The following is a 56,198-nucleotide window of genomic DNA, read 5'->3' as shown; positions in this document are numbered from 1 at the left end:
CCGCGGAGGCGATGAAGCCGGGCCGCGTCCACGGCGGACGGTCGGCGAAGTCCTGAGTTGCAGGCGAGCGCGGCACGACGAACCTCCTAGATCAGCGCGGAGACCACCGCGGATGCGCTTCCGATGAGGATGCAGGCGGCGAAGACCCAGCCGAGCGCGGAGACGTTGGTGTCGTCGCCGCGGCGGTGCGCCAGCGCCATCTTCCCGGCGGTGAAGAGCACCCCGGCGACGCACGCGGCGATGGCGAGGTTCGCGACCCACTTCAGGAGCGTGAGCACTTTGTCGCCGACACCGGGGGGTGCCTCACCGCTTCCCGGGTCGGGCACGGGTGCGGCCGCCGTCAGGGCTTGGAGGTGCTCCAGGTGGTCGATCAGGGTCATGGGGTGCCTTCCCGGGGTGCGATCTTCTGCCAGATTGCGGTGCGCAACGCCTCGACGTCCGGGGGAGCGCCGACGTCGCGGGGGTCATCGGCGGCCAGCAAGGCGTCGACCCAGTCGACGCGCCAGATTTGCGGGGTCCATCCGCGCAGCAGTTGCAGCCGCTCGGTGGCGATGCGCGGTGGCCGCCGTGGTGACGCGGCGACCGCGACGACACCCAGCAGCGTCATCGAGCCGGGCATCCCCGCGCGCCGGCGCCACTGCTCGACCGCACCGGTCGCCGCCCAGGTGCCGGCCGCTGATGCGCGGCACACCAGCACCACTCGGGCCTGCGGTGTCGCCGGCGTCAGCATGGGCCAGCCCTTGCCGAAGTCCAGCCCGAAGCCGACCAGCCGCGCCAGGGTGCTCACGCCGGCACCGCCGTGACACCCGACCCACCACACTGTCGGCCAGGCGTGGAGATTCGGCGGAATCGCCGTGAAGGGAAGCGACGGGGCGATGCCGGGACGCGTGCGAGACGCGACGACAGGGCTGGCCTTCACCGGCGAATCCACCAGCGCACGCCGATACTCCCCGTCATGCGATGCCTCCCCCATGTGTCAAGGTCACCGACGAGTACCAGACAGTAGCACTGCGTTTGTGAATGGATCTATGGTGTTGGCTCTGCCGCAATAGGACGCGAAAGGCACCACGGGGGAGGCGTCGAATGGCACGCAGACTAGGTGCATTCGTGCGGGTCGATCACGCGCGGCGGTGGAGACGCGCCGTCGGTGGCCTCGTTCTCGCCGCATCGGTGATGGGCGGCTGCGCACGCGCGGCTGAACCGGGCACGGCACCACAGCGCACCGATCCCGTTTACCCGACGGCCGGCGCCGCCGACACCTCGCCCACGGCGGCGGGGGAGCGGCCTGGGACGGACGACCACGGCCACGACCCGGTGCCGGTGAAGCCGCCGCCGGCGGCGCAGGCGGCACCGGTCGTGGTGGCGTTCGCCGCGGCGTGGGCGCGACCCGATCTGCCGGCGGATGCGTGGTGGCGGGGTGTGAGCCGGATGTGTGACGACGGCTTTGCCCAGGCGCTTCGCAGCGTGGACCCGGCGCGGGTGCCGGCGACACGGGTGACGGGCCGCCCGGTGGCCAAGCAGGGGCCCTCGGGGGACACGGCGGTGTACGAGGTGGCCACCGACGCCGGCGCGTTGACGGTCACGCTCGGCGTCATCGAGGGCCGGTGGAGGGTCACGGGCAACGACTTCGTCCGAGCGGTGAGCTGATGGACCGCAAGCCGGTCGCGTTGGGCGTCGGTGTGCTGGCGGTGGTGGTGTTGCTGTGCGGCGCCACGGTCGGGATGCCGATGCTGATGTTCGGCCAGGCGGACGCGGAAGCCGCCGCCTGTGAGGTGCCGTCGTTGCCCGGGTCTTCGCCGGTGCCGGGGGCGGGGCGGTGGGACGGTGTCGCGACGACGAACGCGGCCACCATCGTCGCGGTCGGTCGGCAGCGCCAGGTGCCGCCGCGTGGGTACGTCATCGCGTTGGCGACCGCGATGCAGGAGTCCACGCTGCGCAACCTGGCCAACGCCAACGTGGCCGAGTCGCTGGCCCTTCCCCACGAGGGCGTGGGCCGCGACCACGACTCCGTCGGGCTGTTCCAGCAACGCCCCGGATGGGGCAGCGTGCGGGAGCGAATGACACCCACCTACGCGGCGGGGAAGTTCTACGAGGCGCTGGTCAAGGTCGACGGTTGGCAGCAGATGCGGCTGACCGACGCGGCGCAGGCCGTTCAGCACTCCGGCCTGCCGGAGGCGTACCAGAAGTGGGAACGCGACGCCGAAGAACTCGCCGCGATCGTGCTCGGCCTGCCGGACATCGACGACATCGGTGGCGGTGCCCCGATGGCCCCGTGTGGCGTCGACGACCTCGGCCCGGTTCCGGTCGGTCCCGGTGGCTGGGTGCAGCCCGTCCGCGCCGTGATCGTCAGTCCGTTCGGGCGTCGGGACAAGCGGCTGCACGCCGGCGTGGACCTGTCGAACCCGGACATCCGCGGCGACGCGATCCGGGCGGCGGCGGCCGGCGTGGTGGAGCAGGTCAAATGCGACTGGTACACGACGTGCGACCGCGATGGGAACACCAGCGAGCGCGGCTGCGGCTGGTACGTCGACATCCGCCACCCCGGCAACACCGTCACCCGCTACTGCCACATGATCCAACGCCCCGAGGTGGCCATCGGCGAACAGGTCACGGCCGGCACGGTCATCGGATTCGTGGGCAGCAGCGGCGGCAGCACCGGCCCACACCTGCATTTCGAGGTGCACCTCAACGTTCCGCCAGGGCCGTTTCACGCCAACGGCAGCAACGCCGTCGACCCGGTGCCGTTCATGCACGCCCAGGGCGCTGCGCTGGGGCCGGCGTCGTGAGCAGGATCAGCACGAAGGCCTCCCCCGCCGTAGCGAAGGAGGCCGTCGACGTACCAGCGCCCCTACTGCGGCTGGGTAGCCTCATCAGCCACTGTGGCCTGCTCGGCGGCCGTGGGCGGCGTCACCGGTTGCGGTGCTCGGCGACGCCGCGACGGCGCGGACTCCGGCGCGTCCAGCCCGAGCTTGGTCAGTTCATCTCCCGTCCAACCGCCCTGCAGGGCGGCCGTGTACCGCTCGGCGTAGCGGGCGTTGGCCTCGCGCAGCGCGCCAGCGAGCTGGTCGCGTTCGTGCCGCGCGGTGGCGGCCTCACCGACCAGGTTGGCGCGCTCGCGCAGCAGTTGAAGTGCCGCCCTCTCGGTCTCGCCGCGAACGGCCTTGGCGGTCAGTTCGGCCATGAAGTCCTCCCCCGGATGACTGTGCTCTGGTGCCTGTGGACGCCGAGCTTAGCCGCCAAGATCGATCCGTGCCGTGCCGATGATCCACGCCTCACCCGAGCCGGTAGGGGTGCCGCCGTTGCCAATCGAGGCCGTCGACCAAGGTCAGAGGCGGGCCGCAGGATCATCACGCAGCGACCCTCCATGTCCATGACGCTGCGCGGCCTCCGGCCGACGGCCCCAGCCACCGCGAGGTGGCTACTCAGGGCGCTATCGGGCCTCGTCTACGTCGGTCGTGCCGCAGCCCTGGACGGTGTCTCCAGGGCTGCGGTCATCCCGTTTGCCAGGTCAGGCTCGCAAGCTCCCGCTCTTGATGCCATTGATGAACGCGGTCCACCCCGAGGTGTCTACCGCCAGGACGGGACCAGACGCGTCCTTGGAGTCGCGAATGCCTACCGCGTGTGGGGTCAGCGAGATCTCGACGCACTCCGCATTCCCGTTCAAGCTGCGGGTGCTCTTGCGCCAAGATGCGTCGTACAGGAAGTCACCGTTCACGCTGTCTTCCTCCCAGGAGTTGAGTCGAGATCAAGCTTAGGTCGACGGAGCAGAGCCGTGAAGGAGCGACAGTTGATGGCAGACGACGAACCTGCTGCGAGTGGGTTTGCCAACCTGAGGGGGTGGAACGAGCAGCAGGCCACCGACTATGAGTCCGCCCGGCTGGCGATCAACGCCGTGATCGGGGCCTACAGTGCACGACTCGGGCGTGCGGTAGATGCTGACCAGCGTGCCGAACTGCTGAGGGAACAGCGGCGGTATTCGCGAGAGCGGCAGCTCCTGACCCTTGATGACCAGGAGCAGATACAGCGGATCCTGCGCGACTACCCGAAGGTGGCTCAAGAGGTTTCGCGACATGACCAACAGCGCTGACCCTGAGAGGTTCAGGCTTCCCGGGCCGGAGCTACGCCGCATCTTCGACGAGCAAATCCGCCCGATCTACGTCGGCACGGCGAGGCAAACGCCGACGGTGTTCTTCATCGCCGGGCAGCCCGGCGCGGGCAAGACAACCGTGGAGTCGCGCATCGCCCAGCAACTGGGCGTCGAGGAAGCCGTCAGGGTCGATGGCGACGACCTCTTCAGTTACCACCCGGCCTTCGAGCGGCTGACCGCCGAGAACGACCACACGGCACGCACGTTACTCGCGGATGCAGCAGACGAGTGGTGGACGATGCTCACCGATTATCTGCGGGAGCAGCGGACCGACATCATCATCAGCGCGCCCCTAGCCGGACCTGACTGGGCGGCAGCCCGCTTCACGGACTTCCGCCAGGCCGGGTACCGGGTCGAGTACGTTTTCGTCGCAGTGCACGAAGCGCGCAGCCTGCTCGCGATCCTCGACCGTTACCAACACGACAAGGACCAGTACGGCGTTGGTCGATTCGTGCGACCTGATGCCCACGATCGGGCGTATGGCGCAGTGCTCGGCACCGTCGACCGCCTGGAAGCCGAGCGCCTGGTCGACGCGGTCTATGTCGTACGCCGAGGCGGTGACCTGGTGCACCAGAATTCCTTGGACGAGGCTGGCAACTGGCGCGACCCTCCGGGGCTACGTCGAGCTATCGAGAACGAGCGCTCGCGGGCCTGGACCGTGGATGAGCGCAACCATTTCCAACGGCGAGTCGAGGCGACTGCAGGGCGCATCAGCGAGCATCTTGCACCGGTTCTTGCCGACGCCATACGCAGGGCGATGGCTCATCTCGGTCCAGCCGGTAGCCCGTCCTCCGTCGCGACAGTAGCTCAGGCATGGCCCTCGTCGACCAGGGATTCGATGGTTGAACAAGTGCGAAGCGGCGACGTCGATCCGGGCGTTGCCGGCGCTTCATCGACGCAGAGCACCAGGAGCGATCGGGGGGCGACGCGCTAGTGAACAGACCTGCTCGACCTGCCGGAGCAAGTTGGAGTAAAAGTCTGACTTTTCGTCAGACGGGCCGCCCGGCGGCCGGCCGGAACGCGGCGGGTGACTCCCGTCGGGAGGGTGGTCGACGTGGCTGATTCACCGCAGGTCGGCGTGGTCCGCTTCGGGGCCAGCGAGCGCCGCAGGCGTGCCCACAACGACGATGATCCGCGCGTGCACCGGGTGACCGTGCGGCTGTCTGCGGTGGAAATGGCGGCGGTCGAGGCGAACGCGGCGGCGGCCCGCATGGTCACCTCGGCGTACCTGGCGGAAGCTGGATCAGCGCCGCTCGCGCCCGCCCCGGCCGGTCCGGACGGGATCGAGGTAGGACCGCTGCTGGTCGAGCTGATGGGCGCGCACCGGCAGGTCCGGGGCGCGGCGCACAACCTGAACCAAGCCGTAGCCCGGCTGCATTCCACCGGTGAGCCGGGCGGCGACCTGGCCGCGACGGCGGCGTATCTCGCCCGGGTCGCGGCGCGCGTCGACGACCTCGTCACCGCGATCGCCGCCGCGCAGACGGGCCGGCGCTGATGATTCCAAAGGTCACCTACGGCGCTCGGGTGCGCGGCCTGCTGGAGTACCTGTGGGGTCCCGGGAAGGCCGAGGAACACATCAACCCGCACCTGGTCGCCGGGTATGACGACGTGGTCCTGCTCGCGCCGCAGCAGCGCGAACACGACGGCGGATGGTCGCTGGAGGCGTTGGCCGCGCGGCTGGACGCGCCGCAGATCGCCGCCGGTGAGCGTGGGGTGCAGCAGTACGTGTGGCAGTGCTCGCTGAGCCTGCCGGCCCAGGAGGGGCAGCTCGACGACGAGACGTGGGGCCGGATCGCGGGCCGGTTCGTGGCCGAGATGGGCTTCACCGGCGACGCGGGACGGGCCGGGTGCCGGTGGGTCGCGGTGCGCCACGGCCTGTCGGCCAAGGGCAACGACCACGTGCACCTGGTCGTCACTCTCGCCACCGAGGACGGGGCGCCGGTGTGGTTGCGTCAGGACAAGCGGCGCAGCCAGCAGGTCGCCGATCTCCTGGAGGACGAGTTCGGACTAGGCAAGTGGACACCCGGCCGGGCGGGGGCGACGAAGCGGCCCGAGCTGAACCGGCCGGAGGTCGACCGGGCCCGACGCAGCGGCCAGGCACCGGACCGGGAACTGCTGCGCCGTCAGGTCCGGGCTGCGCTGGCCGGGGCCGGCAGCGAAGCCGTGTGGGTCGCGCGGATGAAGGGCACCGGGCTGCTGGTCGCCCCGCGGGCCTCGGCCAAGGACCCGAGTCAGGTGGTCGGGTACGCCGTCGCGTTGCAACCGGCCGGGCCGGGCACGCCGACCTGGTACGCCGGGCGCAGCCTGGACGGCGACCTCAGCCTTCCCCAGGTCCGCAAGCGGTGGCCCGAGGCCGAGCGACCCTCGGTCGGCCAGTGGAAGACAGCGGATTCCACGGAATCGAGCCTGCGCGGCGAGGACCGGATGGCGGTGTGGCGGTCGTCGGCCGCCGCACTGGAGGCGATCAGTGACCGGCTGGCGGGGATGGCTCCAGACTCGCCGCAGTGGCCGGCGGTGGCGCGCGCCAGCGCCGAGCTACTGGCTCGGGTGGCAGCGGCCACCGAACCATCAGGGCGGGGTCCGATGAGCCGGGCCGCCGACACTTTGGCCCGGGCGGCGGCCCCGCCGCGTCGCGCGCCGGCGCCGGCGGCGTCGTCGGTGGCCCGGGAGCTGGGCCGCGTCGCGGACGCGCTGCTGGTCGCGGGACACGCCCGCGACGGTGGTGAGGCCGCCGTCCTGCTCGCCGTGGTCGTCCAGGCGGCCCGACTGGTCGTGGCGCTGGCCGAGCTGCGTGCCGCACAGCAACAAGCCCATGCCGCCGGCGCCGCTGCTGCCGCCGCCGCACACCTGACGCCCCTGCTCCAGTCGGGCGCCCACCTCGTCGACCAAGTGCCGGTGCCGAACCAGGGCGGGCCGCCGCAGCAGCCGGTCCCCACCGTGCCGAGCCCGGTCCGGCCCCGCGTCGACCCGAACGGCGAGCGGGATCCACAGCGTTGAGGAGGACGAGCTAGTGGCCGAGAACGAGGTGGCCGTGATCCACCAGCGAGCCATTGCGGCGGTCACGGCCGCGGTCCAGGCCGCCGGGCAACTGGCGCAGGCGGCCATCGAGATCCGCATCGCCCAGCTACAACGCGCCGCTCGCGCCAGCGAGGAACAGGACCGTCGCATCCGCGCTCAGGTGCGCGCGGCCCAGCAGGCCGGCGCGACCGTGTGGCGGCCGGCGACCCGGCCGTCGTGGTGGCGGCAGGCATCGGCCGAGGACATCGCGCGGGCCTGGCGGGCCAGCGCCGAGTGGGCGGGCGTCGACCCGCGCGCCCAGGCCGCCCAGCGGGTCATCGTGGTGCGGCTCGCCGAACGCGGAGTCCATATCGACGCGCAGACCGGTGCCCGGCCGGGAGACGAGGCATGGCTGTCCGACCAGCTCGACCGTGCCGCCGTGGACGACGTCGACGGGCCGGCAAAGGCCTCGCCAGCGGAGGCCCGGACCGATGACGCCGGCGAGCGGCGCCGCACCGCCCAGGAGCGTCAGGAGGCGATGGCGGTGCACGTGCGGGAGGTGTGGGCCGCCGACCGGGCGGAGCGGGTCATCGCCTCGGCGGCGTGGCCGGCGCTGGCCTACAAGCTCGACCAGTTGGAGCACGCCGGGCACGACGTGCGGGATCTGCTGCGGCAGGTGCCCGGGTTCGTCGACCAGGCCCACACACCCGCTGCGTACGCGTTCCGGGTGGTCGACGACTACGCCACCGAGCAGGGCGCCGCAGCGACACAGGCCGACCGCACCGTCCAGGGCGACGGGGACCGTCCCACCGTCACCCTTGACGGTGAGTGGCGGGAGACGGGCGGCAGCAGGAGCGAGGACGCACGCGGCGACCGCCCCGAGGCCGGCCAGGCGTCTGCCGGGCCCGGTGATCGTGGCGTACACGCGGCAAAGCTCGCGGCCCAGGCGTTCCCTCAATCGACCGCGACCGCTGTCACCGACGCCTCGTCAGCGGGCCGGCCGACTGAGGCGTCACCGGCACCGCCGCGGTCCCCTGCAGCGGGCGTAACCGCTGAAGCGCCGGGCCGGTAGAGGGCCGGCCGGCGCGGTGCTCAGCTACCTTCCGTGCCGGGCAGCGGGTTGACGAGCATCCCGCCATTCAACATGGCTCACACCCGTCCCCACCGCGTCAGTCCCCGACGTACCGGTTGTTCCGGATCTTCGCCCCGATGCAGGGCCTGAGCTGCGAATTTGGTGCCGTGATGCTGGTCCAACAAGGGTGCTACCGGAGTATGCTAAACGGTATGACCACCGTGAAGAAGCTGTCGATCTCCGTTCCGCAGGATGTGGCCGAGACTCTGGAGCAGCAGGGTCCGGGCAAGGCGAGCGCCTACGTGACCGGGGCGGTGCGGGCCCAGCGGGCGTGGGATCAGTTCCGTGACGAGCAGGCTCGCCGCGGGGTGACGCTGACGTCGGAGGGCATGGCCGCCGCCCGCGCACGCCGGTACGCGGTGCAGGCTGAGTGGCCTGCGGAGCGCTTCGCGGCGGTCCGCGAGCGGGTCCGCCAGCACCTGGGGCAGGAGCAGGAGCAGGTCGGCGGGGATCAGTCGGCGTCGGCCGCGTGACCCCCGAGGACGAGCTGCCCCCGGTGACGCTCGTGCTGGATCGCTCGGCGCTGCTGGCGTACGTTGCGGGGTCGATCCACGCCGTTGAACCGGTAGGCGAGGTCATCACCGACCGGCAGCGCTTCGGCGTCACCGCCATCGCCGTGGCCGAGGCCCTGAAGCTGGTGACCGATCCGAAGGACCGGCAAGACCTTCACGCACTGCTGGCGATGGATGCCTGCGCGGTGCTGCCCACCTGGGGGGAGGACTGGTTGGAGCTGTCGTACTGGCTGGGAGTGACCAGTCGGGTCGACCTGGCCACGACGGTGCTGGCGTCGCTGGAGCACGGGGCGCAGATTCTGACCGGTGAGGGTCACCGCTACGGCGAGGGCTTGGCGATCAACTACATGCCGAATCAGTGACCGAGGCGTTGGCCTGAAGGCGGGGCGGTGCCCGGTGGCCTGCGGTGGCCAGGGCCAGCGGGAAGCTGTCGTCATAGCAGCGTGTCGACCAAGTCGTCCGAGGGGTCGAACAGGCGTTGGACGGGCACACGGAGCCCGTACGCATCATGGGAAAGCCCCAGCATGATCTCCTCGTAGCCCACGAGATCTCGCGGAAGTTTCCCCCCATTGAGAGTGCGCTCGTGCACCCGTCGCCGGAGGTCTTCGCATGCGCTCCCCGCGCTCTCTACCACTTGCACCGCCTGTTCACGAGTGACGACGCGGTCCTCGATGGCGGCTGGGAGGGCATACAACCTGTTCGCCGAGGCGTACGCGATCGACAAGGCCTGGGCCAACGGGGTGGTGCCGTGGAACTCCATCGGGTCGCTCTCGATGACGAGTTCGAGGACTGTGAGAATCCTGTGCGCCACCGAGGCGATTTGCTGCAGGGTGTCGGGTGGGGTGGGGAGGTAATGGTGCTTGTTGACATCAACCAGGTACACCTCACAGGTGTCGTTGTCCGTTGCTGTGAGGTCGAAGCCACCGTCGGCGGTCGGGTCGAGAGGGCGGTCGACCCCGAATTGGACCCAGAGTGGGGGCGGGCCGACAATCGCCGCTAGGCCCGCCTTGACGTCGAACGTGCTCTCCGGGGATGTGACTGCACGGTGGTAGTGCTCCGTTAGGAGGATCTCCTGCAGCCCCGCCTTGATATCCCACGTCTCCTCAAACCGACGCTGGATCTCGTCGAGGGCGGCGCGGCCAGCCGCGTCGATGTCTTCACCGTCCACGAAGTCCATCAGCGGCCTCGGGTCGGTGGTGGCGGGGTGCCTCTTCGGCGTCCCTGTGGTTTGGTCGTTCACGGTCGCCCCCTCGCTCACTGCTCGCCCGCGTCCTGCGTCTGCATGATCTCGGCAAGTCGACGCCTTGCCTTCCACAGGCTGGTTCGCACCGCCTCAGGTGTCACCTTCAGCTCTTTGGCGATCTCGGTCGGCTCGTACTCCTCCGATGCCCACAGCAGTAGCTGGCGCTGGCGCGGCGGCAGTTGCTGCAACGCCGCCCGGAAGTCGTGCAGAGTTTCCGAGGCGGCGAACCGGCACGGATTCGCCTTGCGGGGGATTCGGTCCTCGTTGTCTTCGAGCGGGAGCAGCTCGTCGCTGGCGAGCCGCTGAACGGACAGCCGGGAGGCGGTCCTGCGCGTCCAGGCTTTCGGGTGTTCGATCGTGGGCCACCTCTCGAAGGCCAGGCGCATCGTCTCCTGCGCGATGTCGTAGGCGTCAGCTTCGGAGGCCCACCCGTGCAGGTACACCCAGGCGCTGAGACGGGCCATGAACCCCTCGTAGAAGGCGCTGAACTCGTCGCGGATCCGGTCCCGGTCGTGCGCTGTGAGTTCGGTTGTCGGAGCGAATGGCGGCGCCTGATCGGTGAGCCCGTAAATGATCATCTGGTTCTCGGCCGGTGGTTCGGACCGCTCAGTGGTCTTGTCATCCACGAGGGCTCCCGCTGAGGGGTGTGGCGGGCACCGTCAGGGTGATGCAGGACCCGTCGGCGCGTTGGTCGCGCAGCCGGCCACCGGAGGGAAGGGCCTCGGCGATCGCTACGAGCGAGTCACCGCGTGCCTTCTCCTGTCGCATGCGCCACCGAACGCGGATCCACAGCGCCGCCAAGCCGGTCACGCTGGCGACGGCGGCAGCCGCGAGTCCGCCCCAGTTCAGTACGTCCACTGAGCCTCGCTTCAGTCGATGGGCCACGCTGGTGCGTGGCACTAATAGGTAGAGGGCAAAAAGTGGGCCAGCGTTAACCGCCAGGTCCAAGATTTTCTAGATTCCAGTGCGAACTGGAGCCTGTGGTAGCGGCAGTCGTATGGGCCAGTGCACTGTCAGATGTTCAGCGTGACTGCCATTTGGTCGGGGTATGGCTGCTCACCGCGCACGGGTCTACTCACTGATCGCCCGCGCGACCCGATTTGGTCATCGCGCATGGTCATGGTCGACGCCCCGCTGGGCGGGCGCGGGAGAGACGGGTGCCGCCGTGGTGGCGGCAGTGGACGACGTGGTCTGCCCGGCAGGGACGAAGGCCGTGGCCGCGACGGCGGCCGCGGTGGCCGGCCGTGAGGTGGCCTCGCCTGACCCGCCGGGTTGCCGTGGGGTCAGCTTGGTCCAGACGAGGTTGGTCAGGCCCGCCCTGAACGCCTCGTTGCCGTGCAGCTCGACGAGCCGCACCACGTCGGCAGGGTCGTCGAGCTGGCCGATAGCGGTGGTCAGGGCGGCGCCGAACGCGGCACCGAACGCGGCTTCGTCGCCGGCGCGGGCGGCGGCCTGGACCTGCTCCGCCCGTACCGCCTGGGCGCTGCAAGCGTCCAGCAACGCCCGGTCCTGCTGGGTGGTGGCAGCGACGATCTCGGCGGGTGTCAGTGGCGTCGCTGCCTGCTGCTGATTCGCCGCGACGGTGGGCTGCGCGCTGGGCGGCGAGTCCGGCGACGGTGGTGGTGTCGCCCGGACGGCGTCGTGGACGGCCTGCCGCGCGGCGTTGAAGAAGCTTGCTCGCCAGCCGGGGTCGTCGCACTTGAGGAAGATCGCCACGGACAGGCCGGGCTCGTTCGGGTCGCCGAGCATGGCGGTGAGCACCTTGTCGAAGGTGACGGCGAACGTGGCGATGTCGTCCTGGGCGCGGGCGGCGCCTTGCAGCGTGCCGGCGTTGGCGACGCGGTGAACCCGGGTGGCCAGCCAGGTGCGTTCGTCGTCGGTGAGGCTGTCGCGCACCTGCTCGGGCATCCAGGCGTCGTCGAGGGCGACCGGTACGGCGGGTGCGGCGGCGGTGTTGACCGGGACGGAGTCGAGGTCGGCGATCGCGTCGACGGCAGCGGAGACGGCCCGCATCCGCTGCCGGGTGTCGACGAGTTCGTCGTGGCGGGCGAAGGGCTGGCCGAGCTGGGTGTGGGCCCGTTCGATCTCCTCCCGTTGGCGTGCGATGTTGGCGACGAGCTGGCCGCGTCGGGATTCCAGGACGGCCAGGTGGTGCTCCAGGCGGCGGATGAGGCCGGTGGCGTCACCGGTGGTGGCGTCGGTCAGCGACAGCACGGTGTTCATGCCGGAGTCGTCGTTGATGGTGAGGGAGACCAGGACCCCATCGCGGCCGTTCCAGATGGTGGCCGTGACGGCGAAGCCGCCCAGCTCTGCCAGTGGCACTCGGTCGCGCTGCTCGGTGGAGCCGAGGCCGGCGGACGCGGCGGTGAGGGCGTGTTGCAGCGCCCGGCCGGCGTCGGGGCGCTTGTCGAGCTGGTGGCCGGCGACGGTCATCCGGAACTTCTCCCCGCGGATGTCCTGGCGTTGGGCGATCGTCTTGTCCAGGGCCTCGATGCGCCGCTCGTCGACGGCGATCCACTGGTGTAGCTCCCGGATCTGCTTCTCCAGCGCAGCGTGGGTGTTGTGGTGGGATCGGTTGGCCCGTTCCAGGCGGGCCAGCTCCATCCCCAACTCTTCCTTCTCGATGAGCAGCGGGTTGCCGGTGGCGATCGCCTTGATCTGGTGGGCCTGAAGGGTCTCGTCGGAGACGTCCTCGATCTCTCTGCCGACGGTGCCGCGCATCATCTGGTCGATAAAGCCGCCCTTGCGGGCGACGGTCTGCCAACTGAAGGCGTCGAAGGAGCCGGTGACGACGTAGCGGTAGATGCTGACCTCGGCGTTCTGGTTGCCCTGGCGCATGATCCGGCCGTCGCGTTGGGTGATGTCCGCCGGCCGCCACGGGCAGTCGAGGTGATGCAGGGCGACGGCCCGGTTCTGGATGTTGGTGCCGGTGCCCATCCGGCCGGTCGAGCCGATAAGCACCGCTACTTCGCCGTTGCGGCAGGCGGCGAAGAGATTGGCCTTCTCTTTGTCGTTGTTGGCCTCGTGGATGAACCTGACGGCCTCGCGGGGCATCCCCAGCTCGACCAGCCGATCGCGCAGCGCCTCGTACGCCGTCCACCGATCCGGGTCTTTCGGTTTCGGGGTGCCCAGGTCGCAGAACACGATCTGCAAGGCACCCGGTGTCGGGTGCTCCACCGGGTTTGCGGCGTCCGGGTCGACCAGGTAGCGGGTCTCGCGGTGTGCTTGCCAGATCTCGGCGATGTTGCCGGCCGCGACGTCGATCTTTCCCGGGGAGTTCTGGTCCCCGTCGAGCAGCCGTAGGTCCAGCGACGCGGCCCGTGCCTCCCCGGAGATCTTCAGGATGTTGTCGATATGCCGTTCGCGGGGGTTGTTGCGGCACCACTCGACCCGGTCGTCCAGGGACGCGATGAAGTCGACCAGCTCGGGCGCCGGGTCGATGGGGATGACGTGCGGGGCGCGGTGCCCGTCGGCGTTGACGCTCAGCAGCGGGGTGGGAAGTTGCAGGTCTTCGGGGGTGCGGATGTCGCCGAAGGTGCGCAGCATCAGCGATAGCTCGGCCGCGTTGGTGTACTTGGCCAGCCGTGACTTGGTCTGGAAACCGCTGCCGGTGGGCGAGATCTCCACCGTCGTGACGACCTTGCCGAACACCGATGCCCAGGTGTCGAAGTCCAAGGTGCCGGTGGCTTCGAGCAGGTCCGGACGCAGGTGCCGGGTGACGACGTACAGCTCGCGCACCGAGTTGGCGATCGGAGTGGCGGTAGCTCCGCACACCACGCGCTGGCCGTAGCGGCGGCGCAGGAAGTCGAGCTTGGCGCGGAAGTCGATCGCCCGGTCCGAGCCGTCGTTGCTGGCGTCGACGATGCTCGACATGATCGTGTCGTTCTTCAGATCGTGCCACTCGTCGCGGAAGACGAAGTCGACGCCGGTCTGGTCGAACGTCACGCCGGGGTCGGTCGGCTTGTCGAACTTCGCCTTGATCTTCTCCTCCCGGCGGACCAGGGCACCTTGCAGACGCTTGACGGCGGCGTTACGGCTCGGTTCTTCGTCGTTGGCGATGGCCTGCGCGTGTGCTCGTTCGATCTTGTCCCGGAGTTCTTGCAGCTCCCCGTCGAGGAAGCGCTGCTGCTCGTCGTCGGAGAGCCGCAGCGTCTCGAAGAAGCTGGCGGCCATGATGACGGTGTCCCAGTTGCCGGTGGCGCAGCGGGCCACGAACCGCTGCCGGCGGGCGGCGTTGGTGTCGTCCTGCCCGGCGGCCAGCACCCGGGCCTGCGGGTAGATCTGGAGGAACTCCCGCGAGAACTGCTCGAGTAAGTGCGTCGGCACGACGATGGCGGGCTTGTTGACCAGCCCGAGCCGCTTCAGTTCCATCGCGCCGATCGCCATCACGGCGGTCTTGCCGGCGCCCACGCAATGAAACAGGCCCACTCCGGGCTCGTTGACGATCCGCGTGACCGCCTCGATCTGGTGAGGACGGGGTTTGAACTCCACCGAGATGCCGGGCAGGCTGCGCCGCGCGCCCACGTACGAGCGGGGCACGTGGGCGTTGAACATCCGGTTGTAGGTGGCCGCGATGCGGGCGGCCCGCTCCGGTTCCTCCCACACCCAGGACTCGAACCGGTCCTCCAGCTCGACGCCCTTGGCCTGCGCGGCGGCGCTCGCCTCTACGTCGAGGGCCCGTTTGCCCTTCTCGACCTCGTAGAAGACCCGGATCGGGGTCTTGGTCAACAGGCGCTGCGCTAAGTCCGGGGCGGCCATACCGGCGGTGCCCCAGGTGGAGCGGGCGAGCACCCCGGTTCGGCTGCCCTTGACCTGCCAGTCCGATCCGCCGGGGTGCGTCACCCTCAGCCGCGGATCGTGCAGGATCTCCTGGAGGAACGCCTGCACTTCGGTGTAGTCGATGAACGGGGCCCCGAAGGACACCATGATCTCGCCGGGGCCGACGTCGCGCGGCAGGACCCGTTGCAGGGCACGGACGTTGACCTCGAACTTCGGGTCGTCCTCAACGGCGACCAGTGCCTGATCGAGCTTGGCGCGGACGTTGTCGGACAGGTACGCGGCGGCTTCGACCAGGCGGCCGGTGCCGGGATCGTCGTAGACCAGCTCACCGAGGGCTTCGCGGGCCTGGAGCTCGTCGACGCCGAGGAGCCGGGCGATCTCCGGCAGCAGCACGGCGCCGTGGTCATCGAGGCAGATGGCCAGGGCGTCTTCGGGGCTGTCGGCGCCCAGCCGGGGCGCCCGGGGCAGGATGACCCGCTTGCTGAAGATGTCCGCCTTGGTGGCGGTGCGGGTGTCGTCGTTGAAGTTCTCCAGGGCGAACACCGTGGCGGCGTACGGGTCGATTCCCCGGAATCCGGCGAGCTGGGGGTAGGTGCGGTACAGCTTCGGCTGGCCGGTCTCCTCATCGAGGATCGTTTCCAGCTCTCCGGTGGCTTTGTTGCGTTGCCGGCGGGTGTAGGTGTCGTAGCGGTTCAGGAAGCCGTACTGCTCGACGTAGGCGTCGTAGAGGGTGTTCAGCCGGATCCGCAGGAACGCCGCGGAGCCGGCCGGCGGGCCGTCGGGGTCCTCGTCGCCGTCGTCCAGCGACGACGACTCCGCCTGCAGCAGGGCCGTGACGGTGTCGCGCAGGAGCAGCAGAGCCCGCAGCTCGTCGGCCTGGGTGGCGGGCACCTTGTGCTCGACGACCTGACCGGCCACGACGGTGGTGAAGCCGCCGTCCTCGAGCGCTTCGATGTGGCCCTCTTCGCGGCCGACGGCGGCCAGGACCGCGACCGGAGCGGCCGGGCCGGTCTCGACGCGCGGGGTCAGGGTCAACCCGGCGAGGCGGGCCTCGTCGACCACCTCGCCCAGGACCCGGGCCAGGTCGGCGGCGGTGTCGCCGGTGCCGGTGACGAGCAGGTCGTTCGCGTTGTAGGCGCCCCGGCCGACGGACAGCTCACCGAGGATCCGGTCGGGCCGGCGGGCGAAGAACTCGTTGACGTGGATGGTTTCGCCGTCGGGTGCGTCGATCTCCTGGGTTTGTTCCCAGGCCATCCCCGCCTGCTCGCGGCCGGGCTCACGCCGGCGCAGGACTAGCAGGTCGGTGACGACCTTGGTGCCGGCGGCGGCTTCGTGGGCGCTGGTCGGCAGCCGCACGGCGGCCACCAGATCCGCCAGGGCCGCCATCTCTCGCCGGGCGGCCGGGTTCGCGGCGTCCATGGTGTAGCGGGAGGTCAGCGCCACCACCAGCCCACCGGGCCGGGTCAGGTGCAAGCTCTTGATCAGGAAGTGGTTGTGGATCGTGTGCTTGCCCGGGTTGTGCCGCCGGTCGGCCAGCGCGAACTTTCCGAACGGCACGTTGCCGATCGTCAGGTCGAACGCGGCGGCTGGTGCGCGGGTGGCTGCGAACGACTCGGTGCGGATGGTGGCGTGCGGGTAGAGCGCGGCGGCGATCCCGGCGGTGACTGGTTCGACCTCCACTCCGGTCAACCGGGCGCCATTGGGCGCCAGGCCGATGAAGGTCCCCGATCCGCAGCCCGGTTCCAGTACATCGCCGTCCTCGAAGCCGAGGGCGGTGACCGCGTCCCAGATGGCGCGGACGTACGCCGCGTCGGTGTAGTGCGCGTTCAGGCTGTTGCGCTCGGCTGCCGCGTACTCCCGCTCGTCGAGCACCTGCCGCAGTTGCTCGCGTTCCGCCGCGAACCGCGCGTAGTCGCGGTGCTCCGTGCGGCCCTCGAACACCCCAGGCACCGCACCCCACCCCGACCAGCGGGCCAGCACCGCCTGTTCCTCGGCGGTGGCCGGCCGGTTCTCGGCCTGAATCGTGCGCAGGGTGCGAAGCGCCGCCAGGTTCGCGTTGAGTCGGGCCACTTCACCCCGAGGGGCCAGATCCTGCTGCCCTCTCGGGGTGAACGACACCGGCCGGTCCGGATCGGGCGCCGGAGCTGGTGCTTGCGCCTCTGATGGCGCGTCCGGTTCGGCGACCTCAACCGGCTCGGCGGCCGGTGGCGCGGCGTCTAGCTGCGGGCGGGCGGCTCGCTGTCGTCGTTCATCGCCGCCTCCTGCTCCGCGATCTCCTGCCAGCGCGGATCGGTCGGGTCCTCCACCAACGGGATCCAGTCGTCCCGATCCGTCCGCGGTTCCGACGCTGGGGTCTGGGTCGACGGCGGGCTGGTCTCGTTCGTCTCCGGGTCGAGCAGGATCAGCTCCGGCAGCACCTGTTCCTCGGCCGCCATCCGGGCCTCGTTGAGCCGGCCCAGCTTGTCCAGGTATCCCTCGCCGGCCGGGTCCGGGCCGGCCAGTTGTCTCGTCAGGTCCTCGATCTGGTGGGTCGCCTGGTCCCCCAAAGTCGAGAAGAAGCTGTTCAGGTCCATCCCGTCGGCTATCAGCGCCGCGTACCGGTTCGGAAGGTACGTCTGCCAGTGCCTCTGGGCTTGCGCCCCGTACCGGTTCATCCTCTGCTGTCTCCGTCTCTGGCGCGGTGGGCGGCTGGTCGGTGTCCGCGCCGACCGGCGGGCCCGTCGTGGTCGCCGCGCCATCGAGGACCGCCGGCACCGGCGCGGGGACCGCCGTCTGGGGGGTCACGGCTGGCCGGGGCGTCGTCGGCGTCGGGTCGACCGGGACGCCGAGGCGGCCAGCGGCGTACGCGGCCAACGGCTCGGCGACGTTGTCAGGCTGCCCGTGCAGCATCGAGCGGATCGACTGTGCGGCGACCTTCCGGCCCGCCGCTGTGGTGAAGGTACGCACGGCCCAGTCGACTCGGGCGGTGACCACGACCTCCACCAGCGGCCAGGTGTCCTCGCCGTCCGCAGCGGCGGCCAGCACCGGCCCTGGCCGCTGCGGGTGCCGGGTTACCGCCGGGTCGAGCACGTGGAAGGCCCGTGCCGCGGACCTGCGCCCGTCGGCGCTGCCGTCCTCGTCGACGACCACGGCGACGCCGGCCGCCGGATCTGCCTGCGCGGTGAGTGCCGCGACCTGCGGCCCGGTCAGGGCCGGACCGCACGCGGCCACCGCCAGCGGCGCGCCGTCGCCGCGTTCGGCCAGGGCGATGGCCTCCAACGCGGTACGCGCTACCAGCGACCGGCCGGTGCGTTCAGGTTGCTCGGCGAGCCCGAACAGCACCTCGGCCGGTCGGAACACCGCCGTGGCGGGGCTGTGCAGCACGGGCGCTACGTCCGGCACGCCGGGGGGTGCGTAGCCGGCGAAGCCGACTACCGGCCGGTCCGGATCCCGGTGTTCGCGGACGCCGACCATCACCCGGTTCCGGAAGCGGTCGACCAGTTGCCCGCTGCGGCCGGTCGCCGCCAGGCCGGACGCCCGGATCTCCACATCGGTGAAGCCCTGCCGCCGCAGCTCGTTGACCAGCGCGGCCGGCCGGTCCGGCGCGTACCCCACCGCCCACCGCCCGTCGACCGGAACGCCCTGGGCAGCCAGCCACCGGGCCGGCGACGCGCCGTCAGGCTGGTCGAGCTGGGCGCGGTAGAACTCGGCCGCCGCGCGCTGCACGGCCAGGAGGCGTTGCCGCCGCGCGTCCGGGACTCCCGTCAGACGAGGTGGGCCAGCGACCTGAGCGGCCAGCGACCCGGCGCGGCTGCGGAGCGCGGCAGTCCGGCCGACCGAGGCGGCCACCCGCTCGGCGACCTCCCGCGTTGGCCCGGCCGGCGGCGGGTCCGGCACCGTCATCACGGCCGCCCGTCGTCGGGCTCGGTGGGCAGCAGACCGCGCGCTCGCAACGACTCGAACAGGCGTTGGTGGTGCTCCAGTGTGGCCGTCAGGTCGTCGATCTGCGATTGCAGGCCGGCGGCGAGCCCGTCGGGCAGGTCCTCCGCGTCCGGCACGGCCATCGGCACAGCGGCGTCGTCAGCCATCGCTCCCCCATGTGATCGCTTGATCACACCGTAACCAGGATGTCGAGCGGGATCGAAACGTGGGCCGGTTCCCTGGGTACTTCCTGGTGCGTCTCACGCCCCGCACAGGCCGCGTGAGCGCCGCCACCGCGCCGAGGGGCCGATGCCGCGGAATCACCAACAGAGGCAGCGAGCCGGCCCAGGGAACGCGGACCGGCGCCCGGGCGCCGTGGTCGTGCTCTCCAATATCGACGCCTCCGGCGGGGCCTCTCTCGGAGATCCGGCAGGGACCAAAGCGCCAGATGGGTGAGTGGTCACCCAGGGGTGGGATCCCCTCGCGCCGGCCGCCCAGAGGGCTACCAGACCACCTCTGGGACGACCAGGCCAAGCCGCTTCGCGGTCGGCTACGCCGAGCCTGGCCGTCCCAGAGCCGGTCCGGTCGATCGGAGATCGGCCGACACGAGGAGATCCCACCCCACCCACGGCACCGTGCGCGGGCAAGCCCGCAAAACCCGTCCACAAGGGGCCTACACCGACCCCTGAGCGGCGTCGTGCCGGTCGAGCACGTATTTGACGCTGCTCTTGGCCCACTGCCCCTTCCCGGACGGCGTCGGCACCTGCTCGGTGTTCAATGCCGCCGCGATCGCGGCCAGCGACAGCCCCTCTCCGCGCAGTTGCGCTGCCCGGGTGGCCGAGGGCGGCAACGGCGCGGGCGGACGACCCAACCGCACACCCCGGTCCCGGGCCGCCGCCATTCCCGCCGACACCTCGGGCCGACGCATCTCCGATTCGCTGCTCATGCCCCCACCGTACGGCAAAAAGGTACAGAAAAAGACCCCTTGGGCAGCTTTCTCTGTACCTTTTCCTGTACGATAGAGGGGCAAGGAACGGTCCGGCCAGGTGAGCCACCACCCAGCCGGACCAGGAAGAACAGCCCCTCTGCGAAAGGGAGTTCCATGACTCAGCCTACGACGAACGCGGTTCGCCCCGCCCAGCTCGCCCCCGTCCGCGTCGGTCGCGGGAAGGCCGTGCACCTGGGCAGCCTGAGCAGCATCACCGGCCCCGACGGCCGCCCTCGCTACGTCGCCGCCTGGTGCGGTGCCAGCGGTCGCGGCGATGACGTCCGCGCCGGCGAGGCGATCACCGACCCCATCGACTGCCGCACCTGCCTGCGCACCCAGCCCCGACCCATCGAGCTGATCAACGCCAGCCTGACCGGCGAGCCCACCACCCTGCCCCACACCGGTCTCGTCGTCCCCCACACCAAGCTGCGCGTCACCGACGTCCGCCCCGTTCCGGGGACCGGTGGAACCCGTGCCCGGCTCATGCTCGGCGAGCACGTCATCGGCTACATCAGCAGCAGCTCGCACTTCCAGCCCATCGGCCGGACCTGGATCGACACCACCGACCTCGCCGGCTACGCGGCGGACTGCCGCACCGCCGCCGGGAAGACCCTCAACGTCCGGGACGTGCTCGGCGCTCTGGTCCGCGAGTACGAGGCGGCAGACCAGCGGCACATCATCCCGGCTGCGGAGTTCGACCACAACAACGAGTGCGTCGGCTGCGGCACCGCCTGCCAGGACGAGCCGTGCGTTTCGACCTGCCCCTTCCTCACCGGCACGTTCGGTCCGGCCGTCACGCTGCGCGCCGCCGCCAGCCGCCTGACGCAGCACCCCGGCAAGATCGGCTACCTGGTTCGTAGCGCGATCCGTGCCGCTGCCCGGCACCTCACCGGCAGCCCTCGCTGCTACGACCTCGCCGAGGCGACCATCAGCGTGCTCGGGGACCACCTCACCGAGCAGGCAGAACCGGCGTTCCAGCAGATGGCCGCCGGGGAGCTGATCACCTGGTACGGCCAGTGCGCTCCCCTGCGCACCATCACCGTTGCCCTGTACGCCGCTGCGGCCCGATACGACGGCAGCGACTTCGACCCGACCGAGGACTTCGCCGCTCTCCCGGCGTAGACGCGAAGCGGGCCGACCCCGAACGTGGGTCGGCCCGCCGTCAACCTCGCCCGTCACCGAGGACCCCCGCCGCTGGTCGGCGGTGCGCCTCGGTGATCACGGGCACCAGGCCGCCACCTGCCCCAGCCACGACGCGGGAGAGCACCATGACCAGCAGCCACCGGGCCGACGCCCGCACCATCCTCGCCACCGCCACCCCGGCCACTCACCGCCCTCTGCTGGCCTGGGCCGTCGGGATCACCGCCTGCGGGCACGCCATCGACCCCCTGACCTACTGGCGCACCCGAGACGCCCGGCGAATCGCCCCTGACTACAGCGGACAGACGCTGCCCGCTGGCCGGATGCTCCGGCTCACCCGGGCGCGGATCGAGATCACCGACGGAGACCTCCACCAACCGTTGCGGTTGGCCTGGACCGACCTGGGCAACGTCCTCGACAACGGCCGCGTCACCGACGAGCTGATCTGGGACTGCGAGCAGGCCGTCATCGCCTGGCGCGACCACCCAGACGGATTCCGTGGTGCCGGCTGGACCGACGTCGTCGACGGCTGCTCCCGAGCCGGCCAGGCCGTGTGGGCAGCGTGTCGGCCGGCCGACCCAGGTGAGCAGCTCGACCTGTTCGCCCTCACCATCTGAGGCACGGCCAGCGGCGGCCGGCCGTCGGAGTCAGATCGCGATGACCGGGCCGCCGCCGGCGAAGCCGTCTACGTACACGGCGGTCGCGTCGTCGGAGCGCTTGTTGCGTCGCCACCGCGTCCCGTGTGGGTCTTCGCTCTCGGCCTGCCGCACGCGTGCAATCAGTGCTGCCGGCCCTTCGGAGCAGAGCAGGTCTACGGCGCCGGGCCAGTCGAGCAGGCCGAGAGTGACAGCGCGAGCAGCGCCATCGCTCAGGACAGCAACCCTCGTTCGATCGTCGACGGGAGCAGTGCCGATCAGGGCGTGTTGCGCGACGCTGGGGTCCGCCTCGGCGATCCAGTACCCACCGGGAACATTTCGAGCGGCCAGCTCGGCGTGCTTCATGGCGAGCAGAGCAATGGCCTTGCTTGGTGAACCGATCGGGTGTTGATCTGCCGCCATTCGCTCAGCAGCGGCCGTACGACTCACCCGATCATCGCTGACCACGTTCAACTGACCGTCCTGGTCGACAACCAGCGAAACATCTCCGAGGACCAGGTACTCGAGGCTGGTTGGGTGGAAGCGCACCAGGCCGATAGCGGCCGAGGGTGTTCCTGGATGCTCCAGGTCGCACGTGCTGCGGTGTTCCTCTGCGACTCGGCCGATCGCTTGAGCAAGCGCTGTCGGCAGCGGCATGGACACGTCCCGCGCCAAGTCGACGACGGTTTCGCCCAGCCGACGGGCGTACCAGGTCACGCCATGCAGGCAGCCGGTATCCGTTCGCGCGGTTGCGCCGTCCAGCACGGCCACCAGGTTTTCTCTGGCGTAGAGCCAGTCCTCGTTGTCTCGATCCGCACTGCCAGGCTCACTGGTGACCAGTATTCGCATGCTGTCATGCACCGTCGGGCCGGTAGAGCGGCGTCAGTAGCTCGCTGGAGGTGATCTGGCGGGTGGCTGGATCGAAGGCGCAGGTGATCAACGCTGACCAACGGCGTCCTCGCACCTCGCGGTAGATCTCGGACAGGTGGCCCTCAAGATAATGCGCCGCCCCGGCCGTGCCAGGGCCATGAATGCCAGCGAGGTACAAGAACGTCCCCTTGCCGTCGGGGCGAGGGAGCCGGCCGATGTACGCATAGTCGACGGACTCGCCACTGTCGATCGGTGACCGGTACTCCTTGCCCGCATTCTTGTCGATCAAATACCAGCCGCGCTCGTCAACGGCGAACCCCAGGTGCTCGTCTGCCTCCAGGACCTGACCAACGAACGGCAGCAGTCGCGGGCTCGTGAGGACGATCAAATTCGGCCGGTTCAGCGTCACCATGCCGGGTGGCGGCACGATCTCGTGGTCCGCGCTGAGACCGACAGACCGACTCAGCTCGGCGAGGCGGTCGTATGCGGCCAGGGCCTCGGCGGACAGCACGGCCAAGGGCTTGCCGTCTGGCCGGCCAGTCTCGTGCTTGCCGCCGATCGCGACGGTCAGGCGACCTGAGCCTAGAAGTGCACGCTCGGGCCGAACACCGGCGGATAACAGCTGCGAGACCCGCGATCGGGACATCCCCAGCGCCTCGGCGATCTGCAGCTGGGTCATCCCGTTGTGCAGCAGCCCTTCGAACAGCTCACGCCGCTCGCGTGAGAGCTCCGCGATGGCTATCTGGTGGTCATCGATGAGCGCGTTGATCTGGCGAGCGCGCTCAAGAGGATCTTGTGCGGCCGTCGCGTCTTGCGGGTCCGGCATGGCGTACTCCACTCCGGTGAGGGGGCTAACCAGAGCCTAGTTGGTGAGCCCAGAGGCCGTGAGATGGCCGATCTAGGGGCCTTGCAAGATTTATTGATTCAGGGGGCTTGACCAAAGGTAAGGGCCGTGATGTCCTAAGTCCACCCCCCTAAACACGACAGTAAAGGGGGATGAAAAGACGGAAGCCCCGGCGGGATAGCGGCCCGCCGAGGCCCCAAGCGGCATCCACCCCAAGGAGGCTCAGATGCCAGCAATGAGGGTACGTCCTGTTCCGGCCGAACCGGCGCAGGCTCCTTCTGGATCGACGGCCAATGAGGTGTCGGCGCTGGTAACGCGGGCGCAGGCCGGTGACGCCGAGGCGTTCGGCTTGCTCTACGACCGTCACGCCGACCAGCTATACCGGTTCGTGTCGCCCCAGGTGCGCGACCGCCAGGTGGCCGAGGACCTGACCTCGGAGACGTTCCTGCGAGCGCTGCACAACCTCAGCGCGTTCCGCCCGGGCGGCGACTTCGGCGCCTGGCTTACCGCCATCGCCCGGAACCTGGTGGGCGGCCACGAGTCGCACAGCGTCGAGTTCCCGGTTGCCGAGGTGCACCTGCAGGCCGAGGCGACGAGCGACCCGGCGATGAAGACCGTGACCCGCCTGACCCACGCCGCGCTGATCGCCGGCGTTGACCAGCTCAGTGCGCCGCAGCGGCAGTGCATCGTGCTGCGGTACTGGCGGGAGCTGTCGATCGACGAGACCGCCCAGGTGATGGGCAAGACCCCCAAGGCCATCAAGGGCCTGCAGCACAAGGCGCTCGCCGCGCTGCGCGGGCTGCTGCCGTCCGGGGTGGTGATGCCGGCATGAGCGCTTCGACGATCACGCCGACCAACGGCGCTGTCCCGGCCGAGCTGCTGCGCGCCGCCCAGGGCAAGCCGGCCGCACCGACGCAGCGGGTGCCGATGGGCATCCGGGTCATCACCGGCCCCGGCACCACGCCGGCGGGCCGAACCAATGCTGCCTCCGCGCCGGCCGCCCGGCCGCCGCGAACGCTGGATCAACTGCTGAGCCTCGCGCAGGGCAGCGATAACGCGCGGACCCGCCAGCTCGCGGAGAAGATCACCGGCCTCGTCGACGAGCTGACCGGCCGGCTGGAGGCCGAACTGGCCGCCGTGGCGCGTGAGCTGGCCGCGAAGGAGGCCAAGCTGGCCGCCGAGCTGGCCGCGGTGCGCCAAAAGATGGGCACCGGGTCGGTGGGCACCGCGCAGCGCGCCGCAATCCGCCAGTGGGCGCAGGCCAACGGCTACGAGGTGGCCGAGCGCGGCCGGATTCCGCGAAATGTTCTGCAGGCGTGGGCGACCGCGACCGGGTCGGAGGTGACCCGGTGAAGGCGCTCAAGATTCTGCTGCCGGCCGCTGCGGCGGTGTCGTTGGTCGGGCATGTGTGGGCGGTGCGGACGGTTCGGGCGGACCGTGCCCGGCTGGCTGAGGCGTACCAGTTGGTGGGCACTGACCCGCTGACGGGGTTGGCGAACCGCTCGGGGCTGGCGGCTGCGCTGGTGGACCTGGCTGACGAGCCTTACGACATTGCCCTGGTGGACCTGGACGGGTTCAAGCAGGTCAACGACACCTACGGCCACGACGCCGGCGACGCGGTGCTGATCGAGGTTGCGGCCCGGCTGTTGGACGCGGTCAGCGAGGTCGACGGGGCGGTGGTGGCTCGGCTCGGTGGTGACGAGATCGTGCTGGTCTGCCCGTCGCCGGCGCCGATCGCGGGGATTCTCGGTGCCGAGGTGATGCGGGTCCTGGCGGCCCCGGTGGTCCTGCCCGACGGGCGTGAGCTGCCGGTGCGGGCCAGCGTCGGTGCGGTCTCGGCGATGGCCGGTGACGAGTCGTCGCGCGTGCTGCGTGCGGCGGACCTGGTGCTGTACCGGGCGAAGGCGGCCGGGGGCGACCAGGTCGCGGAGTACGACCGGGTGGACGACCTGCCGGTCGTGGAGACGCGGCCGGTCGTGCGGTTGAGGGACATGGCCGAGACGGCTCGCGCCTTGGGGGGTGCGGCATGACGGCCCCGACGGATGCTGCTCTCGACCTGGCCGCCGCGCTGGCGAAGTACCGCGCCGGCCTGCGTGAGGTCTCCGACGCGGAGCTGGATCACCGGGCTTCCGCGGTCGCGGCGCTGCCGGGCTGGTTCGCCGGCGAGCTGCGCCGGCTGGTTGACGACGAGCGTGTCCGCCGCGCGGCGGTCAGGCCGGCGCCGAATCGGTCGCTGCGGATCGCGGTTGGCACGGTGGTCACCGGTGCCCCGGCTGCGGTGCTGACCGGCACGGCCCTCACTGAGTACGCCGACCGAGTCCCGCAGGTGCTGGTCTACTCCCCGGCCGTCGCGGCCGGTCTGGTTGCCGCTGTTGTCGGCGGTATCCGCCTGGGCCGGTGGATCGACGACCGTCGCCGTCCCTTGGCGGTCGACATCGACGAGGCCGACCTGAACCCCCTCGGCAAGGAGCTGCTGGCCCGCGTGCGGGCGCAGCGGCAGGCGCGTGGGGAGGTGTGCTGATGGCCGGGCTGCTGGTGGTGAAGGTGCACCTGGACTGGACCGCGCCGGGTCACTACGACCGTGACCGGTCGCTGCCCTGCCGGGTCTGCGCCACCACCACGAAGATGCGTGACGGGCAGGGCGCGGCGTGTCACCAGTCGTGCGCGGAAGACGAGATCGCCCGGGAGCTGCTCGGCGCCGGGCGGGCCCTGATCGCCGACGAGCGGATGCCGGCACCGGCCCAGACGCGGGGGGCGGCGGCGTGAGCAGCAAGACGACGTCGGACATGCCCAAGGACAACGGCAGCAGCGTGCTGCCGCCGTACGACTGGCAGAGCAAGCCGATCACCCGGGACACGGACGCGGCCTGCGAGCAGGTGCTGCGCGACAGCGGGCGGGGGCGGCGGTGATGGTCCGGATCCGCGCGACGTACTGGGACCCCGAGGGCAACACCTTCGGCATTCCGACGTTCTGGTGGCGGGGCGCTCCGGCCGGCTACGCCACGGTGCGCCAGCTCCGGGCGCAGGGCCTGCGCCCGGGTGGCCAGCCGATCGCGGCGCAGGTCGTGTGGCGCGGCGTGGGCGGCGAGCGGGTGGCCTACCTCTACAAGGTCGACCAGGCGGCGGCGAAGCGCACCGCCACGGCGGCGCAGCGCGCCGCGATCGGCAAGGCCCTGGCCGCCCGCCGCACCTGCCGGAGCTGCGGCGTGGTGCGCCCCTACTACATCCCTCGATCCCTCGGGGAGTGCCTGGACTGCGCGCCAGCGATGGCAGCGGGCTCGATGAGCACGGAGGTAGCGCGATGACGACGTTGCAGAACGGGCCGGACCTGGCCCAGCTCGCCGCGACCGATCACAAGGTGGCCCGGAACCTGGCGTCGGCCGAGCGGGAGCGCCTGGCCGCGCAGACCCGGATCGCGTCGGATGACGCCGCAGCCGAACGGCGGTTGCGAACGCAGGCGGGCGAGCTGCGCCTGTCCGCCGAGAAGGACAAGGTCCGCGCCGATCGGGCCGAGCGGCGTCGCAAGCAGCGCGACGCCGAGCGGTCGGAGCGCAAGGCTCGCCGTCAGGCCCGTCGCCGGGAGATGGCCGCGTGGTACGCCGGCCGGGTCGCCTACGTGCGTGACAACGCGGCGGCGGTGTACTCCGGCCTGATCTACGGGCTGGCCGTGTCCGGAGCGGTGTACGGGCAGGTCGACGCCGCGAGGGCCAACGGCCTGCCCACCCCGATCGGGGTGATCACCGCCGTGGCGATCGAGGGCACGGGTCTGGCGATGGCGTTGACCGCGCAGCATCAGCGGCTCAACGGCGAGCGCGCGGTCGCCGCCCGGTCGCTGATCTGGATCTGCACGGCGGCGGCGGTGGCTATCAACGCGATCGGGCACCACGCCGACCCGATCAAGGCCATCGGGCTCAGCGCCCTGAGCGCGCTCGGGATCATCGTCTACGAGGTCCGTTCGGGGGCCAAGCACCGCAAGGCGCTGCGTGAGCTGGGGATGATCCCGGAGCCGCCGGAGCGGTTCGGGTGGCGCCGATGGACGACCTACCCCCGGTTGACGTTCGCGGCGTGGCGCGTCGACGTGCGCGACCGACTCAGCCCTGGCGCGGCCGAGCTGATCGCTCGTGCTGAGGCCCGGCGGGCCGAGCAGCGCCGCCTGGAGCACGTCACCGCCGAGCGGGAGCGGCAGAACGCGGTGGTCGCCGAGGTGAGCGCCGGTGCCCGCAAGGCGCTGCGCAAGGCCACCGGCAAGGACTCCGGCGCTGTCCTGGCGGCCCTGGCTCGGCTGGCGGCCACCGGCACCCCGGCACCGCTGTTGGCACTGCCGTCGCCGGGTCGGGTCGAGGCCGAGGCGGCACGCGCCGACGCGGCCGACGCGCGGCGGGCACTGGCGGAAGCGGAAGCACGCGCCGCCACGGCCGTCGAGCGGGCGGAAGCGGAAGCGGCCCGCCGGGCGGAAGCGGATGCGGAAGCACGCGCGGCCGTCGAGCGGGCGGAAGCGGAAGCGGCCCGCCGGGCGGAAGCGGAAGCAGCCGCCGCGACGGCGACGCGCCGGGCGGAAGCGGAAGCACACGCCGTCGCCCTCGCCCGTCAGGCGGAAGCGGAAGCACGGGCCGCACTGCGGCGCGTGCTGGAGGAAGCGGAAGCAGCGCGAGCCGAGGCGCGGGTGGAGACCGGCCGGGCCGCCCGGACGCAGGGGCAGCTCGATTCCGCTCAGGGCGAGTGGCAGCGCCGGCTCCAAGTCGCCGAGACGGCGCTCGGGCAGGCCCGCCGCGAGCTGGGTGAGGAGCAGCAGGCCCGCCACCGTGCGGAGGGCCAGGTCGAGGCCGCGAGGCAAGAGGCCGCTGACCTGCGGGCGGCCCTGACCCAGGCTGCCGCCGAGGCCGGCCGTCGACCCCGCCGCCCGGCGGGCGGGTCGATGAGTGGCCCGGCCGAGCCGGTGCTGTTCGAGGGCAAGCCGGTCCCGCACGTCGACCGGGTCAGCCCGGAGACCGTCCGCGCGGTCCTGCAGGCCCGCAAGGACCACCCCGCCGCCAAGCAGAAGGACATCGCGGCGCAGGCCAAGACCTCCGAGCGGACCGTCCGCACGGTGCTCAGCGCGGTCGCGGCCGCCGGCTCGGACAGCCAGCAGGAGTGAGACCACGGTGCTCGATCCGCCGACGACGTCGGGTCGAGTGCCGTGGCCCCACCCCTCGGCAGGAGGAACCCGACCTGATGACGCACATGCCGACCCCGCACCACCACTCACGACTGATGGAGGTGATCTCGTGAGCGCCCTACCCGCCGAGGACAACTACCGTCCGTCACCGAGGCCGCGAATTCCATTCCGGCGTCCGGCGGACGTGGTTTCCCTGGTTCCGCAGAGGCAGGAGGCCCCGCCGGCCCCTCCCCTACCGGAATCCAACCAGGACGAAACCGCACGAACCGAACTGGCCTCTTCCGGCCCCAATTCCGGCACCGGAATTACCCTGCGTGACATTCCGGGCGACTGGGAGAGCGTCACCGCCGTGTGGACCGGCTCCCCGGAGCCCCTGTCCGACATGGTCGGGCAGGCCGGCCGGGCCCGCGAGGGCCAGGACGCCCACGCGATCGCGATGGCCTGCTGGGCCGTGCTCGTGCTCATCCCCCGCGGACTGCTGCACCTGGCCTCGTGGGTCCTGGCCCACCCCCTGCGCACCCTGGCCACCGCTGCGGTGGCCGCCGTCTTCATCGCAACTCTCTGAGAGGAGGCACCACCCATGACCAGCGCCCTGATCGTGATTGGTGGGCTCGTCTACATCGTCCTGTCCGTCTTCTTTCACTTCACCCCTCGCCTGCGGGTGCTGCTCGGCCTGACGGTCGGCGCGCTACTCGCCGGCGACGTCGTCTCGCAGATCAACAAGTGGCTCGCCAAGGGCATCACCGCGATCGCCGAGACGATCGGCGACTGGATCGGGCAGGACACCAAGGCCGTCGCCCTGGCCATCCCGACCGCCCTCGGCATCGGGCTGGGGATCGTCGTGGTCGTGTTCCTGCGCGGCAAGGGCGGCGGCAAGTCGGCTGGCGCCGGGAAGGGCACGGCCGGCAAGGGCGGCGGCGGGGGCGGTAAGGCCAAGCTGGCCCACGTCGCGCTGGCCTGCGCGTTGCTGCTGCCGATGGTCGTCGGCGGACTCGGCGAGACGATCCGGGACGTGGTCCAGTGATCTTCTTCGACATCCTGGTCTACCTGGCGGTGGCGAAGATCGCCGTGCTGCTGCTGGAGGACGCCTCCTACGCGGTGCGGGGCAAGCAGTCCCCACGCCGGCAGGCACGCGCCCGCCAGCAGGCCGCCGCCCAGAAGGCCACCGGAGACGGCCCGGCCGGGGCGAGCGCCCCGACCGGCGCCGGCCGGACCGGAAGCGGAAGCACGATCGCTGCCGCCAACGGCTACTTCGCCGGGCTGATCGAGGACGCCACCGATCGGTCCCGGGCCCGCCGCCGCCGCGCCGTCGCCCGCAAGCGCGGCACCCAGGCGGTCGATGGGGTCGTGGTCGACGTCGACGAGGACGGCCGCTGGTACGCCGACTGCGATCTGTGCGGGTGGGCCAGCCGCCCGTTCCGGATCGAGGCCAACGCGCTGGGCGCCGGCCGGGAGCACACCCGCACCGAGCACCCCGAGCAGTACACCGGTGAGCCCGAGCCCGCGCAGGGCGGCGGGGCCGGCGCTGATTCCTCCGAATCGGCCGCCGACGGTGCGGGCGAGCAGACGCCGGGCCGGCCGGTGCTGCGGGTCATCCCCGGCGGCGCCCAGGACGCGGCGCCGCCAGCGGCCCAGCAGCCGGCAGCGGCATCGCAGCCGGTGGCCAGCGACCCGGTACCCCCGGCAGCGAAGCTGACCACGAAGGAGTGGCCGCAGCAGCTCCACCACACCAAGTGCGACCGGTGCGGGACGACCAGCGTCACCGCCGAGATGCCGAACCGCTGCCCGAACTGCTACGCCGACGACAGCCGGCTGCGGGAGGTCCCCGACCCCGCCCCGGCACCGGACGTCCCCACGTTCCGGTGGCGGTGCCCGACGTGCGACGCCACCGAGACGGGGTTCGCCACCCGCCCCGCCGCCGACGCCGCAGCGGCCAGGCACACCTGCCCGCCGAGGCAGGTCCGCACGTACTACTGGCGATGCCCGAAGTGCCGCGCCTACGGGTCGGGTTTCGCCTCGCAGGCCGGCGCTGAGGCAGCGGGCGCCCAGCACACCTGCGTGACGGCGACCGACACCCCTGCGCCGACCACGCCGACCACCCAGGCCGATCGGGAGCGGCTGCGCACCGAGCTGTACGGCAAGTGCGCCCACCGCGAGGTCCGCGAGGGCCACCCCGACAAGTGGTGCGACAACCCGGTCGACGGCAAGGACCCGTACTGCGGCGAGCACCGCCAGGCGGCCACGCCGGAGCCCACGACCGGGGCGAGCGCCGCGCCAGCCGCGACTACGCCGACGGCCGAGACGGACCAGCCGGTCGAGCAGCACTACACCCGGTGCGCGGCCTGCGGCCTCGTCAACGGGCCGACCCAGATGTGGCCGTTCCACTGCCCCCGCTGCGGGGCCGGGGACGACCAGCTCCACCCGGCGAACGACCTCGCCGGCGACATCGAGGGCATCCGCGCGGGCTTCGAGTTCGAGCTCTGCTCGTCGTGCGGCAAGGACCTCGACGCCCACGACATCGTCGTGGGCCCGTTCGGTCGCCCTCTGGCCATGTGCCGCTCGGAGGGGATCGACGACGACCAGGGGACGGGCACCCGGCCCAGCCCCATGACCAACAGCTTTACCGATCTGAAGGAGATGACTGTGAACCTCGAAGCCACTGGACCCGATGAGATCCGGGCCGCGTTCACCCAGGCCGCCGAGGCCGCCGGGGAGCGCGCCGAGGAGGTCGCCGGTGTCGCCGGCGTCCTGACCGAGGCCGCTGACCGGTACGAGGGCCTGGACATGGCGGCGTCGACCGTCGGGCACCTGCGCGACGCCGCGGAGGCGTTCGCCGCCGCCCAGGTCTCGCTGAACACCGCTCAGGAGGAGCTGCAGGCCGCCCTGGCCGACTTCAACAGCAAGGACGGCCAGGTCGCCGAGGCCGTCGCCGACGCCGGCGGCAACGTCGCCAGCAAGGAAGTCCTGGTCGGCTGACCAACCCCACCCCGGCCCCGGGGCGAGCAACCGCCCCGGGGCCCCTCCCCTCCCCCTCGAACCGCCCCCGCGCAGCCCTGAAGTTGAGGAGACCGCGATGTCGACCCGGACCAATGACGAGATCCGCGCGGACCGCCTGGCCAAGGCCGGCCAGATCCTGACCGCTCTGCTCGCCGTGACCGCCTACGCGGTTGCCTGGCTGATCAAGCGCTCTTGGCGCCGGCTGCTGCCCGCGTACTGGGTCGCCGCCGAGCTGGCCGTGGCGTGGGTCGCTGGCCCGTTGGGCCTGTCGTGGCAGACCGTGGGGATCCTCGCCCTGGCCATCGCCGCAACGGCGGCCTGCTGGCAAGCCCGCTCCCGCACCGTGCGGGCATGGCGTGCCGCGATCGCGGTCGTGCTCGGCGGCGCTGCCGTGGCCACTGTCGCCGGGGGCGGGACGTCCGCCATGGCCGCGCACCCCACGCTCACGATCGCGGTGCCGACCGCGCTCGGCGCGGTGCTGGGCTGGCCGTGGTGGCACCATCTGCGCCACCTCGCCCCGCCACCGCCGCCCGAGCCGGTGGTGATCGACGAGCCGGTCGACGTGCTCGACCCGCTGACCGTGCACTGGGAGCGGCGCTGGCAGAACGAGGTGGTCGGACAGGGCGTGTGCGCCGGCACCACCCTCGTCAAGGCCGTCGAGCCCCGGCCGGGGATCACCGAAGCCCTCGTGCGGCTGGCCCCCGGCACCAAGCCCGGCCCGCTGTTCAAGTCCGGGGTGGACGTGGAGGTCGCCCTGGACCTGAACGAGGGCGCGGTCGGCTGGCGCTCCACCGGCAAGCGGGCGTGGTTGCGGGTGGTCCTGGTCGAGAACTCCTACATCGCTACCGGCGTGCCGTGGACCGGCCCCACCTACAACAACGGCCGCTTCGAGATCGCCCGCTTCGCCGACGGCTCGCCCGGTGATTGGGTGGTGTCCCGGCCGAAGTATGGCGTGCTCGGCGGTCTGGTCGTCGGCTCCACCGGCGCCGGAAAGAGCCGGGCGTTGGGCGCGCTGATCGCGAATCTGCTCGACGGCGGTGTTCAGGTCGCCGTAGGCGACCCGCAGAACGGCCAGTCCCTGCCCGCGTGGCGCGAAGCCGTGGAATACCACCCGGGCATCGAGAAGACCACGCTGCTGACCCGCCGGGCGCACGCCGAGATCATGCGCCGCTCCCAGCTACTCGCCGACGCCGGCGTCGAGGCCTTCGACGCCAACGACCCCCGGGTCAAGGCCCTCGGCCTGAGCCCCTTCGTCGTGATCATCGACGAGTGCCAGCTGATCCTGATCCCGAACACCCCGATCGTGGCCCTGGCCGAGCAGGCCGCCGAGACGATGCGCAAGACCGGCTTCGGCATCGTACTGGCCACCCAGTTGCCGCAGATGAAGTCCCTCGGCGGGTCGGTGCGGCTGCGCGACGCCCTGGTCGCCGGTAACGCCCTGATCCTGCGGCTGTCCAACCGAGGTTCCGGCACCACGATCCTGCCCGACGACTTCGTCGGTGACCCGTTCGCCCTGCAGCCGGAGATCGATGGACAGTCCACCGCCGGCATGGGCTACCTGCGCCACAGCAACCGCGTCGGGATGCTCTGCCGCGTCCCGAACCTCGACGAGGTGGCCGCCGCCGCTGCGGCCCCGCGTGTGCCGGTGCGGTGGAACGTGCCCGAGGTCGACCCCAAGAGCCCGATCGTGCTGCCGGGGCACCGTGCTCCCGCCAGGGCGGCCACGACCGCAGGCGGTGGCAGCGCGGTGGACCGCCTGCGCGCCGCGTTCGGCGCCGGCGGCGGACGCAGGACCACGACCGCCGTGGTGGAGCAGGTCGCGCCGCTGACCCCCGCCGAGTGGGTCCTGGCGTGCCTGCGTCGCGGACCCGCCTCCGCGCAGGCGCTGCTGGACCGCCCGGACTGCCCGGTCAACCAATCGCAGCTCTACGCGCTGCTGGGGCGGCTCAAGGACGCCGGCCGGATCACCCCGCCCGCCCAGCGCGGCGGCCCGTTCACCATCTCGGCCTGACCGCCTCCGTGACAGCCGACCGCGCCGCCCGGGTCGGCTCTCGCGGTGGCCGCCAAGCCCACCCCGCCCTGCCGCTCACCCCGGACAAGGAGACTCCCATGGCCAGCACCCGCCGCAGCAAGAAGCAGCCCGAGGTCGACCGCGGCGCCGAATTCGCCCGCCGCGCTGGCGTGGCAGCCCTCGCCGCCTGGTACGCCACGGCGGCCGGTGCCGGCCGCCTCGCCCGCAAGCTGCCCAGCCCGCACCGGACCTCGGGCGTCGACCTGCCCGGCCACGACACGACCGGCCTCGTGCTGCTGCTCACCGGCGTGATCACCGCAGCCGCCGTGTGGACCCACCCCGCCGGTGTGCCAGGCCAGCTTCTGGAGGTGCCGGCCGGCATCGCCGAGGGCCTGCTCGGACACCTCGCCGTCGTCGCACCGTTGCCCCTGGTCTGGCTCGCGATCCAGGCGATGCGCCACCCCGCCGGCAGCCAGACGGTGCGGATCCTCACCCAGGCCGCCGGCGCCCTGCTGACCGGCGCCGGCCTCGCCGGGCTGCTGGACCTGCCCGCAGCCGGTGCCGGAGGGCTGCTCGGTGAGATCACCGGCGCTCTCGACGCGGTGCTCAGCATCTGGGGGGCGGTGCCGGTCCTGCTCGGCCTGATCGCCGCCGGACTCACCGCCGTCACCGGCGTCAGCCCGGTCGCCGTGGTAGCCGCCCTCGCCGCCACGCGATCCCGCCGGGCTGCGCTGGCAGGCACCGATGAGGACCTGGACCGCCTTGTCGACGACCCCGACGACCCCGACGACCTCGACGACCTCGACGATGTCGACCAGGTCGACGCGGCTGCGGTGCCGGACGCCCCACGCCCGCCTACCACCACGGCGGCACCGGCGGATTCCGTGGAATTGGCACCCCGACCGCCGCGCCCGCGCCGCGAGGCGACCGGACCGGCCCTGGTGGCCACGCCGGCGACGCCCGCCGCTGCGGCACCGGTGACGGCGGGTGGCTACCAGTTGCCGCCGCTGAGCCTGCTCGCCGCCGGCGACCCACCGCAGCGGCGTACCGCCGCCACCGACACCAGCAAGAAGGCCCTGCAGGGCGTCCTGGACGACTTCAAGGTCGCCGCGACGGTGTCTGGCGCGCACCGCGGGCCGACCGTCACCCGCTACGAGATCACCATCGGCGCCGGAGTGAAGGTCGAGAAGGTCATCGGTCTGGCGAAGAACTTTGCGTACGTCGTCGGGCAGCCCGAGGTGCGGCTGCTGTCCCCGATCCCGGGCAAGAGCGCCGTCGGTGTCGAGGTACCCAACCCCGACCGGGAGACGGTGACCCTCGGCGACGTCATCCGCTCCCGCGCCGCCCGCGACGGGCACCGGCTGCTCGTCGGGCTGGGCAAGGACATCGACGGCAAGGCCGTCACGGCGAACCTGGCGACCATGCCGCACCTGCTCCTGGGTGGTGCCACCGGCGCCGGGAAGTCTGGCTGCCTGAACACCCTGCTCGTGTCGATCCTGACCCGGGCGACGCCCGACGAGGTGCGGCTGCTGCTGATCGACCCCAAGCGCGTCGAGCTGACCGCCTACGCCGGCATCCCCCACCTGGTCACCCCGATCGTCACCAACGCGCGCAAGGCCGCCGACGCCCTGGACTGGGTCGTGCAGGAGATGGACCTGCGCTACGACGACATGTCCCTCACCGGCGTACGCAACATCGACGACTTCAACCGCAAGGTCCGCGCCGGACAGATCACCGCCACCGCGCCCAGCGGACGAGCCCTCAAGCCGTACCCGTACCTGGTGGTGGTCGTCGACGAGCTGGCCGACCTGATGATGGTCGCCCCCCGCGACGTCGAGGACGCCGTCGTGCGCATCACCCAGCTCGCCCGCGCCGCCGGCATCCACCTCGTGCTGGCCACCCAGCGCCCCTCGGTGGACGTGGTGACCGGGCTGATCAAGGCCAACGTCCCGTCACGGCTCGCGTTCGCCACCAGCTCCCTGACCGATTCCCGGGTCATCCTCGACCAGCCCGGCGCGGAGAAACTGCTCGGCCAGGGCGACGGCCTGTTCCTGCCCATGGGCGCGTCCACACCCGTCCGGATCCAGGGCGCATGGGTCAGCGACGCCGAGGTCACCGCCGTCGTCGAGCACTGGCGTACCCAGACCGCCGCCAGTGGCCAGCCCTGCGCGCCGGCCACCGTGACGCCGCCGGCCGCCGAACCCCCGGCCCGCTCGGCGGTGAACACCGCCGTCGTCGACGGGCTCGACAACAACGAACGGGCCCTCCTGCGCGAGGCCGCCGAGCTGATCGTCACCAGTCAATTCGGGTCGACCTCGATGCTGCAGCGCAAGCTGCGCATCGGCTTCGCCAAAGCCGGCCGGCTCATGGACACCCTCGCCGACCTGCGCGTGGTCGGCCCCTCCGAAGGCTCCAAAGCCCGCGACGTGCTCGTGCGCGTCGACGAGCTGCCCGACCTGCTCGCCGCGCTCCGCGGCGACTCCCCCGCCGACTCCGACGACGCCGGCGCGACCGTGCTGGCGTTCCCCCGCAACGGCACCCGCCGCTGACCTACCCCGCACCGCCCCACCCGGATCCGCCAGACGAAGGAGAGCCCCATGGACACCTCCCCCACCTCCGGCGAGCAGCACCTCGCCCCCATCGACCACATCACCACCAGCGAGGCCGGCGAGGGCCGCCGATGGTCACTGGCCACCTGGTGGCGCGACACCGCCACGGTGTTCGTGCGCGACAACTGGCTGCTCGGCGTCTTCGCGCTGGCCGCCCTCGCCACGCTCAGCGTGCTGCTGTGGACCATCTGGGTCATCGTCACCAAGCTCGTCAACGTCGCGGACGCCGGCGTCGACGCGGCCGGCGCCTGGATCACCGACGGGCCGATCACCCACAGCATCTCCGACCCGCTGCGCGCCTACCTCGACACCCACAGTGGCGGCCTACCCGCCACCGGCCGCGACCTGTGGGTCATGTGGCTCGTCGCGGCCGGCGCCCTCTACCTCGGCGCGCTGTTCGGCTCCACCTACGCCCGCATCGGCTGGGCCGCGATCGGTGCCCTGACCGGCGTCGCCGTGTACGCCGGCGCCCCGGCCAGCACCGGCCCCGCCGCTGCCGGCCTGACCACCCTGGTGTGGCTGACCCTGTCCCTGCTCGCCTACGCCGGCCGCAGCAACCTCACGGTCGGCAACATCCTGCCCAGCCTCGCCCACCGGCGCGATCGCGATCCGGTCATCGACAGCACCTACTGACCCGCACACACGGCGGGCGGCCCCACGCCTCCTACAGCCAGGGCCGCCCGCCACTCCCCCATCCAGCAGATGAGAAGGAGCTACCCCCATGGTGCCTGAACCGGGTGAACCGACCTACCTCGGCGCGGCCTACGCCAGCGACAACGATCCACGTGGCCAGCGCCGCCACTTCCGTATCCCCACCGCAGGCGCGCACGCGGTGCTGGTGGAGATCCCCACCAGCCTTGTCGACAGCACGTCCCACTGCACCGGCTGTGGTCACACCGATAGCGACTTCAGCGAGCTGGAGATCCTTGCCCGCGCTGGCGCGCACGCTTCCGCCTGCGGGCGGGGCACCGTCACCGCCGCCCTGGACGCCGAGGTCGCTACCGTCCGCGCCGAGCTGGCCCGCATCGACCCCAAAGCCGGCGGCTACCTGCAGATGGCCGGAGTGCTACTCGGTGCCGGCTTGGCGGTACTCGGCGGCGCGGGAGCCGGTGGCCACCTTCCCCCGTCCACGCTGCGGGCTGGCGCTGCGACCGGCGTGGTGGTGCTCGTCGCCGTCGCCCTGCTCCTGCTGGCCTCTCGGCCCCGCCTCGGCGGCGACTTCGGATTCGGGGCCTACGCCGATGCCGACACCGCCCAGGACGTGCTCGCCCGCATCGCCGGGGGCGACGCCGCCCAGGTCCCGCAGATGACGCCGCTGACCCGCGCTCGCGAGCTGTGGTGGCTCTCCCGAGCCGTACGCGCCAAGTACATGGCGATCGCTCGCGCGGTACCGCTGCTGCTCGCCGGGTACGTCGGCGCGGCCGTCACCGCGGCCCTGGCGATCTGGGGGCGGTGAACGCGATGACCCGCCCACAGTTCGCCACCGATGTCCTCGGCGCCACCGACGAATACCGGCTCGACATCGTCACCGACCCCGGACCCGACATCCCCCAGGTTGTCAGCTACTTCACCGCCAGCGACCCCGAGACGGCGAGCCGCCAGGCACAACGTCTTCTCGCTGCGGTCGACGGTCCCGACGACCGCTACGGCGAGTTGTACGCCCACGATGGCGACGGCGGCGCCGTCCACTCCGTCACCATCCATCTACCCGAATGATCATTCAGTACGCACGGGTAGGCGGCCCGAATCGTCGGGCCGCCTATTCGACTACATGTAGTCGAAACCCCTTACCTCGCAAGGCAGCCCGACTCGTAGGGGTATGTACCGATTTTGAGCGGCGGTCCACACAGGACATAGCGCGTCTGGTGGTTTCGGAGCGTGTTGAGACGCCTGCTGCGGCGAGAGTCACCGTAAGATCCTCGGGTCACGCGTCTGAATTGATCTTGAGGGAGCACCAGCGCTCAACCACTAACTCCATAAAAAAACAGAGCCCCAGACCCCGATCGTTTGGCCGCGGGAAGGGTCTGAGGCTCTCAACAAGCTCGGAGGACACCATAGCACCCACCTCCGGGCTGGGTGCATCTTTGTCTCTCGACACGGTTACCGCGTGTCGCAGCGATACCTGCCTGCGCCCAGCCTCCCCCATTTCGCGTCCCACCTGGGGTGGATTCGTAACCCCACGCTCGACGCACCATCACACAGAGTCTTCGCGGGGCCGGTTGCGCTGCCAACGGACTGCGGCGGATCCTGGCCCAGGACGTAAGCCTGTTAGGTCCACAACGGTGCCGCGATGATCACGGCATCTTCCCGGGCGTTGGACTCGGATCGCGTGGTGGCGCTCGGGTACTGCCCCGACTGCTACGCCACCGGCGCGGCCGTACTCGTCGTACCCGGACAGCACCACTGCCGGGCGCACCTGGTCGATCAGCGCCTGCTGGTCGAGACCACCGCCGCCGGGCAGGCCCGCCTGGTGGCCCCGCCCGGGGCCCGCCGCCGGCCGGTCTACCCGACCGGTGTTCAGGTGTCGTGTGTGTCCTGCGCCGCTGCCGGCCGGGACAAGCAGGGCCTGCCGCGCGACGGTGAAGGGTCGGACCCGCTGTGCATGTCCTGCTGGCGGGGACGCACTGACCGGCGAGACGCCGCCCAGCGGCACCACCTGGTCGCCGCCCTGCGCGGTCGCCTCGACCACGCCCAGGACGTCGTCGACGCCGGTTGCGCGGCCTGCGGTGAGCCCGGACCGGTGCCGACCTGCTGGCTGTGTGGGTACTCCTACCTGAAGCAGGCCCGCGCCGATCACGCCCACGGGCAGGCGCTGGAGGCCGCCGCCGTCGACGAGCACTTCGCGCAGCTCGCCGAGACGGCGGACGCCCGCGAGCGGGTCGACGAGCTGACCGCGTGGATCCAGCGCCTGATTGAGACGCTGAGCGCGTTCAACGCCGGTGATAGCTGGGGCCGGCCGGTGTGGTTGCTGGCCGACCTCCTCGCCCGCGACGCCGCCAGCCGTGCTAGCCGCCGGGGCCGACGCTCCGCGCTGGGTCGGGTGGGCGCGGTGCTGGCCGTCGACGCGGACCGCCGCTCCGGACGCCGTGCCATGCCCGGCCGCGCCGAGACCGCCCTGCTCGCCGGCTGCGACTCCACCCGCCCCGTGACGGACGCGTGGCGCCGCGCCGAGGCTCTGGGCTGGCACACCCGCGTCGAACAGGGCCGCCGCCTCAGCTACGCCGAGCGGTGCGCCACCGGCCGCGCCCAGGCTCGGACTGTCTTCGACATCACCCCGCTACACCGAGGCGACACCGCCGCCCAGACGGCGCACGTGCCGGCCGCGCTGACCATCCTGGCCGAGCTGCTCGACCACGCCCGCACGCTGCTCACCGAGGCGCAGGACCGCGTCGACGAGCTGGACGCCCGCGTCGGCGGCTGGGTCGACCACCACGAGCGTGTGCGCCGCTACCAGATGCGCCAGGTGGTGGTCGCCGCCCGCGATCACGCCTGTGACCAGGCCGAGAATTTCCGCACCCCCCACACGGTGTCTCAAGGTATGAGTGTTTACTCCAGCTTGTCTCGGGGTCTGCTGATTCCACCGCCGATCGCCCACTCTCACGTCGTGGCGGACCGGCAAAGCCGGAGGAAGATTGGCGCTTCGCGCTCACCAATAACAAGCCGGCGAAATTCCCATGTTGCCAGGTCACGTCCTGTAGGGCGTCCTAGGCCGGTCCAGACGGTGTCTGAGCGCCCACGGCGGTCTCGTCCACGTCCTGAGTGGGCAGAGTGGGCGTACGACCTGGCACGGGCACTACGAGGTCACTGGCGTTGGCTGGCCGGCGCTCCCCTGCCGCAAGTGGCTGCCACCCTGGGCGCCGCACTCAGCCGCGAATGGAACGCCGAGATGCTGACCACCTGGGCCAGCCAGCATCGTCCCCGGCCCCTGCTGTCCGCGCCCCGCAATCCGGTCGCCTACCTCAAGGCGATCCTCGAGGACGTCCTCACCGGCCCCGATGCGCCACCGAACCCGGCAGCTCGGCACGTCATTCACCGCCGCAGGTCCGTGGCCACCGACGCCGAGACTCGGCGGGTCGACCGCGCGTCCTGGTGCGGACGCTGCGACCGGCACCGCCGAGTCGAGGTCGACGACCACGACCAGGTCGTGCCCTGCCCCCGCTGTTCGGGCGCGGACGAGCCCACCGTGCAGCCCCGCCGCAGGGTCGCTGCCCACAGCGACCGAGCCGCAGTCGGCGCCCTCGCGGCCGCCGTCGACGGCGATTGGCCCGACGTCGCCCAGCCCGGATCAGGCATCCTCCCGTAGCGTGGCTGACCCGACGCCCAGCGTTGGTCGTGCCCAGCACGCGCTGGCGCTGAGCGTCGGCGGCGTCACTGGTCCGAGGGCGCTTGGCCCAGCCCCGGTCTTTCTCTGGCCAACCGGGTGGGTCAGAAGAGGGCTTGACTGTTCTCTCGGTTTCCGAATGCGCGGCGGCACCCTGAGGCCTCAGGGTGCCGCCGCGCGTGTAGGTCGACTGACGTTCTATCCGTTGGTGCCTGCCGCTGGTCCACTCAGTAGGAGCTCAGCCAAAGCTTGTAGGTCGTCCGGCTCCAGCTCTGCCCGCAGCGACTCCGCGATTTTGTCTGGGGTGCCGCCGAGACGTCGGATTGCGGACGCGGCAGAGGACCGTCGTGAAGGTGCGTTGCGAGGGGTTGCGGCACCCTCAGCCTCCGGCTCATTAACCGCGGTTAACTCTGGCTCGTTGATAGGCAGCTGGCGCTGGCGCAACTCATCGAGCTGCTTCTCGGGCGGCAGTTGGTGGAGATCTCGCACATCCCGCAAAGGCACCTCGCCGGCCCTGAGCAACGACTGAACCTCCGGCGCCAGCCTCAGCAGATTGAGTCGCTGAGTTACCCAGGGAGGAGTGCGAGAGAGTCGAGCGGCTGCCGCCTTGGCGGTTCCGCACTCCTTCACAAGATCTCGAACGATTTCGGCCTCTTCGATGGGGTCCAGATTCTGGCGGTCGAGGTTCTCGGCGGCAGTGGCACCGAGCCATGTCTCCCTGCTGTCGGCGAGTCCGTTCTTGACCACGATGTCGAGGGTCGGCAGTTCCGCCATCAGGGCCGCAGCGCGACGTCGGCCGCCGGTGACCTGAACCCAGGAGGCGCTACCGATCGCAGGCTTGTGCTCTGGGTAGATCCGCAGGAACGACTCTCGTGCTACTACGGCACATGGCTGGAGTTGGCCGTGCGTCCGCATGGACTCGGCGATACTCTCGATCTTGGCGCGATCGGAAGTCAGGTCCCGTGTGTTGAGCGGATTCGCGGCGACCTGATGCACGCGAGCGCTACGCGGACCCGACTCGACGAATGCGGGCACCCGAGCCTCGGGAAGTACCGCCTCGTCCGCAAGCTCCGACAAGTTGACCCGCTTTCCCGCCACGTCAGACCTCCTGCAGGTTCGGCGCGCCAGACTGGCTCGGGATCGCCGCAGCGCCGCCGTAGCCCATCTCCAGAGCCAGGCGGAAGAAGTCCTCGCGAGCCTCCATCGCGGTCCGGTTCTTGGGGTACTGCGTGACTACCAAGCCTTCGGCAGAGGCGCGGGAGTGCAGCTTGTACCGCCTGACAACCGTGTTGCACATCGGCCAGCCCTTGCGCTGGATGAACTGCGCGGTCTGCTGAAGATCGGGGAGTCCATCGCGTGGGTCCCAGCTGTTGACGACTACTCGGTACGGAATTCCGCGTGGAGCGATGACGGACTCAATCGTCCGTGCCGTCGGGTCGTAGCAGAGGGGCTCGGGCACCATCGGCACCAGGACGTCGTCGCACTCGTCGAGCGCGGCTTGAAGGATCCGCTCGTCCTCGAGCGAGCCCGGGGTGTCCACGAAGATGTGCTCGTAGTGCAGGTTCCGCAGCTTCCGAAGATCACGCGGATCTTCGACCTGAGCGAAGTCGAACGGCAGGCCACCCTGTCGTTCCACCCGTCGAGACCACCAGACCGAGGAAGCCTGCGGGTCGGTAGACGCAACCATGACCGGGCTCTCCGGATCACCGATGGCCTCAGCCGTCTTCTGCAGGATCGGCTCCGGGTTGACCAAGACGTCGTAGGTCACCGCTCCGAGGTTCACAGCGAGCGTGGTCTTACCGACGCCACCCTTTTGGTTGGCAATGACATGCACTTGAGTCATGCGGGCTCCATTCCGTGTGCTTCCCGGGGCCGGGTACGGCCGCGCGGTACTTCGGATGCCCGTCATGCTAGGGCCGACCTCGCCCTGCCCAGTAGCCCGGGCCAGCTCGTGTCGCTCATTAACCGCGGTTAACCGCCCGAGTTTCTTGCTCCAAAGGTGGCCCCGGGTCGACCGCCCGGTCCAGGGTTGTTGGCCGCGACCCCCATCGAGCGGTCTTGCATCAGTATCGAGACAGCCCTACACGCCCGCCTTGCTGGAGTGTCTGACCATCAGCGCCAGGACACAGAGGACGCGGGTGCTGAGGCCCCCGCGGTAGGCGGTGGCGATCTGCCGCTGCCGGTCGGTGAGGGTGGCTGGTTGCAGATGCCGGTCCCTGGCCCGATTCGTTGAGCAGGCCATGACGGATGTGCACCACCTGCGGGACAACCCGGCGCACTACTACGAGGTGCTGGGACGGGTCATGTCGGCCCTGCGCGAGACTGGCGTCCTCAACGGCGCCACCCATCTCGACTGGTGGCCCGGCAGTGGCGGTAGGACCTGGGAGATCGAGTGGCAGGGTGGCCCCTTCCCGGCCGAGGTCGCCGCGCGGCTGCTGGGGGCGCCGGAGCCCGGCGTTGACGACGACCAGGGCGATCACGCGGTACGCGGCCTGATCTCGCCCGGCCGGGGCGAGGACGAACGCGCGCACCTGGTCGTGCTCGACGTGCCGGTGCACCTACGCGCGATCGACCCGATCGGGACCAGCCAGGTCTGGGCAGCCCTCACGCCCATCCAGGGGTAGGGGAGCCCGGATCGCGGCGCTGACGTCGATTCGCGCAGCTCGACACCGGCGGCCACCGGCCGTTGCTGGTCCCCGTAATCGCGCTCACCCGCGTGATGATCTGATGCCCAGGGTGACCGACATGGTCGATGTGGACGGCGAGCTGGACCACCAGGGCATGGCGATTGAGCTGATCGACGCCTTCGCCGAACGCGACGCGGCGGGCCTGGCCGCCCTTGACGCCGCTGGCCGGGCAGCCCAGGTCCAGGCCCGGCAGGCGCTGTACGACTACGTCGATCGGATCTGGGAGGACGCCAAGGTGAACTCAGCGGCGCGACCGGACTGGAACGCCGTGGCGGGGCTGGGGGACCTAACCAACGCGCTGGTCGAGCAGGCCGGGCAGGCGCAAGCCGACGTCGGCGAGGACTAAGCAGCCGATGGCCGAGACCGGCCCGCGTGACGCCGAGATCCGGGACCTAATCGCCGGTACCGCGAGGCTGGGCCGGGTATCCGGGCGTGAGCCTTGGCGCGAGCTGCTCCTGCGGTTGACCGGAGGCCGGTGGCCGCGCCGGTCCGGCTGGCCGGTCGTGCCCCGGCTGGCCACGCCGTGGCAGGACACCGTCTCGAACGAGCGGATCGGCTGGCGGATGCGCGCGGCGAACCTACGCGCCCACGACCCAGATGACGCTTCCGTACGCGACGAGTTCGTGTTCGAGGTCGACTACCAGCTATGTCGCCGGTGCCGGATCGGCTGGGTCGAGCAGCCGCACACCCTGCCGGCCTACCGCCGCCGCGGCCTGGCCGCCGCCGGCCTTGCGGCTCTGCGCAGGGAGAACCCCGGCTACGCCTGGCACACGCTCGGCGGGCACATCGACGGCTCCCCGGCGTTCTGGGACACCATCGGCGCCGACGTCCCGGGCGGCTACCGGCCCCGCCGGGTGTGCGAGCACATCACCGCCGGTGGCTGAATGGCCAGGACGTCGGAACGGAGCGGCCCGGCCGATCACTTCCGGCCGGCGGCGTGTCAGCGTCGGACCGGACGGCGCTGGCCTGTCGCTGCGGCGGCGCGTGGGAGGCGCGCACGGTCCAGGGCCGGTTCTGCAGGACGCTGAGCACCTGGCACCGTGAGCCCGCCGCCAGTCAGGGAGTAGCTGAGGGGTTGGCTTTCGGTTCTGAGTTCTTTCCGAATCTTGCCGAAACCCGTGCCAGTCACCCGGCGGCCCGAGTGCGCTCTCACCGGCGGGGATGCTGCTTCCCACAGCGGCGAGCTTGCATGAAAGTGCAGCGCCGTCTCGACGGCAAGTCAGACTGACTGCTCTACTGGGAGTCCTACACGGGCGCGCCGACGGGCGTGAAGCCGCGGGACGCCGGTGTGAGAGCCGCCAGAATTGGCGGCTCGCCCCAGGCCGTCTGGATAGCGCTGGACCGGACCGGAGACAGGAACAACTGGTAGAGGCGTTGTGGCGACGTCGCGCCAGGCACGTGCAGGGGCCCGTCGATGGCGGGCCCCTTCGTCGTGTCCGAGCCTCGGCCGACACCGCCATCGGTGGACCGGCCGGCACGTCATCAACCCTGCGCCGAACTTTCACACGCCATCCTGTCGGCCGTCCCGTCGATGTGGCGTGACGTGGTGCTGATCCGCAACCATGGTCGGCGCGGAAGACAGCTCACGCCACCCGGTTTCCTCGTTGGGCCGGAGAGCTCTTCCGCACTGTCCACGCAGTCCAGCGCTGTTCAGTATCGGGAGGGGCACATGGCAATGAATGCCGTCGGTGGGTGCACTGCGTCCGAGGGGTGGGTCGACCAGCGCGCCAAGCGGCGCACGGTCGTGCTCGTGATCGTCCTGGTCTTTTTCACCTGGCTGACTGGCGTTGAGCACCTGAACGTGTTCGAGGCCGCCGGCCTTGTTGCGGTGATCGGCATCGTCGCCGGCATGGTGATCGATCGGGTGGTCGACGGATTCCGCTCTAGTGGCGAGGATCTCGCCACGCTGTTGCGGCTGGTTGACGGCCCAGGACGAGCCTGATGAAGGCGGCCATGCCCGGCCCGCGGCGCAGTGCCCGCCAGGCCTCCAGCCGGCGCGGATGGGAGTACGGCGCTGACGACGTCGTCGGCCGTGACTCCACCGTCTATGTCTTCAATGGCGGCGTCGAAAAGGTTCAGCTCATGGCGGCTGCGGCCGCCGAGGACGTACTGGACCCGGAAACCGCCCGCCAGCAGTTGAGCGAGGTCCTCACCGCGGCTCGCGTCACCGCCGGCAAGCCGAAGCTGGCTAGGCTGGCGCGCGACGTCGGCTACTCCGAGTCGATGCTTTCTCGGGTGTTCAACGGCCACCTGGCACCCAGTCGTGAGCTGCTCGACCGGCTCGCCGAGCACATGGACGTGGAAACTCGCACTTTCACGTCCGTTTGGGTGCCGTTGTGGGCGGCCGCTAGCCGCAAGACCGAGCAGAAGTCCGACAACGCTGTCCCGCAGACTGGCCCACCCGGCGCCCCGAGCGGCTTCGAGTGCCCGGCGTGCGGCTCCTGGGTGACCAACCCGAAGCGTCACATCGAGTGGCATATGACGCCCGACGCCGGTTGGCAGGGCGGCTCGGTCACGCCGCTGCGTCCGGTGCAATAGCCGGTCGGAACAGCCACCGCGTGGCTGCCGGCCCCTGCTGGTCGAGGGGCCGGCAGCCGCCGTGGTCCAGGTCGTAGCCGGCCCTGGCCGGGTAGTCGCGGGCCGCGACCCACCTTGGAGGCTGGAAGCTACGGCGTTGGCTCTATTCGCCGTACAGCACCGCCAGGCGGTGGGCGGGGGAGCGATCGAGGCTGCCGCGGTTGCGGTCGTAGCGGCGGGTGGTGCGGGGATCGGCGTGGCCGAGGAGATCCTGCACATCGCGCAGCGGGGTCCCGTCGTCCAGGGCGGCGGTCGCGGCCGCGTGGCGCAAGCTATGCGGGGAGATCTGGTCGGCGGCGGGCAGGCCCGCCACCCGGGCGAGCCGGCGGACCAGGTGCCAGACGCTCGACTGGCTCAGTCGATTGCCGTGCCGGGTGGTGAACACCGGCCCGTTGACGCCCCGGGCCTCGAGGTCGTCGTCGGTCATCGCCTCAAGTCGAAATGTCTCGGCAGTATGCCGTGAGGTCATCACAAAGAATCCCTCGCGGTCGAACTGTCTCGGCTGGCTTGGGGCGGGCCACTCCCGGCGGTCGAACTCTTCCATCTCGCTCAGGTGTTTTCTCAGGAGCAGGCGCCCGGCGATGAACCGGCGTTGCCGGGGCAGGTGCGCGTCGAGGAGCCGGCTCAGGGCCGCGGGCACGGGGAGTTCGCGGTCGCGGCCGCCCTTGCCGCGGATGAGCACGGTGCGGTGGCCGGCGTTGTGGCGTAGGTCGGCCAGATCCAGGCCGGTGGCCTCGGAGACGCGCAGGCCGAGGCTGGCGAGCAGGGTGATCAGGAGTCGGTTGCGTTCGGCGCGAGGTCGTAGTGGGGATTCGACGGCGAGGCGGGTGACCTCGATGTCGGCGGCGCGGAGCAGGTTGCGGACCTCGGTAACGGTGAGACCGACGGTGGTGGAGTGGTCGCGGTCGACCGGGGCGCGGTCGATCGCGCCGGCGGGGTTGCGGGTGGCGATGTCCGCCTCGACCAGGTACCGATACCAACTGGAAAGGGTGGCCAGGCGCCGGTTGAGTGTGGCGGCGCGGAGGGGCCGGGGTGGGTCGCGCAGCTCGGCGAGATACATGTCGACGTCGGTGCGGGTCACTTCCAGCGGGTTGAGCCGGCCCTCATCCAGCCAGAGCAGATAGTCCTCAAGGTCGGCGAAGTAGGCGCGGCGGGTGTGCGGGGAGCGGCGGCTGCGCAGCCAGGCGGCGGTGACCGCGGCGGGGTTCCACCGGGCGTCGGGTGGGCCGGCGGGCAGGGGAGGGCGGCGACGGAGGCGGCGATCTGCTCGACCAGCGACGGCTCCGGGCCGGTCGGCGGCGCCGGGGGTGATGCCGGCGGCATCGTCTCCGGGGTCTGCCCGGGGATCGGTCCGGTCGGGATCAGCTGGCCGAGGCCGCGACCGAGCCCGGCTCGAGGGCGCGGGGCGATGGCGTCGGCGGGGGTGGTCACGGGGCCGAGAGTAGAACCCGTTCGCTGGTGATAACCGTGATTATCACTCGGTACCTTGAACGTGTCCCACTGTGCCGGAATCCTGCGGAGCAGGGCGGAGTCAGCCATCCACGACCTCTCAAATGGAGAGGTGTGACCACTGGAAGGGCTGACCGTTGACCGACCCGACCGTGCGCGGCCTCTGGCTCGCGATCGCCACCCTCACCGCCGGCATCATCGCCGCCACCGCCGGCCTGCTCGCCTGGGCCGGCGGCATGAACCCGCCCACCGCCATCCTCACCGGCGGCGGCGCGTTCGCCAGCGCCCTGCTGCTCATCCTCACCGCCGTCCGGTTCACCGCCGGCGAGCCCGAGTGACCGACCGGGCCAGGCTCGACCGTTCACGTCATGCTTACGGGGTGAGTACCCGGGGTGAGAACGACACGTCCCGCAGCCCGCCTGGACTGGCGCGGGCGGCTGTCCGGGGTGTTCCTCGGCGTGGCGGGCGGCATGGGCATCAACGTGCTGAGCAACGACGTCGGCTACCGCGGCGTGGCCGCCGCCGCGGCGGTCGGCGCGGTCCTCTCGGTGGCCACCTCGCTCCGCCGGCTGCCACCCCGGGCGCCCCTGGTCCGCTACACGACCCGAACCCTGCTCGCCCTGGCCCTGCTCGGCGCGATCGCGGCGGTCATCGGTCCCGCGTCCTGGGCCGCCTACGCCACCCTGACCGCAGCGGCCCTGACCGTCACCGCCGTCCTCACCAGCAACACCACCGCCATCGCTACCCTTTTGTTGCTCGGCGCAGCGAGCATCGGCTTCGGCATGACGATCATCAGCGTCGGCATCGAGGTTCTCTCCGGCACGCTGTGGGTTCCCCCCGAGGTGCTGCTCCCCGCGGCGTTAATCGGCACCGGCGTGGCGCTCGTCGGCGTTGGCTTCGGGATTCTGGCCGGCAGCAAAATGCTGGCCGGCGCGGAGCTAATCGTCACTGGGGTGCTAGGCATCGGCGTTGGCTTCGGGATTCTGGCCGACGGCTACACCCCGGGCGGCGCGGTGGTGATCGGCCTCGGGGTGGCGAGCATCGGCCTCGGCTTCGGGATTCTGGCCGGCAGCAAAATGCTGCTCGGCGCGGCGTTCATCGTCCTCGGGCTGGCGCTTACCGGCCTCGGCATCGGGCCCCTTACCGACAGCACCACCCTGGCCGCCGCGGCGGTGATCGTCCTCGGGGTGGCGGCCATCGGCCTCGGCATCGGGTTCCTGACCGGCAGCACCACCCTGCGCGGCGCGGCGGTGATCGTCCTCGGGCTGGCGCTCATCGGCCTCGGCATCGGGTGGTTATACGGGGGCGGCATCCTGGGCAGCGCAGCGTTCATCGCTGGCGGGGTGGCGCTCATCGTCGGCGACGTCGCGTTCGTGGACCGGAAACCCGACTTCAAGGGACGACTGCGGAGATGGTTCGCGGCGCAGACGCGGGATCCGGCGGGCGGGCGACGCCTCAGCAGAGGATCCGGGCAGGGTAGGGGAGTCGTCCAGCACCTGACCCCGTTGGCGTGCCGGGCTGATGCCCGCCGAAGGAAGCCAGCAAGCCTGAGCACGGCGACCTGTGGTCCGCGATAACGCGAACGACTCCTCGACAGACTGTCGAGGAGTCGTTTCGCGCCGTGTGGTTACACGATTTCGACGATGCGCTCCTTGCCGGTCTTCGGGTCACGGAAGACCAGCTCATTGCCGTTGCGGGTGTTCTCGTCGACCATCGCGTAGATCGAGATGGCGCGGTTCACCACGTCGGTGCGGTTGAACCGGGTCCGTGCGATCAACTTCTGCAGGTCAGTCCATGCCTTAGGGATGATCCCCACGGTGATCCTGGTGATTACGTGCTCCCCGGGATCGATCATTTCTCCGTCGCCGTGTGGCTCCTCCGTGCCCGCCCGTGGCTGAAGCTGCGTCCGGCTGCCCATGTTTCGCCTCCTTCGCTGTCAGCGGTGGCGGGATGTGCGGGCCCCCCGCTGGGTCTTGCAGCATCCCGTGCATCTCCATTGTCGGTATCTCGTGTCTAGACAGTAGCACATCAGATGCTTTTGAGCATCAATCCCAAGACTCGGACAGGTAACCCCGAGCATCACATCGGTGACTACTGGGGGTAGACTGCCAGTAACCCCCACACGCGGGGGCTTCCACAACCGCAGGAGGACACATGTCGAGTCACTACCAGCCACCTCTTCGAGAGGAGGGGGGAGCCAGCACGCCACTCGTCACGGCTCTCTTCATCACGTCTGCGATCGGCCTACTTACTGGCTGGGGCCTAGGCCCAGACAGCCCGGGGGCGACGCGACGGGTTCGGCCGGTACTTGCCATCCGTCGGCTGCAGTTCAGGCGCCCAGTGACCGCCCTCAGCCACTGGGGTCGCGCAACGGGGGGTCGCGGAGGCACGTGGCTTCGCTCAGCCAAGAGGGCTTGCCCTCTGGCAGTGCTAAATCCTTCGGTGTAGTAGGGGTGCGACGGTGCCCCGCATCGAGGGAGGGGAGCAGAAAGGGTTGACTTAAGTGGAAGCAACGCGTGTGCAGGGGACGGAAACGATCAGCGACGCCTCGTACGTCGCGCAGCGCACGAAGGGCGGGGACGGGTACATCCCGCCGACGAGCAATGCCTTCGTCCGGTTCATGGAGAAGCACCAGCACCGGCAGGAGGTGAGCGAGTCGGGGGAGGCGACGAGCGGGGCGGGAGTGGAGTTCAGCTACCGCGACGTCGACCGGACGTTCCGTAGCAAGATGAACGTGCCCGGCCGGTTCACCGACAGCCTGCTGGAGGCGTTGACGGTGACCGTCGGGGTCGTGGGCACGGTGGCCGCGCCGGTCGCGATCGCGAAGTTCGCGAGCGGCTCGCTCCCCAGCGAGCTTCTGTTCGCGCTCTGCCTCGCCGCGGTGGTCGCCGTCGGCGGGCTCGTCCGCTCCGTGATCAAGCGGCGGCGTTAGCACCTGCCGGACGTAGCACAGGGGGGCGCGAAAGCGCCCCCCTGCTGCTGGCGGGGCTCCTAGCCGGACCCCTCTTTGACTGCCTCTCGAACGACAGCCGGCTGGTCGAGGGCCGAGAGGTTGAGCTGGTAGACGTTGCGGAACCGGCGGAAGTCGAAGCTGTCGGTGGCGACGAGCTGCCGGCGGCGAACGCTGATCAGGCCGGCGTACTGCAGCTCGCGAATGCCGCGGGTGCGGGTCTCCTCGGAGAGCAGGAACGTCTTGGTGGCGTAGTCGGGGGCGATCCAGACCTCTTCGGTGTCGGGGTCCTTCGCGCCGACCTGGACGCGCAGGATGATCAGCATGGCCAGAGCGGCAGGGCTGAGCACGGCCATCCAGCCCGAGGTCCAGAGCGTCGGCGGGAACTGGACGTAGCGGTGGATCTGGGCGGCCTCGGGCTTCTTCTGCTTGAGCCGGTTGTAGGCGGAGCCGGGGGTCTCGTAGGGCTTGCCGTCGCCGGTGTCGCTGAGCAGCCGGATGACGTTCGGGGCGCCGGCGCGGTTGGTGACCTCGATGAAGTTGTTCTTCTCCAGCCAGCGCACCGCGTCTGCGACGCGGCGCGCGCCGCTGGTCTCCGGCTCGTCCAGGTCGAGCAGCTCGGCCCACGCGCGGGCGGGGTACACGAGCTCATGCGGCGGGGCCGCGCCGAGCCAGAGGTAGGACAGGTACAGCCGGAGCCGGACACTGCCACCTCGGCCTCCGCGAAGGAGGCGGGCCAGCGGCGTGGGCTGGCTCGAGTTGTCCGCCCGCTCCGCGAACGCCCGGCGCAGCGGCAGGGACCGGTTGTGATTGCGCTTGGCCACGTTCTCCGCCGCCGTCAGCGCGATCGGGCGCGGCCGCCGCTCGGTGAACCGGTCAAAGAAGCCCTCGAACCCGTCACCGGACGAAACAGGTGACGCTTGCGTAGGGGCGAACAGCTGTTCACCGTTATTCAGCGACATAAAGTGTTCTCCTATAGTGCCTGGTAACAGTGACAGGGTCACCCCTACGCTAGCGCAGGGGTGACCCTGGGTCTAGTCCGATGCTACCCCCGTGCAAGCGCGGTCTGATTGGGGATTCAAGCGTAGCGGTGGTGATGTATCGGCTGCTATGGTGGTTTCAGCCCGTACGGAGGGCTGCAAGAGCAGGGGAAGCGTGGCCCTGCCGATGTAGCCCGAAGCGAGGGTGAGTCGGCGGCGGTGAGTCGGATCGTTCCGTTCAGCGACCGGCTTTCCGGCACCAGGGGATAGGACCGCACGAGGTAGTCCTCTCCGGCTATCCACCCGGCACCAAGCCCGTCGGCGACCAGCGGCGGGACGTCCCTCATCACGGACGTCCCGCCGCTGCTGTTTAACGTCACGACGACCTCGGTGAACCTCACGTCACAGGAGCCCGGACCCGGTTGCGCGCCTTCTGGCCAATCGCAATCGGCCCAGACTCACCTGGTGCCCAGCCAGCGCCACCCGGTCGGCTCTGTCGCACACCTGCTGACGTCGCCGGAGTGGCGTCCGGTGGTAGCGGCCGAACATGAGCGATCGTGTCCGCCATGATCGACGTGCTGTCCACCGCCGCGGCGTTGGTAACACCACCGCTACCGGTCACCACCGCGCTGATCGCCGGCGGGTTCACCCTCGCCGGCGTGACGCTGACCCAACGCGCGCAGCGTCGCCAGCAGGAGGCGACCCGCGTCGCCGCTGCCCGGGACCGCGCCGAGGCCGTGACCACGGAACTGATCGTCGCCGCCACCGAACTGCACGTGGTTCTGGTCGCCGAGCAGCCGCGGTGGAACGACTGGCAGCCGAGACTAATCACCATCGGCCAGTCGCTGCTGGAGTTCTTCGCCGGCCGCGAGGCCACCGGCGTCGCCCGAGCCGGCAGCGTCGCCGTGGACTGGAACACGCGCAACCTCGCCGCCGGCGCCACATTTCTGCGCGAGCCGTACGTGCGACTGACCACCGCGATCAGCCGCGCCGCCTTGCTACCCGACACCGACGTCGTCGCCGCCGCGATGCGCACCTCCGAGGCCGCCGTCGCCGTCATGACCGCCTACGGCTCCGACAACCTGTACCGGCGCCGCGTCGCAGCCGCCGCCCGCACCGCCGCCACCACCGCACTGCACGAGGCGATCGCCGACCTCGTCACCACCGTCCAGCAACACCTCCATCCCACTGATACGACACCCACACCCCGATGGCGGCGGATCCTGCGTCGATCTAGGCGACTCTGACTCATCCAACCGGCCGCCGCCAGGCGACCGGTCGAGGCGCTTGTTGGAGGGTGGCGGGTTGTTTGGTCTGGAAGCCAGTCGGGCGAGTCTGAACTGACGGACTGAAGGCGGCGGGTGCCGTCGGCTAGCGGGTCCTCGCCCACGATGACCGTCGTGGACGCACGACTCGAGGCTCGCGTTGTGGCGCTAGGACGCTGAACGGCGTGGCCACCGGACTGGTCTGCATGATGGGACCGGATGATAGCGATTAGGCCCGAATGGCACGGCGGTGGTGTGAGCCGCCAAGAACGCGCCTGCAGCGCTGCCGATCATGATCTATTCGGCGCTTGAGATCAAGTTCCATCCGCACTGCGGCGACGAGCGAAAGTGGTCACGGTCACATAGGAAAGTGGCGGTCTGAAGCGTTGACAAGTCCCTGTGACATGGCCTGTTCGTGGCGGTTTCCGAGTGACACAGGGGTGATTCAGGCAACCGCGATACCGGTCTATGGGCTGATCGCCCGACCCCCCATCGTCCGACGGGGTGGTCCTTGCGAGTTAACCTACTGGTTACTGACTGGTCACGTAGCGAAAAAACGAGCGTTTTCGCTGGTAAACGTCTTGGGGGGCCGATCCGCTGCAACGGTCGGCCCCCACGCCCGATGATGACCCAAGTCCAAGAGAGAGCATCATGGGTAAGCGGCGAGATGAGCTGCCGGGCCGTACCGGATTCCTCGCCTCGCTGACCACTATAGAACGTTGTTTACTGTCTGTCCGGCAACTCATCCCAGGCGATCTGTAAACAACGGCAGGCCTTTGTCCACTTAAAAACGAGTAAACAATTCGTGTTTCGGGCCCGCCGCAGCGAGTTTCGCCTATGCGGACGCGGGCCCTGTCCTTTCTATCTGAGAAGATGTGGGGGCGCGTCAGCGAGGACGCCGGGCTGCAACCTGGCGAGTCACCCGGACTGATGGGCATCCCTTTGTAAGACCCAAGTCCGGGTGGATGACCCGCAGCGGGGGCTGCGGGTCCTCTGCTCATACGAGAGAGGACCCCTGCCCGTGCGCGCGCAGCGTTCACGGCGTGGTGGGATCGGGAGCACGGACGCTTCAGGCCACCCCCCGACCCTCACCGCCACCGCCACCGTCGCTGTCACGGTGACCATGATCCTGCTGATGGCCTTCAGCATCGTCTCCTGGCTGCTGGGCAACACCACCATGGCCGCCGTCGCCGGCATGGGTGTCTGCACTCTGGCGGCCGACGCCATCCGCCGCTACCTCGGCGTCGCCGCTGAGCAGGGACACCGTCCGCCGGAGGCCAAGGCGTCCGACCCTGGGCGGGATGACGAATGAGCGCGGGGATCGGGCGGCCAGAGAAGCCGCTCGACCCGGCCGCCGGGCCGGTTGCGCAGTTCGCCTACTCCTTGCGCAGGCTGCGCCACGAGGTTGGCAGCCCGTCGTACCGGACCCTGGCGAACCGCACGTACTACTCGGTGTCCGCGCTGTCTGTCGCCGCTAGCGGAAGCCGTTTCCCGAGCTGGGCATGCGCTGAGGCATATGTGAGAGCGTGTGGGGTCGGTGATGACGACATCGTGCACTGGCATCGCCGCTGGAGCGCCGTCGACGAGCACGTGCGCGCCCAACGACGCGCCCAGCGGCGGGCGGCGAAGAACCGTCCAGCAGCCGCTGCTCTGGAAGCGGCGGACGTCCCCCTCGTCAGCCCGGCACCGCTTCCGGTTCTAGAGCTGCGGTACATCGACGCGGACCCGGCCTTGGTAGCGACCCTCGAGGAGTTCCTCACCGCGCTGGATCAAATGCGCATCGAGAAGGGGCTCAGCCTGCGACAGATAGCCGAACGGTCCCGGCTAACCAATCTTCCTGGCACCACCGTGGCGGGCGGGCTTAGCCGCTCACAGCTGCACGACATGCTCAACGGCAAGGCGCCGCTGCGTTCGAAGCAGGTGGGCGCGTACCTGTTGGCCTGCGGGGTTCCACAGGAGCGTGCCGCACGCTGGCTGGTTCGCTTCTACCAGCTGGCCGAGCACGACCGACGGGCGAGGGCGGCGCTGGCCGCGCTCAAGGCCAACTCGACGGAGAGCATCCCGACCAGCGCAGTGGTCTCCACCCCGCCGAACAAGCCGAAGAAGGTGCTGACCGAGGAGGCCATCGAGCCCGGCCAGCGAGGTAAGCACCGTCGATCCAAACGCTGGACGAGCGCCATCAGGCGGGTTCTCATCGGCCCGAAACTCGCGCGGAATACACCTGATCCGGCTGCCGGCCGGCCGGCACGCACGCCGGTCTCCGGAGCGCCGCGCTATGTGCCGGGGACTCAGACTGTCCGTGCGCCGACTCCCGAAGCTGCGGAAACCCCACAGCCCTGACGGAGACCGCGAACCTCACCGGTCGAACAACTGAAGGTAGAGGAGGGCGAGGTGCAAACGGCACCCCGCCCTCCTGATCGGACGGTGCTAAGCGGCGGTGCCGTACCGCCCCAGGGTGACCGTGGACTGGGAACGGCTGACGCCGACCTTGCGGTAGGGGAGTGGAGCTGCCCCACGCGAGCGGATCCGCCCGGCACACGCCAGTTGGTAGCGCCCGCTCCCGTGCGCTGCTCCGGACCAGTCGGCATCCCCTGGGCTTGCGTGAGGTGATGGTCGGATGGACGCCGCTGTTCCTGCCCGCTGCGGCTACGCACGCACAAGCACCGCCCTCGGCACCGAGGTGGGCCCTACTGGGGAGGCCGGCCAGATCCGGCGCCGGGCCGGCTCCATGGACACGACGTGCCGCGACTACAGCTCACCGAGGATGCGGGTGCGCTGCTGGGCGTACTCGTCGTCACTGATTTGCCCGTGCTGCAGCAGGACAGCCAGTTGCTGGAGCCGATCGGTGATCGCGGCAGTCGCAGGGGCTGTCGGAATGGCAGGTGGATGTGCTGCAGGGTTGTCGGGATTGGTCCCGACATCTTCAATCAGGCTTGGTGGGAGGGCGGGTGTGTCCATGGCTCCGGCGATGCGCCAGAAACTTTCGTCGAGGGCAGTGGCGCCGCCAGCGGCGGCGGTGAGCTGGTTCAAGGTGTCGGGTACGCAGCCAAGCACGGTGGTCAGGTCGGTGGCCTGGGTAGTGGTGGGTAGGAGCCGCCCGGAGAGGATGTCCATGACCTCGGTGGTGGAGATGTGCGTGCGGGCGGCTAGCTCGGTGGGGGACACGCCGGCGAGTTCGGCGTAGGCGCACAGGTAGCGGGCCAGCGCTCGTCGGGCAGGCGGGGCCTGGGAGTTGATGGCGGCGACCAGGTGCCCGAAGCGGATTCGGCGGCGGGTGTCAGGTGGCGTGGGCAGGTCGATGACCGGCTTGGCGCGCAGGCTTGGTGCCGCGATGAGCTCGAGTATCACGCACTGACGTGCGTACTCCTCCTGGACCGTTGCGACCTGCGCCGCGGTCGTTCGGACGTTGAGCAGTGCCTCCCTAGCCTGATGGAACAGCCGCTCCATCTCGTCGGCGCGGCGGGACTCGCGCAACCTGCTGTTCTCCGACTGACGCAGGTTCTTCAGGTACTGCTCGGTGTCCTCACGCATCCGCACCTGCAGGTGAGCGATTCTGCGTTGCAGTCCGGGGATCGTTGGTGAGCTATCGGGAACCTCGCGCAGCTCCGGCTGGCCCTCGGGGCGGCTGACTGGGCCGGTGTAGCCCTCGGGTAGTCGACCCCTGGCGCATTGGTACCAACCAGCCGCCAAGGCCCGGATACCCGTGGTCTCACTCTCGTCCGTGGGCAGGCAGGCAATGATCAGCTCGACCATGTCCCAGGTGGGACCGTTGGTGTACCGGCTCAGCTGTTCGGACAGCTTCTTCCGGTTCAGGCCGGGGAAGTCCAGCCCGCGCGTCTTTGCGATGCGCAGGATCTGGGCCTGCCCGCCCTCGCCCAAGTAGTTATCGATCAATCTGCGTACGTAGAGGGTGTAGTCGGCGGCCTCGGGGGTTGTGCACCGCTCGCGGATGGTGGCCTCGTCCACGGATGGGCGGGTGGTGCGCCCTGTTGGGCGCCGGGCGGTACTCAT

At 70.6% G+C, this 56,198-nt stretch carries 59 protein-coding genes and 1 pseudogene (1 of these 60 running past the window's edge); 39 read left to right on the top strand and 21 right to left on the bottom strand.

The window, feature by feature from the left end; all coding sequences use genetic code 11:
* The 3 genes from ACQP0N_RS33175 to ACQP0N_RS33165 all read right to left on the bottom strand — a co-directional run.
* Position 1, bottom strand: partial view of a hypothetical protein gene (locus ACQP0N_RS33175; protein ID WP_433121934.1) — a 1-nt sliver only. 659 nt of this gene lie to the left of the window's left edge; just 1 of its 660 coding nucleotides falls inside the window; the start codon is cut by the window's left edge — 1 of its three bases falls inside, at position 1; its stop codon lies off the left edge, out of view.
* A gap of 85 nt (positions 2-86) precedes the next feature.
* A complete protein-coding gene (locus tag ACQP0N_RS33170; protein WP_433121933.1) occupies positions 87-380 on the bottom strand; it encodes a hypothetical protein in 294 nt (97 codons plus the stop codon).
* Positions 377-820, bottom strand: a complete 444-nt coding sequence (locus tag ACQP0N_RS33165; protein ID WP_433121984.1) for a hypothetical protein — start codon at positions 818-820, stop codon at positions 377-379. Before ACQP0N_RS33165 ends, ACQP0N_RS33170 begins: the two co-directional genes overlap by 4 nt.
* A 287-nt stretch (positions 821-1,107) precedes the next feature.
* Between ACQP0N_RS33165 and ACQP0N_RS33160 the strand changes: the two genes are divergently transcribed.
* Both ACQP0N_RS33160 and ACQP0N_RS33155 read left to right on the top strand, forming a co-directional pair.
* Positions 1,108-1,647 carry a hypothetical protein gene (locus tag ACQP0N_RS33160; protein ID WP_433121932.1) on the top strand — a complete coding sequence of 180 codons (540 nt, stop codon included), beginning with the start codon at positions 1,108-1,110 and terminating at the stop codon, positions 1,645-1,647.
* Positions 1,647-2,786 carry a M23 family metallopeptidase gene (locus tag ACQP0N_RS33155; RefSeq protein ID WP_433121931.1) on the top strand — a complete coding sequence of 380 codons (1,140 nt, stop codon included), beginning with the start codon at positions 1,647-1,649 and terminating at the stop codon, positions 2,784-2,786. The genes ACQP0N_RS33160 and ACQP0N_RS33155 overlap by 1 nt, the downstream gene beginning before the upstream one ends.
* 62 nt (positions 2,787-2,848) lie before the next feature.
* Here ACQP0N_RS33155 and ACQP0N_RS33150 read toward each other — a convergent pair whose 3' ends face one another.
* Together ACQP0N_RS33150 and ACQP0N_RS33145 are read right to left on the bottom strand one after the other, a co-directional pair.
* Complete coding sequence (locus ACQP0N_RS33150; protein WP_433121930.1) at positions 2,849-3,181, bottom strand: hypothetical protein; 333 nt, start codon at positions 3,179-3,181, stop codon at positions 2,849-2,851.
* Positions 3,182-3,508: 327 nt separating this feature from the next.
* Positions 3,509-3,715, bottom strand: coding sequence for a DUF397 domain-containing protein (locus ACQP0N_RS33145; protein ID WP_433121929.1), 207 nt, complete (start codon positions 3,713-3,715; stop codon positions 3,509-3,511).
* Positions 3,716-3,772: 57 nt separating this feature from the next.
* On the opposite strand from ACQP0N_RS33145, the gene ACQP0N_RS33140 reads away from it, so the two are divergent.
* The 7 genes from ACQP0N_RS33140 (at position 3,773) to ACQP0N_RS33110 (ending at position 9,150) form a co-directional block, all read left to right on the top strand.
* The gene (locus ACQP0N_RS33140; RefSeq protein ID WP_433121928.1) at positions 3,773-4,087 is read left to right on the top strand and encodes a hypothetical protein; all 315 of its coding nucleotides are present in this window, start codon (positions 3,773-3,775) and stop codon (positions 4,085-4,087) included.
* A complete protein-coding gene (locus tag ACQP0N_RS33135) occupies positions 4,071-5,081 on the top strand; it encodes a zeta toxin family protein (protein WP_433121927.1) in 1,011 nt (336 codons plus the stop codon). Before ACQP0N_RS33140 ends, ACQP0N_RS33135 begins: the two co-directional genes overlap by 17 nt.
* 120 nt (positions 5,082-5,201) lie before the next feature.
* Positions 5,202-5,642, top strand: a complete 441-nt coding sequence (locus ACQP0N_RS33130; RefSeq protein WP_433121926.1) for a hypothetical protein — start codon at positions 5,202-5,204, stop codon at positions 5,640-5,642.
* Positions 5,642-7,144: a relaxase/mobilization nuclease domain-containing protein gene (locus tag ACQP0N_RS33125; RefSeq protein WP_433121925.1), complete on the top strand. Its 1,503-nt coding sequence runs from the start codon at positions 5,642-5,644 to the stop codon at positions 7,142-7,144. Before ACQP0N_RS33130 ends, ACQP0N_RS33125 begins: the two co-directional genes overlap by 1 nt.
* Before the next feature lie 13 nt (positions 7,145-7,157).
* A complete protein-coding gene (locus ACQP0N_RS33120) occupies positions 7,158-8,216 on the top strand; it encodes a hypothetical protein (RefSeq protein ID WP_433121924.1) in 1,059 nt (352 codons plus the stop codon).
* Between the two features lie 212 nt (positions 8,217-8,428).
* Positions 8,429-8,749 (top strand): hypothetical protein, encoded by a 321-nt coding sequence (locus tag ACQP0N_RS33115; RefSeq protein WP_433121923.1) that lies wholly within the window; start codon positions 8,429-8,431, stop codon positions 8,747-8,749.
* A complete protein-coding gene (locus tag ACQP0N_RS33110; protein WP_433121922.1) occupies positions 8,746-9,150 on the top strand; it encodes a hypothetical protein in 405 nt (134 codons plus the stop codon). Before ACQP0N_RS33115 ends, ACQP0N_RS33110 begins: the two co-directional genes overlap by 4 nt.
* 71 nt (positions 9,151-9,221) lie before the next feature.
* Here ACQP0N_RS33110 and ACQP0N_RS33105 read toward each other — a convergent pair whose 3' ends face one another.
* From ACQP0N_RS33105 to ACQP0N_RS33070, 8 genes and pseudogenes are all read right to left on the bottom strand, one after another.
* A complete protein-coding gene (locus ACQP0N_RS33105; RefSeq protein WP_433121921.1) occupies positions 9,222-10,028 on the bottom strand; it encodes a hypothetical protein in 807 nt (268 codons plus the stop codon).
* Between the two features lie 14 nt (positions 10,029-10,042).
* The gene (locus ACQP0N_RS33100; RefSeq protein WP_433121920.1) at positions 10,043-10,657 is read right to left on the bottom strand and encodes an RNA polymerase sigma factor; all 615 of its coding nucleotides are present in this window, start codon (positions 10,655-10,657) and stop codon (positions 10,043-10,045) included.
* Positions 10,650-10,889 (bottom strand): hypothetical protein, encoded by a 240-nt coding sequence (locus ACQP0N_RS33095; protein ID WP_433121919.1) that lies wholly within the window; start codon positions 10,887-10,889, stop codon positions 10,650-10,652. Before ACQP0N_RS33095 ends, ACQP0N_RS33100 begins: the two co-directional genes overlap by 8 nt.
* Positions 10,890-11,135: 246 nt before the next feature.
* On the bottom strand, positions 11,136-16,928 hold the full coding sequence (locus ACQP0N_RS33090) for a DEAD/DEAH box helicase family protein (protein ID WP_433121983.1): 5,793 nt from the start codon (positions 16,926-16,928) through the stop codon (positions 11,136-11,138).
* 98 nt (positions 16,929-17,026) lie between these two features.
* Complete coding sequence (locus ACQP0N_RS33085; RefSeq protein WP_433121982.1) at positions 17,027-17,464, bottom strand: TnpV protein; 438 nt, start codon at positions 17,462-17,464, stop codon at positions 17,027-17,029.
* Positions 17,465-18,170: 706 nt separating this feature from the next.
* Positions 18,171-18,692 (bottom strand): annotated as a pseudogene (locus ACQP0N_RS33080) (hypothetical protein); the annotation flags it as partial.
* Positions 18,692-18,877, bottom strand: a complete 186-nt coding sequence (locus ACQP0N_RS33075) for a hypothetical protein (RefSeq protein WP_433121918.1) — start codon at positions 18,875-18,877, stop codon at positions 18,692-18,694. The gene ACQP0N_RS33075 and the pseudogene ACQP0N_RS33080, both read right to left, overlap by 1 nt.
* Positions 18,878-19,383: 506 nt before the next feature.
* Entirely contained in the window at positions 19,384-19,656 is a 273-nt protein-coding gene (locus ACQP0N_RS33070; protein WP_433121917.1) for a recombinase family protein, read from the bottom strand.
* A 156-nt stretch (positions 19,657-19,812) separates the two neighbouring features.
* Between ACQP0N_RS33070 and ACQP0N_RS33065 the strand changes: the two genes are divergently transcribed.
* On the top strand, positions 19,813-20,820 hold the full coding sequence (locus ACQP0N_RS33065; protein ID WP_433121916.1) for a hypothetical protein: 1,008 nt from the start codon (positions 19,813-19,815) through the stop codon (positions 20,818-20,820).
* A gap of 146 nt (positions 20,821-20,966) precedes the next feature.
* Positions 20,967-21,455 carry a hypothetical protein gene (locus ACQP0N_RS33060; protein ID WP_433121980.1) on the top strand — a complete coding sequence of 163 codons (489 nt, stop codon included), beginning with the start codon at positions 20,967-20,969 and terminating at the stop codon, positions 21,453-21,455.
* A gap of 30 nt (positions 21,456-21,485) precedes the next feature.
* Here the strand turns inward: ACQP0N_RS33060 and ACQP0N_RS33055 are convergent, their stop codons facing one another.
* Positions 21,486-22,334: a protein phosphatase 2C domain-containing protein gene (locus ACQP0N_RS33055; protein ID WP_433121979.1), complete on the bottom strand. Its 849-nt coding sequence runs from the start codon at positions 22,332-22,334 to the stop codon at positions 21,486-21,488.
* Complete coding sequence (locus tag ACQP0N_RS33050; RefSeq protein WP_433121978.1) at positions 22,327-23,181, bottom strand: sigma factor-like helix-turn-helix DNA-binding protein; 855 nt, start codon at positions 23,179-23,181, stop codon at positions 22,327-22,329. The genes ACQP0N_RS33055 and ACQP0N_RS33050 overlap by 8 nt, the downstream gene beginning before the upstream one ends.
* 232 nt (positions 23,182-23,413) lie before the next feature.
* On the opposite strand from ACQP0N_RS33050, the gene ACQP0N_RS33045 reads away from it, so the two are divergent.
* From ACQP0N_RS33045 to ACQP0N_RS32965, 17 genes are all read left to right on the top strand, one after another.
* The gene (locus ACQP0N_RS33045; protein ID WP_433121977.1) at positions 23,414-24,019 is read left to right on the top strand and encodes an RNA polymerase sigma factor; all 606 of its coding nucleotides are present in this window, start codon (positions 23,414-23,416) and stop codon (positions 24,017-24,019) included.
* Complete coding sequence (locus ACQP0N_RS33040) at positions 24,016-24,540, top strand: Lsr2 family DNA-binding protein (protein ID WP_433121976.1); 525 nt, start codon at positions 24,016-24,018, stop codon at positions 24,538-24,540. Before ACQP0N_RS33045 ends, ACQP0N_RS33040 begins: the two co-directional genes overlap by 4 nt.
* Positions 24,537-25,217, top strand: a complete 681-nt coding sequence (locus tag ACQP0N_RS33035) for a GGDEF domain-containing protein (protein WP_433121975.1) — start codon at positions 24,537-24,539, stop codon at positions 25,215-25,217. Before ACQP0N_RS33040 ends, ACQP0N_RS33035 begins: the two co-directional genes overlap by 4 nt.
* A complete protein-coding gene (locus ACQP0N_RS33030; protein ID WP_433121974.1) occupies positions 25,214-25,708 on the top strand; it encodes a hypothetical protein in 495 nt (164 codons plus the stop codon). The genes ACQP0N_RS33035 and ACQP0N_RS33030 overlap by 4 nt, the downstream gene beginning before the upstream one ends.
* Positions 25,708-25,953: a hypothetical protein gene (locus ACQP0N_RS33025; protein ID WP_433121973.1), complete on the top strand. Its 246-nt coding sequence runs from the start codon at positions 25,708-25,710 to the stop codon at positions 25,951-25,953. Before ACQP0N_RS33030 ends, ACQP0N_RS33025 begins: the two co-directional genes overlap by 1 nt.
* The gene (locus tag ACQP0N_RS33020) at positions 25,950-26,096 is read left to right on the top strand and encodes a hypothetical protein (protein ID WP_433121972.1); all 147 of its coding nucleotides are present in this window, start codon (positions 25,950-25,952) and stop codon (positions 26,094-26,096) included. Before ACQP0N_RS33025 ends, ACQP0N_RS33020 begins: the two co-directional genes overlap by 4 nt.
* Complete coding sequence (locus ACQP0N_RS33015; protein WP_433121971.1) at positions 26,096-26,491, top strand: RRQRL motif-containing zinc-binding protein; 396 nt, start codon at positions 26,096-26,098, stop codon at positions 26,489-26,491. The genes ACQP0N_RS33020 and ACQP0N_RS33015 overlap by 1 nt, the downstream gene beginning before the upstream one ends.
* Positions 26,488-28,320 carry a DUF2637 domain-containing protein gene (locus ACQP0N_RS33010; RefSeq protein ID WP_433121970.1) on the top strand — a complete coding sequence of 611 codons (1,833 nt, stop codon included), beginning with the start codon at positions 26,488-26,490 and terminating at the stop codon, positions 28,318-28,320. Before ACQP0N_RS33015 ends, ACQP0N_RS33010 begins: the two co-directional genes overlap by 4 nt.
* A 370-nt stretch (positions 28,321-28,690) precedes the next feature.
* Positions 28,691-28,906, top strand: a complete 216-nt coding sequence (locus ACQP0N_RS33005) for a hypothetical protein (RefSeq protein ID WP_433121969.1) — start codon at positions 28,691-28,693, stop codon at positions 28,904-28,906.
* 15 nt (positions 28,907-28,921) lie between these two features.
* Positions 28,922-29,365, top strand: coding sequence for a hypothetical protein (locus ACQP0N_RS33000; protein WP_433121968.1), 444 nt, complete (start codon positions 28,922-28,924; stop codon positions 29,363-29,365).
* Complete coding sequence (locus ACQP0N_RS32995) at positions 29,362-31,317, top strand: hypothetical protein (RefSeq protein ID WP_433121967.1); 1,956 nt, start codon at positions 29,362-29,364, stop codon at positions 31,315-31,317. Before ACQP0N_RS33000 ends, ACQP0N_RS32995 begins: the two co-directional genes overlap by 4 nt.
* Positions 31,318-31,414: 97 nt before the next feature.
* Positions 31,415-33,349 (top strand): ATP-binding protein, encoded by a 1,935-nt coding sequence (locus ACQP0N_RS32990; RefSeq protein WP_433121966.1) that lies wholly within the window; start codon positions 31,415-31,417, stop codon positions 33,347-33,349.
* Between the two features lie 98 nt (positions 33,350-33,447).
* Positions 33,448-35,898, top strand: a complete 2,451-nt coding sequence (locus tag ACQP0N_RS32985; protein WP_433121965.1) for a DNA translocase FtsK — start codon at positions 33,448-33,450, stop codon at positions 35,896-35,898.
* A 48-nt stretch (positions 35,899-35,946) separates the two neighbouring features.
* Positions 35,947-36,591, top strand: coding sequence for a hypothetical protein (locus tag ACQP0N_RS32980; protein WP_433121964.1), 645 nt, complete (start codon positions 35,947-35,949; stop codon positions 36,589-36,591).
* 88 nt (positions 36,592-36,679) lie between these two features.
* Positions 36,680-37,414 carry a Pycsar system effector family protein gene (locus ACQP0N_RS32975; protein WP_433121963.1) on the top strand — a complete coding sequence of 245 codons (735 nt, stop codon included), beginning with the start codon at positions 36,680-36,682 and terminating at the stop codon, positions 37,412-37,414.
* A gap of 5 nt (positions 37,415-37,419) precedes the next feature.
* A complete protein-coding gene (locus ACQP0N_RS32970) occupies positions 37,420-37,674 on the top strand; it encodes a hypothetical protein (protein WP_433121962.1) in 255 nt (84 codons plus the stop codon).
* A gap of 574 nt (positions 37,675-38,248) precedes the next feature.
* The gene (locus ACQP0N_RS32965) at positions 38,249-40,261 is read left to right on the top strand and encodes a hypothetical protein (RefSeq protein ID WP_433121961.1); all 2,013 of its coding nucleotides are present in this window, start codon (positions 38,249-38,251) and stop codon (positions 40,259-40,261) included.
* Positions 40,262-40,477: 216 nt separating this feature from the next.
* On the opposite strand, the gene ACQP0N_RS32960 is transcribed toward ACQP0N_RS32965, so the two are convergent.
* On the bottom strand, positions 40,478-41,377 hold the full coding sequence (locus ACQP0N_RS32960; protein ID WP_433121960.1) for a ParB/RepB/Spo0J family partition protein: 900 nt from the start codon (positions 41,375-41,377) through the stop codon (positions 40,478-40,480).
* A gap of 1 nt (position 41,378) precedes the next feature.
* Positions 41,379-42,122, bottom strand: a complete 744-nt coding sequence (locus ACQP0N_RS32955) for a ParA family protein (protein ID WP_112583584.1) — start codon at positions 42,120-42,122, stop codon at positions 41,379-41,381.
* A 397-nt stretch (positions 42,123-42,519) separates the two neighbouring features.
* Between ACQP0N_RS32955 and ACQP0N_RS32950 the strand changes: the two genes are divergently transcribed.
* The 5 genes from ACQP0N_RS32950 to ACQP0N_RS32930 all read left to right on the top strand — a co-directional run bounded on the left by ACQP0N_RS32950 (position 42,520) and on the right by ACQP0N_RS32930 (position 45,504).
* On the top strand, positions 42,520-42,903 hold the full coding sequence (locus tag ACQP0N_RS32950) for a hypothetical protein (RefSeq protein WP_433121959.1): 384 nt from the start codon (positions 42,520-42,522) through the stop codon (positions 42,901-42,903).
* A 112-nt stretch (positions 42,904-43,015) separates the two neighbouring features.
* On the top strand, positions 43,016-43,312 hold the full coding sequence (locus ACQP0N_RS32945) for a hypothetical protein (RefSeq protein ID WP_433121958.1): 297 nt from the start codon (positions 43,016-43,018) through the stop codon (positions 43,310-43,312).
* Positions 43,313-43,319: 7 nt separating this feature from the next.
* The gene (locus tag ACQP0N_RS32940; RefSeq protein WP_433121957.1) at positions 43,320-43,850 is read left to right on the top strand and encodes a hypothetical protein; all 531 of its coding nucleotides are present in this window, start codon (positions 43,320-43,322) and stop codon (positions 43,848-43,850) included.
* A gap of 530 nt (positions 43,851-44,380) precedes the next feature.
* Positions 44,381-44,908 carry a hypothetical protein gene (locus ACQP0N_RS32935; protein WP_433121956.1) on the top strand — a complete coding sequence of 176 codons (528 nt, stop codon included), beginning with the start codon at positions 44,381-44,383 and terminating at the stop codon, positions 44,906-44,908.
* Complete coding sequence (locus ACQP0N_RS32930) at positions 44,908-45,504, top strand: helix-turn-helix domain-containing protein (RefSeq protein ID WP_433121955.1); 597 nt, start codon at positions 44,908-44,910, stop codon at positions 45,502-45,504. The genes ACQP0N_RS32935 and ACQP0N_RS32930 overlap by 1 nt, the downstream gene beginning before the upstream one ends.
* Before the next feature lie 142 nt (positions 45,505-45,646).
* Here ACQP0N_RS32930 and ACQP0N_RS32925 read toward each other — a convergent pair whose 3' ends face one another.
* Positions 45,647-46,663, bottom strand: coding sequence for a tyrosine-type recombinase/integrase (locus tag ACQP0N_RS32925; RefSeq protein WP_433121981.1), 1,017 nt, complete (start codon positions 46,661-46,663; stop codon positions 45,647-45,649).
* A 466-nt stretch (positions 46,664-47,129) separates the two neighbouring features.
* Here ACQP0N_RS32925 and ACQP0N_RS32920 point away from each other — a divergent pair, with 466 nt between their 5' ends.
* On the top strand, positions 47,130-47,330 hold the full coding sequence (locus tag ACQP0N_RS32920; protein ID WP_433121954.1) for a hypothetical protein: 201 nt from the start codon (positions 47,130-47,132) through the stop codon (positions 47,328-47,330).
* A gap of 54 nt (positions 47,331-47,384) precedes the next feature.
* Entirely contained in the window at positions 47,385-48,569 is a 1,185-nt protein-coding gene (locus tag ACQP0N_RS32915) for a hypothetical protein (RefSeq protein WP_433121953.1), read from the top strand.
* 50 nt (positions 48,570-48,619) lie between these two features.
* Here the strand turns inward: ACQP0N_RS32915 and ACQP0N_RS32910 are convergent, their stop codons facing one another.
* Positions 48,620-48,910, bottom strand: a complete 291-nt coding sequence (locus ACQP0N_RS32910) for a hypothetical protein (protein WP_433121952.1) — start codon at positions 48,908-48,910, stop codon at positions 48,620-48,622.
* A 585-nt stretch (positions 48,911-49,495) separates the two neighbouring features.
* Here ACQP0N_RS32910 and ACQP0N_RS32905 point away from each other — a divergent pair.
* A complete protein-coding gene (locus ACQP0N_RS32905; protein ID WP_433121951.1) occupies positions 49,496-49,924 on the top strand; it encodes a hypothetical protein in 429 nt (142 codons plus the stop codon).
* A 59-nt stretch (positions 49,925-49,983) separates the two neighbouring features.
* On the opposite strand, the gene ACQP0N_RS32900 is transcribed toward ACQP0N_RS32905, so the two are convergent.
* Entirely contained in the window at positions 49,984-50,904 is a 921-nt protein-coding gene (locus ACQP0N_RS32900; protein ID WP_433121950.1) for a hypothetical protein, read from the bottom strand.
* A 575-nt stretch (positions 50,905-51,479) separates the two neighbouring features.
* On the opposite strand from ACQP0N_RS32900, the gene ACQP0N_RS32895 reads away from it, so the two are divergent.
* From ACQP0N_RS32895 to ACQP0N_RS32885, 3 genes are all read left to right on the top strand, one after another.
* Positions 51,480-52,169, top strand: a complete 690-nt coding sequence (locus ACQP0N_RS32895; RefSeq protein WP_433121949.1) for a hypothetical protein — start codon at positions 51,480-51,482, stop codon at positions 52,167-52,169.
* Positions 52,170-53,304: 1,135 nt separating this feature from the next.
* The gene (locus tag ACQP0N_RS32890; protein ID WP_433121948.1) at positions 53,305-53,499 is read left to right on the top strand and encodes a hypothetical protein; all 195 of its coding nucleotides are present in this window, start codon (positions 53,305-53,307) and stop codon (positions 53,497-53,499) included.
* Positions 53,496-54,527: a helix-turn-helix domain-containing protein gene (locus tag ACQP0N_RS32885; RefSeq protein WP_433121947.1), complete on the top strand. Its 1,032-nt coding sequence runs from the start codon at positions 53,496-53,498 to the stop codon at positions 54,525-54,527. The genes ACQP0N_RS32890 and ACQP0N_RS32885 overlap by 4 nt, the downstream gene beginning before the upstream one ends.
* A 408-nt stretch (positions 54,528-54,935) precedes the next feature.
* Here ACQP0N_RS32885 and ACQP0N_RS32880 read toward each other — a convergent pair whose 3' ends face one another.
* Positions 54,936-56,153, bottom strand: coding sequence for an SHOCT domain-containing protein (locus ACQP0N_RS32880; protein ID WP_433121946.1), 1,218 nt, complete (start codon positions 56,151-56,153; stop codon positions 54,936-54,938).
* Positions 56,154-56,198 lie beyond the last annotated feature (45 nt).

It is taken from the genome of Micromonospora sp. CA-246542 (assembly GCF_050942905.1).
GTDB lineage: Bacteria > Actinomycetota > Actinomycetes > Mycobacteriales > Micromonosporaceae > Micromonospora.
This window is presented reverse-complemented; position numbering and strand designations above follow the sequence as displayed.

Coding starts and splice junctions, on each gene's coding strand:
- ACQP0N_RS33170 (WP_433121933.1), bottom strand. CDS start 380: ATGACCCTGATCGACCACCTGGAGCACCTCCAAGCCCTGACGGCGGCC.
- ACQP0N_RS33155 (WP_433121931.1), top strand. CDS start 1,647: ATGGACCGCAAGCCGGTCGCGTTGGGCGTCGGTGTGCTGGCGGTGGTG.
- ACQP0N_RS33150 (WP_433121930.1), bottom strand. CDS start 3,181: ATGGCCGAACTGACCGCCAAGGCCGTTCGCGGCGAGACCGAGAGGGCG.
- ACQP0N_RS33135 (WP_433121927.1), top strand. CDS start 4,071: ATGACCAACAGCGCTGACCCTGAGAGGTTCAGGCTTCCCGGGCCGGAG.
- ACQP0N_RS33125 (WP_433121925.1), top strand. CDS start 5,642: ATGATTCCAAAGGTCACCTACGGCGCTCGGGTGCGCGGCCTGCTGGAG.
- ACQP0N_RS33115 (WP_433121923.1), top strand. CDS start 8,429: ATGACCACCGTGAAGAAGCTGTCGATCTCCGTTCCGCAGGATGTGGCC.
- ACQP0N_RS33085 (WP_433121982.1), bottom strand. CDS start 17,464: ATGAACCGGTACGGGGCGCAAGCCCAGAGGCACTGGCAGACGTACCTT.
- ACQP0N_RS33075 (WP_433121918.1), bottom strand. CDS start 18,877: ATGGCTGACGACGCCGCTGTGCCGATGGCCGTGCCGGACGCGGAGGAC.
- ACQP0N_RS33070 (WP_433121917.1), bottom strand. CDS start 19,656: ATGAGCAGCGAATCGGAGATGCGTCGGCCCGAGGTGTCGGCGGGAATG.
- ACQP0N_RS33065 (WP_433121916.1), top strand. CDS start 19,813: ATGACTCAGCCTACGACGAACGCGGTTCGCCCCGCCCAGCTCGCCCCC.
- ACQP0N_RS33060 (WP_433121980.1), top strand. CDS start 20,967: ATGACCAGCAGCCACCGGGCCGACGCCCGCACCATCCTCGCCACCGCC.
- ACQP0N_RS33045 (WP_433121977.1), top strand. CDS start 23,414: ATGCCAGCAATGAGGGTACGTCCTGTTCCGGCCGAACCGGCGCAGGCT.
- ACQP0N_RS33040 (WP_433121976.1), top strand. CDS start 24,016: ATGAGCGCTTCGACGATCACGCCGACCAACGGCGCTGTCCCGGCCGAG.
- ACQP0N_RS33030 (WP_433121974.1), top strand. CDS start 25,214: ATGACGGCCCCGACGGATGCTGCTCTCGACCTGGCCGCCGCGCTGGCG.
- ACQP0N_RS33025 (WP_433121973.1), top strand. CDS start 25,708: ATGGCCGGGCTGCTGGTGGTGAAGGTGCACCTGGACTGGACCGCGCCG.
- ACQP0N_RS33015 (WP_433121971.1), top strand. CDS start 26,096: ATGGTCCGGATCCGCGCGACGTACTGGGACCCCGAGGGCAACACCTTC.
- ACQP0N_RS33010 (WP_433121970.1), top strand. CDS start 26,488: ATGACGACGTTGCAGAACGGGCCGGACCTGGCCCAGCTCGCCGCGACC.
- ACQP0N_RS33000 (WP_433121968.1), top strand. CDS start 28,922: ATGACCAGCGCCCTGATCGTGATTGGTGGGCTCGTCTACATCGTCCTG.
- ACQP0N_RS32990 (WP_433121966.1), top strand. CDS start 31,415: ATGTCGACCCGGACCAATGACGAGATCCGCGCGGACCGCCTGGCCAAG.
- ACQP0N_RS32985 (WP_433121965.1), top strand. CDS start 33,448: ATGGCCAGCACCCGCCGCAGCAAGAAGCAGCCCGAGGTCGACCGCGGC.
- ACQP0N_RS32980 (WP_433121964.1), top strand. CDS start 35,947: ATGGACACCTCCCCCACCTCCGGCGAGCAGCACCTCGCCCCCATCGAC.
- ACQP0N_RS32975 (WP_433121963.1), top strand. CDS start 36,680: ATGGTGCCTGAACCGGGTGAACCGACCTACCTCGGCGCGGCCTACGCC.
- ACQP0N_RS32970 (WP_433121962.1), top strand. CDS start 37,420: ATGACCCGCCCACAGTTCGCCACCGATGTCCTCGGCGCCACCGACGAA.
- ACQP0N_RS32965 (WP_433121961.1), top strand. CDS start 38,249: ATGATCACGGCATCTTCCCGGGCGTTGGACTCGGATCGCGTGGTGGCG.
- ACQP0N_RS32955 (WP_112583584.1), bottom strand. CDS start 42,122: ATGACTCAAGTGCATGTCATTGCCAACCAAAAGGGTGGCGTCGGTAAG.
- ACQP0N_RS32950 (WP_433121959.1), top strand. CDS start 42,520: ATGACGGATGTGCACCACCTGCGGGACAACCCGGCGCACTACTACGAG.
- ACQP0N_RS32940 (WP_433121957.1), top strand. CDS start 43,320: ATGGCCGAGACCGGCCCGCGTGACGCCGAGATCCGGGACCTAATCGCC.
- ACQP0N_RS32935 (WP_433121956.1), top strand. CDS start 44,381: ATGGCGGGCCCCTTCGTCGTGTCCGAGCCTCGGCCGACACCGCCATCG.
- ACQP0N_RS32930 (WP_433121955.1), top strand. CDS start 44,908: ATGAAGGCGGCCATGCCCGGCCCGCGGCGCAGTGCCCGCCAGGCCTCC.
- ACQP0N_RS32910 (WP_433121952.1), bottom strand. CDS start 48,910: ATGGGCAGCCGGACGCAGCTTCAGCCACGGGCGGGCACGGAGGAGCCA.
- ACQP0N_RS32900 (WP_433121950.1), bottom strand. CDS start 50,904: ATGTCGCTGAATAACGGTGAACAGCTGTTCGCCCCTACGCAAGCGTCA.
- ACQP0N_RS32885 (WP_433121947.1), top strand. CDS start 53,496: ATGAGCGCGGGGATCGGGCGGCCAGAGAAGCCGCTCGACCCGGCCGCC.